Here is a 56,991-nt window from a genome sequence, read left to right on the forward strand (position 1 = left end):
TTCTTCGTAATTTGTGCATACTTGAAGATTAAAAAAACCCCGTTTTTCGAGCTAGAGACTCATTTTCGGGGTTTTGTTATACCTAAATATACGAATTAATTATCTGATAATCAAATAATTACACTACTTCTGAACGTGCCTGTTGTAGCTGCTCCCTGGCTGATAGGTTAATGGCATGTCCATACAACTTTTTAAAGCCATATCGAACTACTCCTTCTGCTTTGCTTCAATCCATTTTGCCATATACTTGGTGCTGGCCATGGTTTGATGCTGTAGTAATTTCCCTATAAAATTTTGTGTACGATGGGTTTGCAAAGCTTTGCTTAGTTGTTGTAACCGTTCTTTTAATCGGGTTTGCATGCTTTCTTTGTCATAAAAAGTTTGAAGCAATTCACTTCCTCGCCGTTGGGCGTTTTCCCAAGCGGTCGGGTTTTGGTGCAAATCCACTGCGGCTTGGGCAAACCTGTCCCAATCATTAGTAATTGTACCGTTCCAAGGCAGGTCGCCGTGCATACCCTCCGCGCCAACGGATGTGGTCACGTTTGGGGTGCCCGTTTTCATGGCATCCAATAATTTTCCTTTGATTCCCGCACCAAATTGAAGCGGTGCCAGTAGTACTCGGGCATTTTGGAGTACTGCATCTACGTCTTCTGCCCATCCGTGTACATAAAAACGGGTTTTGGGGTTGTGCATTTCGTTTAATTGTTGGGGTAAGTATGCTCCATAGATGTGCATTTCGGCTTCCGGTAGTTGTTTGCGTATCCTGGGCCAAATCTCTTGCTTCAAGATGTGAACGGCATCCACATTGGGTGCATGTTTTCCGTTGCCTATGCTTACAAAGCCTTTTCGAGCATCAAACGGGGCCAATTTATCTTTGGATATCTCTGAAACATCAACCATAAAAGGTAAATGGAACAACAATTCAGCAGGAATCTTTAGTTCCTGTTGTAAAATTTCCATTTCGTGGCTGGAAATCATCAAACTAAGATCACAACGATAAATACTGGCCACTTCCCGTAAAGTCATCGGGTGGTTTTTCCAATGTTGTAGCGTAAAGGATTCCTTCTTTTTATGGGCCTCTTCCCTAGCCTTTCGCAGCGAGTGTAGATCTTCGGTATTCAGTATGCGGATGGCATTCGGGGTAAAATCCGCTACGCGCCATCCAAATTGTTCTTCCATCATAAAACGATCAAACAACACTATATCGGGAGATAGTTTTTTTACAAATTCATCAAAACTGGAATGGTTAAGCTGTATGGGAACCTCCCGAATCCCCATTTGTTGCAAGTCTAAACTATACTCGGTTTTACTGGCGGTACTGGCAAACGTGATTTTATAACCAAAGGTTATAAAGGTTCCCAGCAATTGTTGCATTCGGCTGCCGGCAGCCGTGGTGTTGGGCTCGGGCCATACATAACCGATTACGAGGAGTTTTTTTTGCATGTTGGGTTAAGGGTAGTTGGGTAAAAGATTATGGATTATAGGTAAAAGATTATGGATTATAGGTAAAAGTAGTAAGTGTACATACAATAATCAAAAGACATCTCGACTGCGCTCGATGTGACAAGGATCAAATCCAAGTGTCAAGTTCAAGCATCAAACTCAAGTTCAAGAACGCAGTAAGCAGTGGGCAGTTGGTAGTCAACAAGTGTCAAGTACAAGAATAAGGATTTAGGGACCAAGATACAGGACGCTCTTCTTTCTGGCAGACAAGTTCCAAATAAATAAGCCTGAAACTAGACCACAGAAAAATAGACAAGAGTCAGGGAACAGAAAACCGAAACCTCAATAACCAAATAACAGAACACCTAACATCGAGCACCGAGCATCAACCTCCAAACTCAATAACCAACTACATCCGCGCTGCAAACATTTTGGAGATACTGGAGCGGAGCTTTCGTTCATAATCTTCTTCCAACCACTCCTTGTAGTTTTTGGTGTTGTTCATAATGCAATACGAATACTGTTTTACGCGATAGGAAATCTCATCTTTGAGTTCCTTGGCCAAAATACGGGCATCGAATACATCTTCGCTATTTTCCACACATATTTGGGCGTGTTGTTCTATACTTTTTTCCAGTACAACCTTGGATTTTTTACCTTGTGCGAATATTTTTTTGTACTCCGCCTTTACATCAAACGTAATGTTGTCGGACTTACTGAATTTGGCACGGAGCTCATCGGGCATCTCGTACACAAAATCACGCTCGATTTCCTCATCATTTTTAATGTTTTCCAGATAAAAGTCTGGAAAGTGGAATATTTCCTGCCAATCTACCGGTGCATCCCAAGGACCAAAACGGGCAATGTTGTTACCCATATCAATAACGTTGAACTCATCTTTGTTAGGCAGCACCCTGGAGCCCCTTCCTATCATCTGAAAATATAAAGTAAGCGAACGTGTAGCCCTATTTAGGATAATACTTTCCACGGTAGGCTCATCAAAACCTGTGGTTAAAATACTTACCGAGGTTAAAATGGCGTCTGGTGTTTTGGCAAACCAATCCAGAATTTCTTTTCGTTCGGTAGCTGTATTCTTGTTGTCCAAGTGCCTAACGTTGTAACCGGCCTTTTTAAAGGTCTCGTACACATACAAAGAGGTATTGATACCGTTATTGAAAATCAGTGTTTTTGTGCCCTTGGCAATCTCTTCGTAAGCGGTGAGCAATTTGCCCAACATACTGTGAGCACTGTAAAACTCATCGGAAGACTTTACGGTATAATCTCCATTGATGCCAAGTTTTAAGGTTCGTAGGCTAACATCGTAATTATAAAGGTTGGCCTTGGCCAAGAACTGTTTGTTTATCAACGATTTTATGGACTCCCCAATGATCAAATGCTTATAATTGTCCTTCATGGGAAGTTTAATGTTGGAACTCAACGGTGTTGCCGTTACGCCCAAAATTGTGGAATCCTCAAAATATTTAAAAAGTTTCCTAAAGGAATTGTAGTGGGCCTCATCTATAATGACCAGACCAATATTGTTGATTTTTACTTTTTCTTCCTGTAACCTATTGTTCAGTGTTTCCACCATGGCCACAAAGCACATATAGTTGTCCTGGTCGTAAAGTTCCTTGACCTCGCTGTTAATTACCTTATTGGCCACACCGAACCCGTGGAGCATTTTGGATGTTTGTTTACTGAGCTCAATACGGTGGGTAAGCACCATCACCTTTTTACCTGTCTGCTCAATAAACCTTCGGGTTATCTCGGAAAAAACCACGGTTTTACCACCTCCTGTGGGCAATTGGTACAAAATATTGGTGCCCTTAGGGAGTTTTTCCAAGTGTTTGAAGATTTTGTTCAGGTCTTCTTCCTGATAATCGTATAATGTTTTCTTCTTGATTTCTTTGTTTACCTCCAAAGGGAAATTGCGTTAAGGGTTCTTAAATAAAAAACCCTACAAAATTAGAGGTTTTTTGCGCTTGAGACCAATACTCGGAGGCTTTTATATTAAAATAGTATCAACAACCCTTGTTGAATCCTTTTTTTTCAGTGATTGATGTCTGTGCTTATAACATTTTGATAACAATAACATTTTGGACTTGGAAAAATGGAGATTATAATGTATTATGATAGCTTATAACACTTGTTAAACCAGATATAAGAATGAGGCAGCTAAAAATCATTAAACAGGTCACCAACCGGGAATCCAAATCACTTGACAAATACTTGCAGGACATTAGTAAAATTGATCTGATCACCGCGCAGGAGGAAGTTGAGCTAGCACAGAAGATTAGGGCCGGAGACCAAGCTGCCTTGGAAAAACTAACGAACGCTAACCTAAGGTTTGTGGTCTCTGTGGCAAAACAATACCAAAATCAGGGCTTAAAATTGCCCGATTTGATCAACGAGGGGAACGTTGGCTTGGTAAAAGCTGCCAAACGATTTGATGAAACCCGAGGATTTAAATTTATTTCCTACGCGGTTTGGTGGATTCGCCAATCCATTCTGCAAGCCTTGGCAGAACAATCCCGTGTGGTTCGATTGCCTTTGAACAAAATCGGGTCCATAAACAAGATAAAAAAAACATTCTCTTACTTGGAACAAGCGCACGAGCGTCCACCGTCTCCCGAAGAAATTGCCAAGGAATTGGACATGACGGTTTCCGAAGTAAAACAATCTTTGAAGAATACTGGCAGGCACGTATCTATGGATGCTCCTTTAAAAGAGGGAGAAACATCCAATTTGTATGATGTGCTAAACGCTGGAGATTCCCCAAAACCGGACAAAGGTTTGATGCACCAGTCTTTGAACACCGAAATAAACAGGGCATTGGATACACTATCTCCAAGAGAGGCCGATGTGGTAAGACTGTATTATGGAATTGGTGATCAACCCTCTATGACCTTGGAAGAAATTGGCAGCACATTTGATCTGACCAGAGAGCGTGTGCGTCAAATCCGTGAAAAAGCAATCAGAAAATTAAGGCATACCTCAAAAAGTAAGATATTAAAATCTTATTTGGGATAAGATGCTAAATGGTTATAAATAAAAAAGGGGATGTTGTAATCAATTCAACATCCCCTTTTCCATGATATTCACTTAAAAAACATCACGATTTGCTCAAAAGACTAATGTCAAAGTCGGTGAGCATGTCTTTCAAATCTTGAATAAAATTTAAGTAGGCCGTGTTTTCTTTGTTATGGTTTTTCATGGTAACAAATTTTGGGTTGTTTGTCAACTATAGGTAATCAAGTTCGGCAAGTTCGTTTACTGCCAAAATTTCGTTCAGTTCCTGTAAAAATGCCAAGTATTCTTCGCCGTAGGTATCGTATAACATGGTAATCTTCGGTTTTTGTTCGGGGTTTTAGGTATAACGTAATTTTATTTTAAAGATTATATTGTTCTTATAAAATGTGGTAAAACCCTTACTTTGTGTTTAAAATATCCAGTTCTACCTCAAAATCAAGGTCTTTGTCCACTTTGCTTGGCCTTATGTTGAATTCATCATAAATAAAACACAGGTTCATTGGCAACCTTCGTCGTTCGGTATCGGACATTACACCCAATTTGGATTGTAATTCATTTTTGATTTGAAATGCTTTATTACTGATTTTTGGATTTTCATGGGATTCCAACTCAGAAAGAAAAGGAATTTCTTTCCTATCCCCTACTTCTAACATTTCATCCAATAACATTAATTGGCAATCAACATCCTTGGTATGTTGAAACAAGGGATAAAATATACTTTGTAGATACGCGGGAAGTTCGTTGTTCAGCATGTTGTAGGTATTTTACATTGTTCGGAACATTTCCATTTCAAAATCTATCTGCTCTTGTACACGCGGATATTCTTGAAGAAATTGGTCATATAAAAAAGTAAGGTGTTTTACGTCCTTGTCTGTTTTGCAGAGTCTGGAAACTTGTTGGGTCACTTCCAAAAGGCCCAAGGTTTTCATCATGCGCAACGATGGCATTATTTTTTGGCACGCAAGCTCCAGTTCAGCAAAGTTTTCACTCATTAGATTAACCTTGGCACTACCTATAAATTCCCAAACGTTCTGTTTGAACATACGGACCAATTCTTCCAATAGGTCCATCTGCCCCATGCAATCTTCCAAAACAGGTTTAAGGTCAATCTTTTGTCCAACTAAACCAGCTTGCAAGCTTTTTTCTATAAATTTAAAATCGGTAGACATACTGTCGGTATTTTTATCAGAATGTTGGGTTTTGTCACCCTGCGGATTCTGCACCAGTTTTTTAAGTTCCGTCATAATAGCACTTTGTTCATTGGATAGAGGGGTATCTTCCATTGCTCTGATAAGAGCTAAAAACTTGGTGTTATCGGATTCGGTTAATTGTTTGTTGTCCAGGCTTTGTATACCTATTTTTTGGTATATATTTTCAAGTTGTCTCATTTCTGAGACACCAAAAACCTTGTTCTCCAGTCCCATCTTAAAAACTTCAAAAGATTTTTTAAGCTCTCCTGCCTCCACAACGCCCAATTCCTCATAAGAAAATGAACTTAATCCTATTTCCAGTTTTTCCAGATATGTCAACAATTCGCGTGTTCCCAATTCTTTGCTTTAATCAATTATCACTAACTAAAAATGTTGATTATACTAAGGGATTACAATTTATTGTTCCGTAGCATTCGGATTTTGTTGTCAAATTGCGTTATTTGTATGTGTAAAAAAACCAACCATGAAATATTTTCATCTATTCTTTAGCCTTTCCCTATTGATTTCTTGCGGAGAAAAAAAACCTGAAAACTCAGAAGCCTTGGAAGAAAAAGCCCAAAGAATCCACGATTCCGTAATTACGATTGATACCCACGACGATATCAACGTGCAGAATTTTACGGACAGCATCAATTACACCCAACGACTGGAAACCCAAATCAATATTCCGAAAATGGAGGAAGGTGGATTGGATGTAGCTTGGCTTATTGTTTATACAGGTCAGGACACATTAACCGCCGAAGGTTATGCCAAGGCTTCCGAAAATGCCATTTCAAAATTTGAGGCCATCCACAGGCTTTGTGAGGAGATTGCACCAGACCAGATTGAATTGGCATTGACTTCCGATGACGTGAGAAGAATTGTGGCGTCAGGCAAAAAAGTGGCCATGATCGGTGTGGAAAATGCGTATCCGATCGGTGAAGATCTTTCCAAAATTGAAGAATATCAAAAAAGAGGAGCTCGATATATGTCCCTATCGCACAATGGCCATAGCCAATTCAGTGATTCCAATACAGGCGAAAAAGACAGTGTTTGGCTGCATAATGGCTTAAGTGACCTGGGTAAAGAAGCTGTTGCCGAAATGAACCGTGTAGGAATGATGATCGATGTTTCGCACCCATCCAAAGAAGCCATGAAACAAATTATCGAGTTGACCAAAACTCCCATTATTGCTTCGCACTCTTCGGTCAGGGCACTTTGCGACCACAGCCGTAATTTGGATGATGAACAATTGCTATTGATGAAAGAAAACGGAGGCGTGGTGCAAACCGTTGCCTTTAGTTCTTATTTAAACACCGAAAAGCACGAAGCCCGTTCTGCCTATATGACCGAAGTCTATAAAAAAGTAGCCGATTCATTGGATGTGGCTTGGTATGAGCGTTCCCAGTTCTCTTCTTTGACCGATGAGCAGCGTGAGGAATTCTTTGCCAACTACCGAAAGGTGATGGGCATTGGTGAAGAGTTGGCCGAAACCGACCCTAATGTACCGCCTGCGGTAAATGTATCCGACTTTGTGGACCACATTGACTATATGGTGGATTTAATCGGAATTGACCACGTAGGCATCAGCTCCGATTTTGATGGAGGTGGCGGCATAGAAGGCTGGTCAGATGCTTCTGAGACCTTCAACGTAACCTTGGAACTGGTAAAACGAGGCTATACCGAAGAAGAAATAGCCAAATTGTGGGGCGGTAACCTGTTAAGGGTGTTGGACGAGGTTCAGGCCGTGGCCAAAGCCTTGAATTAAGAAGCGGACTTCTCCTCTTCTTTTTCCTTTTTGGCCAAACGGTCTTTAACGTATTCTATTTTCGTTTTCCCGTGGGCCTTGGGATTACCATGCTCATCTAGATTGACCATAATAATATTGTCCACCGTAACAATACTTTCGTGGGTCATCTTATTTCTAACTTCGCAGTTTAAGGAAATTGAGGTGACCCCGAATTTTATGACCTCAATACCAATTTCTATGATATCGCCTTCTTTGGCAGTACTCATAAAATTGATTTCGGACATGTATTTGGTTACGATTTTTCTGCTTTCGAGTTGAATAATACTGTACAATGCAGCTTCTTCATCAATCCAAGCAAGGACTTTACCTCCAAAGAGCGTACCATTGGCGTTCAGGTCCTCTGGCTTTACCCATTTTCTAGTATGGAATCGCATAGTTGAAATGTTTAGAATTCTCTTACAAAGTTAGCCCAATCCTTTGAAGATTTTCTTGTTAATCGCTTTAATTTATGCGAATTACGAATTTGAAATATTTGCTGGTCACCAAATATGGAGTAATTAATTTTGATTGCCCAAGATTTTGAACTTGATCAATTAGAGGTGTTTTAACTGAACAAATCCTTTTGTGGGGGCAAAGTTGTCTTGGGAATATGCAAATCGCAGCCCATTGCAGCATTTAATTGCTCTATAAAGTACGCCGATAATAATGGGGATTCCAGTTCAAGGTTTTGGTGTACAAAAAAATGGATGTTCTCCAATCCCAAGGACTTCCAAGTGGACAAACGCTCGATCCAATCGTCCAAATGGAGATAATCCGATTTGTGATTGGCTCCCACATAGCGAACAAAAGCTTCGTTATTGGTCAGGCGCATGTGCATAAGATCTCGCCTACCTGCAGTATCCACCAAAATATTGGCAATGTTGTTCTCTTCCAATAAATGATAGAGTTCCTGCGCCACTTTTTCATCGTTGAACCAATCTGTATGTCTGAATTCCATGGCCAATGGAAACTCTTTGGGCCAATATTCCACAAAGCGTACTACCCTATCCCAGTTTTTGGGTCCAAAATTGTTGTGCATTTGCAAAAAGATGGTGCCCAATTTTTCTCCTAACAAAGCGGTCACTTCCAAATAGCGGTCTGCAGATTGAAGCGCTTTATCGTTCAAACGGCGAAGATGACTCACTTCATTGGTCATTTTTGGAAAAAACTTAAAACCTTCAGGTGTTTTGTCCCGCCATTTTTCATATTGTTCTGCAGGAAAAATACGGTAGAACGTAGCATTTAGCTCAATACTGTTGAATTGCGAAGCATAATATTCCAATTCGTCTTTTGTTCCTCTCGGGTAGAAATTCTTTAGATCTTGCCTGTTCCACTTGGCACAGCCCACGTAAATCTTGGTTTCCGCTCCCGTTTTGTTATTGGATAGCACCACGGGAGTATCGGGGTGGTCTGGTGGGATGGTAAAATCTATATGTTCTGGATGGTCTACTTTGCCGAATTTCATTCTTATCTATGCTTTGCCATAAATGAGTCGAAGTCTACAACATCTCCATTTTCAATTTCAGAAACTCCTTGATTTATTTCAGCTTGTTGCTCGGTAGTCAATTCATTCCAAAAATCAGTTGAACCTTCCTTTTTGAAAATTCGTTTGATTGATTGAATAATCTTGGGGTCATTAGTGTTCAACAACATTTTTACCAGTTCTATTTTTTCCGCTTGAATATTCATAACCAATATTTTGTAAAAAACGAAGATAATGAATCTTTTAGATTGCTAATGTTAACACCGTAATATGACACCTCTGTTTTTTAGAGGGTATGAACAATATTTTTGCTATATTTAGTTCATGTTACTCTTCAACAGATCTATTAAATTCTCCAAGCTATTTAGATATTGGTTGATGCTCGAATTCTCCATCTGTGTGCTATGCCTAATCATTTATTGGATTTCTAAACTATTCTAATTTGCCCTTATTTTTAAGTTGTTCATAACATCGTTGACAACTATTGCGATATTTAAAAGTGTGCGGTTGATCATTCTGTAATTTTATTAAAAATCACAACCATGGATTCACAATCCGACCGTCGATTGGACATTCGTCCAACCATTCCAGAGTCACATTTTAACAGCCAAATGGGTTTCGATGAACATTTTCAGAACAAGACTCTGAGACCCGTGATCAAACTTCAAAACTATTTGTTGGTAGAGGCTTTCAAGAACTATGCGAACAAACATAAGGGTGTTTTCTACGAACTTTCCTTGGAAAAAAAGTTCCACTACATTGAGCGGGCTATCCAAAAGGACATCAAATTCAGGAATTCCCTTAAGGGAATGATTATTGGACAGTTCACCGTGGATGAATATCGGGATTACATTACGAATTCTTCTGCATTGAACAAAAGAATGATGAACATGGTGGTGGAACGATTAAAGGACCATATTCAACTTTTGGAGGAAGAAGCTTTATTACAAAATTGATTCTCCATTTAAGTTGGTGGTGAGTATATCGCTCATTAGGTCAAAATAAGGCCGAATAGCCCTGTACGACTTGTCCACTTCGTCAATAAATAATGGGGAAAGTACTTCTTTATCTGAAAGTTTACGTACAAATACAAACTGTTTCTTTCTGATCAAGTCAATATCAGGGTGTTCTTTGTCAAAACCTTTAGGAGCAGTTTTTACTTCATCACCAGTTAGTTCGCCCCAAATTGTTTTCAATTCTTTTTTATTGATGACTTCCCTGAATTCGGAGGCATCCGTCTCCAGTTCCTTTCTAATTCGGAAGAGGTCCTCCTTGTTCGGAGCCCAAAATCCTGTTGCCAAAAACGACTCCTCTGGTTTTAAATGAAGGTAATAGCCTCCACGTAAATGGGCGCCCAATCGAGAAAATGAACCGGCAAAATGACTTTTATAAGGTGTTTTGTCCTTGGAAAAACGAACATCCCTATAAATACGGAACAATTTCATCTTTTCAATTTCATCATGGTGGTTCAAGTTTTCCTTCACCACTTCAAAAAATAACTTAACCGTGGATTGATGCTTTTTAAAAGTGGGCTTATTGGCTTCGAACCAATCTCTATTATTGTTCTTTTTAAGTTCCGTCAAAAAATCAAAAACCTCATTGGATACCGTAATCTTGGATGTCATATACCGATAATATGTTATTTTTAAACTAAAGTTAACTTTTTATCATGGGTATGGTAAGGATTTGTCTAATTTTAAGACAATAATGAGCAGTATGGATAAAGAAAAAATAATAGCTGAACTCAATAGGCATAAAAAATTGCCATATCTGGACTATAGATTAAAGCAAGAAACCGAGGATTTTACCGACACGCTTTTTTTTACTTTATTTGATGCCAATACCCCTGTGGCCGTTAATCTGGAGTTGTTAGAGAAAAAATTCAACCAATTAATGGATATGGCCTGTTGGGATTTGGAGAAACCAAGTGAAGAGCTTTGGAATAATTACATTTCCCATTTGCCGCAAATTTTAGAAAATTTGAATTTGGATGCTGAGGCCATATTGAATTGCGACCCTGCCTCACTTTCCATTCAGGAAATTTATATGGCCTACCCGGGTTTTTATGCCATTGCCATTTACAGATTGGCGCACGAACTGTATGAAGAAGGAGTTCCGTTAATCCCCAGAATGATGACCGAATATGCGCACCGACAAACTGGAGTGGACATTAATCCGGGAGCTAAGATCGGAAAATCTTTTTTTATAGATCACGCCACGGGAGTCGTAATTGGCGAAACTGCAGTAATCCACGACAATGTAAAAATATACCAAGGAGTTACGCTTGGGGCGCTTTACGTTGCCAAAAATTTAGAAAAAACAAAACGACACCCCACCATTGAAAACAATGTGACCATCTATGCCAATGCAACTATTTTAGGAGGCGAAACCGTTGTTGGCGCCAACTCTGTCATCGGTGGTAATGCTTGGATTACGTCGTCCGTTCCTGCGAATTCAACCGTTTATCATAAACCAGAAATTAAAATAAAGACAACCCCAAATGTCTAACAGCATACTAGACCTTATCGGAAACACCCCTTTGGTGGAATCCAAAGTTTTGAATACAAATCCTAATGTAAAAATCCTGTTCAAGCTTGAAGGGAACAACCCTGGAGGAAGTGTAAAGGACAGACCCGCATTGAATATGATCAAAAGCGGTCTGGAACGTGGAGATTTTACCAAAAGTACCAAGCTCATTGAGGCCACAAGTGGAAATACGGGCATTGGATTGGCCATGATAGCAGGTCTTTTTGGCCTTGATATTGAATTGGTCATGCCCGAGAATTCAACAAAAGAGCGTGTGCAAACCATGCGTGCCTATGGGGCAAAAGTGACGCTGACCCCTGCCGATGTGGGCATAGAAGGTGCTCGGGATTATGCAGAGGCTAAAGTAAAGGATGAAGGTTTTCAAATGTTGAACCAGTTTTCCAATGATGACAACTGGAAGGCGCACTACAAAACAACAGGCCCTGAGATTTGGAGGGATACCAATGGAGAAATCACACATTTTGTGTCCAGCATGGGAACTACCGGAACCATTATGGGAACCTCCACTTATTTAAAGGAGCAGAATCCCGACATCCAAATTGTGGGCGTGCAACCTACCGATGATTCCAAAATTCCCGGCATACGCAAGTGGCCGCAAGAATACCTTCCGAAGATTTTTAACCCTAAAAAGGTTGATACGGTAATGGAGGTCAGTGAACAGGATGCCACCGAAATGGCTAAAAAGCTGGCAAAAGAAGAAGGCATTTTTGCAGGAATGAGCAGTGGTGGAGCCGCTACAGTGGCATTACGTCTTGCAGAAACTTTGGAAAGCGGGGTTATCGTTTCTATTGTTTGTGACCGTGGCGATCGTTATTTGTCCTCTGATTTATTTGATTAGGTAAGGGTATTTATATAGGTTTTTATGGCTTTTATGTCGGATTTTTCGCATTATCCAACATTATTTACGGGTTGTCGATTTCTTTAAAATAATATCCCAAAAAGCCTGTTCTTTATGTTAGATAAAGTCCCAAAATCTTGTGATTGATATGAATACCCTGTCAAAAATCATTACCTGGAAAAGAAATATACTGGCTAGTACGGTTGTGCTATTCACCTTGATTGTATTGAGTTTTTATGGTGTTTATACCAATCAATTCTACTTTTTAAAAGCAGACAACTATATTTTTCCCATACTCACGTCTGTACATTTTCTTTACCTGTACGTTATTTGGTTTAAAATTACCGAGCATGAGCTGCCAGACCCGAAAATGCGAAATATAGAGTATGTGCTCTATGCCATCATGATTGTGTATGTCTTTAAGGTATATGACAGTATTACGGTTCTGAATTCCATCAAAACGTATGGTGAACATGTAATACCCGCCACATTTAAACCCATGGCAATTCTTTCTGTATTGCTTAATAGTATTCTGCCGATTTTAACGCTTTACTCATTTTGGTTGAGAAAGCACTATGTGGGAGTTTACAATTTTGAAAATTATAACGACAATCTAAATATTTGGCAATAGTTACAGTCCTCGAATGTAACTTCCATACAAATCTTTAAACTGATATCCTTGCTGAAAACGATGCTTGCTCAATTTTTTATAGGCAACCAATCCCCAGAGCAGCAGTTCTTTCAAAAAATAAGAATCTTCTTTGGGTGCATCGGGTTGATATTCCTTTAAAAGATTGTTCAAAGGACCAATGGAATCCAATTTAGATTTGTAATCTTCTTCTTTTTCATCATCCAAAAGGTCGAAACCCTCGCCATCAAAGAACCAACTGACCAATTCATCGTATTCGTTTTCCTCCTCTTTACGCTGAAGCTTATCAATTTTAGGGAAGTAATTCGGGAACAATGACTTTGCTGCATCCTCAATTAAGTTTTCCGCCACGGAACCCGCTCCCTCTTGCTCTCCTTCGTACACCAATTCTATTTTTCCAGTGATGGATGGTACCACGCCCATGAAATCACTTAAACGGGCTGTCGTTTTCTTATCACCAGCAATAATGGCGCGCCGTTCTGCGGTACTCAACAAATTTTCAAATGCGGTGATGCTCATACGTGCACTTACCCCACTTTTGGCATCAACATACTCACTTTTTCTGGCTTCAAAACTGATTTGTTCCAATAAATCCATTGCGATTTCAGGTACATACACAAAATCAGATTGACGTTTGTCTAGTTGCGCTTCTTGCTTGGTGATTTTCTTTGCAATCTCAATATTTTCAGGATAATGGGTCAAAATTTGAGAACCGATTCTATCCTTTAATGGAGTTACAATGCTTCCTCTGTTGGTGTAGTCTTCAGGGTTGGCGGTAAACACAAATTGAATATCTAGGTGCAATCGAAGTTTAAATCCTCGGATTTGTATGTCCCCTTCCTGCAAAATATTAAATAAAGCGACTTGAATTCTAGCTTGCAGGTCAGGAAGCTCATTGATTACAAAAATACAACGGTTGGCCCTGGGTATCATTCCAAAATGTATCACACGATCATCCGCATAGGATAATTTAAGGTTGGCTGCTTTTATGGGGTCCACATCACCAATCAAATCCGCTACGGTAACATCGGGTGTGGCTAACTTTTCATAGAAACGCTCGCTTCGGTGTACCCAACTTACAGGGGTATCATCTCCTTTTTCTTTGATTAGCTCGGTGGCGTATCGAGAAATGGGTTCCAATGGGTCATCGTGGATTTCGGAACCTTGCACAATGGGCATCCATTCGTCCAACAACTGTACCATCAAACGGGCCAACCGGGTCTTTGCCTGTCCGCGCAAGCCCAATAAATTAATATTGTGACGGGAAAGAATGGCTCTCTCCAGCTCTGGAATCACCGAATTTTCGTAGCCCCAGACACCTTCGAACACTTGCTCTCCTTTGGATATTTTTTCCAAAAGGTTTTCCCGGAGTTCGTCTTTAATGCTTTTGCTTTTATAACCAGCTGATTTAAGTTCACCCAGTGTTTTAATGTTGGTATGGTCCAAATTCATATATTGTGTTATCCTTTAATTCTTCTTTTTCTATTTTGTTCGTAATCTTCAAAAATCATTTCGCCCAAACCTTTAAGGCCTGTGTAAAAGGCTTTTCCTTTGTTCGCCTTGGTGAATTCACGCACAAACTGCATCAGGTAAGGGTCTTCGGCAATCATAAAAGTGGTGATGGGGATATGAAGTTTTCTAGCCTGTTGGGCCATGGCGTAGCATTTTTCCACGATGTATTCATCCAATCCTACGCTATTCTTGTAGTAATCTCCGTTCGGAAGTCGCAAGCACGATGGTTTCCCGTCGGTTATCATAAAAATCTGTTTATTGGTGTTTCGTTTTCTGCGGAGCATGTCCATCGCTAATTGGAGCCCTGCAACCGTATTCGTGTGATAGGGCCCCACTCGTAAATAAGGCAAATCTTTGATGGGAATGGGCCAGGCATCGTTTCCGAAAACCAAAATTTCCAGCGTGTCCTTGGGATAACGGGTCGTAATCAGTTCTGCGAGTGCCATCGCTACTTTTTTTGCCGGAGTAATGCGGTCTTCACCATAAAGAATCATGCTGTGGCTGATGTCAATCATAAGTACAGTGCTCATTTGGGCTTTGTGCTGTGTATCTTCTACCACCAAATCCTCTTCACTCAAGGAAAAATTGTCCAACCCATGATTAACTTGGGCATTTTTAAGACTTTCCGTCATGCTAATGTGTTCCAATGAGTCCCCAAAACGGTATTCACGAAACTCACCCGTATGTTCGTCGCCTTTTCCTGACTTGCCTGTTTTATGGTTTCCCGAGCCACTTCGTTTGATTTTGCCAAAAATTTGGTCCAAGGCTCTTTGACGAAGCATTCGTTCCAGCTTAGCTGTGATGGAGAGGTTTCCCCCGCCACCACTTTCGTCGCCCTCTTCACCTTCGTCGCCTTGTGGCCCATCCATATCGAATTCCTCACGGATGTACCCCTTGGCCTTAAGGTCTTCTATAAAATCATCAATCGTGTAGTTGTCGTCGGTAAGCTTGTATTCCTTGTCGAGCTCACGGAGCCAATCCAAAGCCTCCTCCACATCACCTGAGGTATGGGTAACGAGTTCCTGAAAAATCTCAAAGAGTTTTTCGAACGGGGTTTGGTCCGGAGCCTCGTAATTGGTAAAACGAAAACCTTTTCTTGTGTTCATAGCCATTACATAAATTTACGGCATTTCGCTGTAACGACTAGGGCTTTAGAAAAAACTTAACGGATTTGTTTAATGCCGTTTTTCCAATACTTGGGCAATATCATCCAGAGTGTAGCCTTTGGCCTGCAACAAAATAAGGTAGTGAAACAGTAAATCGGCACTCTCGTTCAGGAAAAGTTCCTCGTTGTCATCTTTGGCCTCGATTACAGTTTCCACAGCTTCCTCCCCTACTTTTTGTGCTATTTTGTTGATGCCCTTTCGAAACAATGATGTCACGTAGCTATCTGGATTCTCTTGGTCGTTTTTCCTGGATTCTATTACACCTTCCAGAGTGGACAAAAAGCCATAATCTTGAACATTTTCTTCGGCCCAGCAGGTGTCGGTTCCTTTATGACATGTAGGACCAACAGGATTTACCTTTACCAGTAAGGTGTCGTTGTCGCAATCCACTTGGATGCCCACAAGATTCAAAAAGTTGCCGCTTTCTTCGCCTTTGGTCCATAATCGTTGCTTGGAACGGCTAAAAAATGTGACTTTTTGTGTCTGCTTGGTTTTTTCAAACGCCTCTTGGTTCATATAGCCCAACATCAACACGTTTTTGGTGGTTGCATCTTGAATAATTGCTGGAACTAGTCCGTCCGGATTTTTATTGAAGTCTATTTTCATTGGTCACAATCGTTAGTTGAAACCCTGCCTTGCCGGCAGGTAGGTATGCACTTTAGTGCAAGACTTTCGGTTTTTACAAATATCATCATAAGAGTTATTGGGTTATGGATTATTGAGTTATTAAAGTATACTGTCTAAGTAACTGAATAACTTAATAACAATTTGCAATTCCATTGCTTTTCAAAACCCATGGATTCAATTCATTGTGTTTAGTTTATGTTTTTTGTGCTTGTCACATCGAGCTGTCTTCCTGAGCGTAGTGGAAGGAGCGTCGAGATGTGGATTTTATACTCTCACAGGAATTCCTTTTTCCCTTAATTCTTTTTTCAGTTTATTGATTTCAATTTCCTTAAAATGAAAAACACTGGCAGCCAAAGCGGCATCTGCTTTTCCATTCTTAAATGTATCGGTAAAGTGTGAAATGGTACCCGCTCCACCTGATGCAATCACAGGAATATTGACCAATTCGGATAATTTGGCCAATGCCTCATTGGCAAAACCGTTTTTGGTACCATCATGGTCCATGGAAGTGAACAGAATTTCTCCCGCTCCCCGTTCTTCCACTTCTTTGGCCCATTCAAATAGGTCAATTTCTGTGGGGACCTTTCCTCCTACCAAATGGACTTTCCATTGTCCGTTGATTAGTTTGCCATCAATAGCCACAACGATACATTGCGAGCCGAATTTGGCCACCAATTCGTTGATCAATTCGGGCCGTTTTACCGCTGATGAGTTGATAGAAACCTTATCTGCGCCATTTTTCAGCAAAATATCCACATCTTCCACGGAAGAAATCCCACCCCCCACGGTAAAAGGTATATTGATGGTCTCAGCCACATGATAAACCAGTTCGGCCAAGGTCTTTCGCTTCTCTTCGGTGGCGGAAATATCCAAAAAAACCAATTCATCAGCGCCTTCTTTGGCATAAATGGACGCCAGTTCCACGGGGTCTCCCGCATCACGTAGGTCCACAAAGTTGATGCCTTTTACGGTTCTCCCGTTTTTAATATCGAGACAGGGAATTATTCTTTTTGTAAGCATTTATTTTTCTTTCGTCTTACTGAATTTTACGTTTATTTTTAATGTGAGACTACTTTCAAACCGATAATTGAAGCAATTAATGTGGTAATAAAAAATAGTCTCCAAAATGTTGCCGGTTCTTTAAAGACAAAAATTCCTATTAAAACCGTTCCTACTGCACCAATTCCGGTCCAAACCGCATAAGCCGTGCCTATTGGCAATTCTTGTGTGGCTTTTACGAGCAAAAGCATACTAATTGCCAGGCAAACTGCAAATCCTATATACCAATAAGTGGTTTCGGTCCCGGTCGTTTCTTTGGCCTTTCCCAGACAAGCTGCAAAGGCTACTTCAAAGAATCCGGCAATTATCAATAGTATCCAGTTCATCGGCTAAATATCCAACTCTAGCTTTCATTCTTTATATTCAGGTCTACGTCTCCATAAAACCCCAAATCTTTATTCTGCAAAATCTTTGTCCAAAGTGCTATTTGCCCTGTGTGATAAGACAAATGCTCCGTTACATGAATAATGTTGCCCACACCAGAAAAATTAAAGCCCTGTACGTTTCTTTTACGTAAAAGTTCGTTGAGCGGAGCATCGTAAAATGCCCTTTTTGCATCGGATATGGTATCCTCAAGTTTTTTGACCAACTCTGCTTTCGTGTATCCCGATACTGTTGAGAATTCTTGATGACGTTGGCGGGTATCCTCCAAATTTTGAATGGAAGCAATACCGTATTGGGTAATGTTTCCGCAGAGATGAAGTATGAGGTTCCCAATACTATTGCTAGACTCGTTGGGTTTTTGCCAGATTTCATCTTCCGACAATTGCTCTAAGCAGATTTTGATCATGCGAAGACTTTCGTTCATGCGATACCCCGCATTCCAAACCAATTCTTCTTGGAGTTGTTTTTCCTTATCCATTTTGGAGAATGTAATGTTCCAATTGTTTTAAACTGATTCTGTTTTCATAAATGGCCTTTCCTATAATGGTGCCATCACAACCAATTTCAGCAAGTTTTGGCAACTCATCAAATGAAGAAATACCTCCACTAGCGATTAATTTAATATTGGAAGTATTGTCCAATATCTTTTTATAGAGTTCAAAAGCAGGGCCTTGCAACATACCATCTTTGCTAATATCCGTGCAGATTACGTACACAATACCTGCTTTTTGGTAAAACTGAATAAAAGGTAACAATTCTTGTTCAGATTCTTCTTGCCAACCTGAAACTGCAATTTTTTCGTTATTTGCATCAGCGCCTAAAATGATTTTATTTGCACCAAAATTTTGCAACCAACTTAAAAAAGTTTCTTGGTCTTTTACGGCAATACTTCCGCCAGTAATTTGATGGGCACCACTTTCAAAAGCAATGCGTAAATCTTTGTCAGTTTTTAATCCTCCCCCAAAATCTATTTGTAAGTTGGTTTTTGATGCGATGGTCTCCAAAACTTTATGGTTAACGATATGCTTGGATTTTGCACCATCCAAATCCACCAAATGTAAATATTGGATACCATGGGCCTCAAAGGCCTTGGCCATCTCTAACGGACTTTCGTTATACACCTTTTTGGTTTTGTAATCTCCTTTGGAAAGGCGTACACATTTCCCTTCAATGATGTCTATTGCTGGAATCAATCTCATTTTCTAATCGTATTTTACTCGGTCTATTGACATCCACATTTCCGAATCCCCTATCCTTTTAAAGCCTAAATTTTCATAAAAGTGATGTGCGTCGATGGTTTTGAGTGCCACAGTATTGACTTTACTAACATCTGGTCGGTCCAAAATATGCTTAATCAGCTTTTTTCCGAGTCCTTTGCCTTTATACGGGTCAAAGACGACGACATCCATAATGTAGGCAAAAACCAATCCGTCGGTCATTATTCGGGCATAAGCCATTTGTTCCCCTTTTTCATCGTACATGCCAAAGCAGATACTTTTTTCAATCGTCATTATTGTTTCTTCTATACTCCTGCCCTTTCCCCAATAGGACAATGCGACTTCTTTATGCACCTTTTGGATATCCAACCTATCCTTGTCTGTTGACATTTGGAATTCCATAATCAGGTTAGTGTTAAAAAGTTTTTCAGGATTTCACTGCCCACATCACTGCTCTTTTCCGGGTGAAATTGCACTCCGTAGAAATTATCCTTTTGCAAAGCGGCACTGTAAGTTAGTTCATATTCCGAAGTTGCAATGGTTTCTTTCCCGATTGGGGCATAAAAACTATGTACCAAATAAATGTATGATTTCTCTGGAATATTAGTAAATAGCTTACTTTTTAAACCTGAAATTTGGTTCCACCCAATTTGTGGGACTTTAACATTTCTGGAAAATTTGATCACATCCAAATCAAAGATTCCCAAACCTTCGGTATTTCCTTCTTCGGATGAATGGCACATCAGCTGCATGCCCAAACAAATCCCCAGAACGGGTTGTTTTAATGTAGGAATCACCTTGTCCAACCCAGTCGCTTTCAACTTTGCCATGGCCGAACTCGCTTCTCCAACACCAGGGAATATCACCTTATCCGCATTTTGGATTTCTTCTGCATCATGGCTTAAAACAGCCTCATAACCAAGGTGTTTAATAGCAAACATGATGCTCTGGATATTTCCTGCTCCGTAATCAATTATGACTAGTTTCATCTACAACATTCCTTTGGTTGATGGCAAAACCATTTTCTCTGCATCTCGCTTTACCGCCATTTTAATGGACTTGGCAAAAGCCTTGAAAATCGCCTCGATTTTATGGTGTTCGTTGGTGCCTTCGGCTTTAATGTTCAAATTGGCCTTGGCGCCATCGGTGAACGATTTAAAAAAGTGCATAAACATTTCCGTGGGCATATCCCCTACTTTTTCACGTTTAAATTCGGTGTCCCAGACCAGCCAGTTCCGCCCCCCAAAATCTATGGCAACCTGTGCCAGACAATCATCCATGGGCAAAGCAAAACCATAGCGTTCAATTCCCAGTTTGTTGCCCAATGCCTTGGAAAACAACTCTCCCAGTGCGATAGCGGTATCTTCGATGGTGTGGTGTTCATCTACTTCCAAATCGCCATCTACTTTTATTTCCAAATCCATTTGACCGTGACGCGCCAATTGGTCCAACATGTGGTCGAAAAAAGCCAAACCTGTATTAATGTCACTCTTTCCGTTTCCATCAAGGTTTATCTTGATTTTAATGTCGGTTTCATTGGTTTTTCGGGATATTTCCGCAATCCTGTTTTCCAATTTGAGAAACTCATAGATTTTTTCCCAATCATTGCTTTCCAGAGCGATGTAATCGTCCAGTTCTTCACGTTTTACGGTAATTTCATCTGTTCCCAAATGGGTTTCATCATTGATAAAAATTCCTTTGGCACCAAGGTTTTTCGCAAGTTCCACATCGGTTAAACGGTCACCTATCACGAACGAATTCTCGAGATCATATGCTTCGGAAAAATACGTGGTCAACATTCCTGTGCCCGGTTTGCGTGTCGGGGCATTGTCCTTTGCAAAGGTTCGATCGATATGGACTGCTTCAAAAACCACTCCTTCATTTTCAAAGGTTTTTAAAATAAAATTTTGCACGGGCCAAAAGGTCTCTTCTGGAAAAACATCTGTTCCCAGTCCATCTTGATTGGTAATCATTACCAGTTCGTAGTCCAGTTCTTTGGCGATTTTCGCCAAATAAGTAAATGCTTTGGGGTAAAAAAACAACTTCTCAAAAGCATCAATCTGTTCATCAGCTGGTTCTTTGATGATGGTTCCATCTCGATCAATAAACAATACTTTTTTGCCCATTACCTTAACTCTTTTAAAATGGCTATCAATTTTTTGTTTTCCTCTGGTGTACCCACGGTAAACCGTAAGGTGTTTTCGCACAATGGCTGCGTACTCCTATTGCGCACTACCACATGTTTTTCCAATAATTGTTGATAACGCTTATCGGCATTATCAACTTTGGCCAACACAAAATTAGCGTCGGATGGATATAGTTGTTCTACAAATTTCATACTGTTCAATGCTTTGATCAATTCATCTCTTTCATCAAGAATCTGCTGTACCTCTTGATCGACCAAATCTTGATTCAATACACGCTGTAATGCTCGTTGCTGGGTCAATTGATTGACATTGTAGGGAGGTTTGATTTTGTTCAAAATACCTATTATTTCTTCCGATGCATAGCATATCCCCAATCGGATACCTGCCAATCCATAGGCTTTGGATAGCGTTTGGGTCACAATCAAGTTGGGATATGTTTTAAGTTGTGACAACCAACTTTCATCTTTTGAAAAATCAATATATGCTTCGTCGATTACCACTAATCCATTGAATGCTTCCAATAACTTTTCAATTCCTTCTTTTTTAAAAGAATTTCCGGTAGGATTGTTGGGTGAACAAATAAAGAGAAGCTTGGTGTTTGTGTCGACTGCCTCTATAATTTCATTAACATTCGGCTGAAAATCAGTAGTCAACAAAACTTCTTTGTTCTCCACGGAATTAATCCCCGCCAACACCTTGTACATTCCGTAAGTGGGCGGTAATGTGATGATATTATCCTGATTAGGTTCACAAAAAGCCCTGTAAATCAAATCTAAAACTTCGTCACTTCCGTTTCCAAGTAAAATTTGGCTTTCCGATACCCCTTTTTGTTCGGCCAAAAGTGATTTTAAACTTCGTTGATACGGGTCTGGGTAGCGGTTTACTCCATTGTCAAAAGGGTTTTCGTTGGCATCCAGAAATATCATTTCCGAGCCATCGGATACATATTCGTCACGTGCGGAGGAATAGGGTTGCAACTTGCGAACTGATTCCCGAACTATATTATTTATGTCAAATGTTTTTTGCATAGCATTTGGTCTCGACTGCGCTCGACCTGACATTAATCTTTATTCAAACTTTTTAATCTTAAGGTTACCGCATTTTTGTGCGCCTGTAATCCCTCGGCATCCGCCATAAGCTCTATGGCACTTCCGATGCCTTGGATTCCCTTTTCGGATATTTTTTGAAAAGTCATACTCTTCATAAAGCTATCCAGATTTACGCCACTGTATTGCTTGGCATAACCGTTTGTTGGTAACGTATGATTGGTGCCCGAAGCGTAGTCACCTGCACTCTCGGGCGTATAATTGCCAATAAAAACGGAGCCTGCATTCTGGATGTTTTCCAGATAAAAAGTCTCATTCTCCATACAAACAATAAAGTGTTCCGGTCCATATTCGTTGATCAAATCCATAGCTTCTTGGTCATTCTTCACCAAAATCAATTTGCTGTTGCCAATTGATTTGCGAGCTATTTCCGCTCTAGGCAATTGCTGTAACTGACTTTCGATTTCCTCTTCAACCGCCTCAATCAATTTTTCTGAAGTAGATACCAAAATTACCTGACTATCCACCCCGTGTTCGGCTTGGCTTAACAAATCCGAAGCTACAAAAGCTGCGTTTGCTGAATCATCCGCAACCACCAAAAGCTCACTTGGTCCCGCAGGCATATCGATGGCAACATTGTGCCTGATGGCCAATTGTTTCGCTACCGTGACATATTGATTTCCTGGTCCAAAAATTTTGTACACTTTTGGAATGCTCTCCGTACCAAAGGTCATTCCAGCAATGGCTTGAATACCGCCAACTTTAAAAATCCGTGTTACACCACAAAGTTGGGCCGTGTATAAAATCGCTGGATTGATTTCACCTTTTTTATCGGGCGGGGTGCAGAGCACAATTTCTTCACATCCTGCCAGTTTAGCGGGAATTGCCAACATTAAAATGGTTGAAAATAAGGGAGCTGTTCCACCGGGAATGTACAACCCCACTTTTTGTATGGGGCGTTTTTCTTGCCAGCATTGTACGCCGGGCATGGTTTCTACTTCAACTTTGGAAGTTTTTTGGGCAGCATGAAATTTTTCGATATTGACCTTAGCCAGGTTAATGGCTTGTTTTAGGGCATCGGAAACGGCATCATCAGCTCTTTCAATTTCTGAGGCAGAAACCGAAAGTGTATCCAATTTGACTTGGTCAAACCGGTCTGTATACTTTTTGATAACGGTATCGCCATCAGATTTCACCTCTTTGAAAATGCTGTTGACAATTGCTTCAATATCGGAAACGGTTTGGGTGGGACGTTTTAAAATTTCGTCCCAGTCACTTTTATTTAGGTTGACTATTTTCTTCATTTTACACCCCTAAGGTCCCCTCAAGGGGACAATGATTCATTAAAACTTTACCGGTCATTGTTTACAATACCATTTTTTCGATAGGACAAACCAAAATCCCTTCGGCTCCGACTTCCTTCAGTTCATCTATAACTTCCCAAAAGGTTTCCCGGTTGATTACGGTGTGCACGGAGCTCCATCCCTCTTCGGCCAAGGGCAAAACCGTGGGACTTCGCATTCCGGGGAGAATGGAAATAATTTCATCCAATTTATCATTCGGTGCATTCATCAACACATATTTGTTCTGGCGCGCTTGCAATACCGATTTAATTCTGAACTGGATTTTTTTCAACAGTTCTTTGCGCTCTTCCGTAATGGTGGGCGATACTGCCAATACAGCCTCACTTTTAAGCATTACTTCCACCTCTTTTAAATTGTTTTTAAAAAGGGTGCTGCCGCTCGAAACGATATCGCAAATTCCATAGGCCAAACCTATGTTGGGTGCGATTTCCACCGAGCCATTAATGATGTGCAAATCGGCCGTTACTCCTTTAGATGCCAAGTAATCCTTAACCGTATTCGGGTAGGATGTTGCTATTTTTTTACCTTCAAAATCCGTAATGGAATTGTAGGTCTCATTTTTTGGGACTGCCAGAGATACACGACATTTGGAAAAACCCAGTCGTTCCGCAATGGAAATATCCTTTCCTTTTTCAATAAGTACGTTTTCCCCTATGATGGCGATGTCCACTACTCCATCCCTCAAATATTGGGGGATGTCCCCGTTGCGTAAATAAAATACTTCCAAGGGGAAATTTCGGGAGGTGGCTTTTAACTGGTCTTTTCCGTTGTCGATGGAAATTCCACAATCCTTTAAGATTTTGAGGGAATCCTCATTTAAACGGCCACTTTTTTGAACAGCAATTCTAATTTTCGTCATTTTTCAATCGTTTTGTCTGAAAAACCAAAGGGGTACAAAAAATAAACCCGTTTGATTTCTCAAACGGGTTAGAATATATTTTAAAAACAACAATACATTTCTATCTCGCTTGAGGGCAAGTATAAAAATGATGATGTGTGTTTTTGTTTCTCATTATGCTCCAAAAGTAGGATATATTTTTATATCAAAAAAGAGAAAATTAGTTATTTCCCAAAATTAATGGCAAACCATCATCTCCCGACCCTACTACAACTACTTTTGCATTGGGTGATTCTGCGAGTTTTAATGTGGCGTCTATACCCTTGTCCTGTAATATTTTATCCGTTAAGGAAGCGCTGAGTATTCGGTTGGCATCTGCCTTACCCTGCGCTTCAATACGCACTTTCTCAGCTTCTTTTTCGGCGGTTACCAATCTAAACTCATACTCCAACGATTCTTGCTCTTGCCTTAATTTACGTTCAATGGCATCCTTTATGGTTGGCGGCAAGGTAACGTCCCTTACCAAAATTTCGTTCAACTGTATGTACTGATCTTCCACAATTAACTTTGTCTCTTCAAAAATCTCCTCCTGAATGGCATCACGCTTGCTGGAATACAATTGCTCTGGGGTATACCTCCCTACAACACTACGGGCAGCAGAACGTATTGCTGGAAGCAGTACACGTTCAATATAAAGTTCACTTTTCTCTTGGTGCAGTTTTCCAAGCTCTTCATAGTTTGGCTGAAACCAAACAGAAGCTTCCAGTTTTATATCCAACCCGTTGGAAGAAAGTACGTTCATTTTTTCAAGTTTTTCTTGCTGGCGTACTTCATAAATAAAGACTTTGTTCCAAGGAGCCACCAAGTGAAAACCTTCTCCCAAAGGTGGTTCGTCGGTAACAACACCACCTCCAAAGGTTTTGTACAGCACACCTGCCTCACCTGACCCAATGGTTATGGCCGATTTTGAAATAATAATAATTAAGAGAATAACCGCTGCCAATGCTGGCAACGCAATCTTTGGTAATTTATCCATGTTTATTTTGATTTATATTAATCCGTTATATTTTCTGATGAACCATTCCGCAGCTAGGGAAAGGACTATCAGCCCGAGTAAAATACGGAAATCTATTAAAGATACAACATTATCCCTGCTTTTTTGGACAGGAAGAAGTTCATTGGAGGACGTTAAATCGGATTGTAAATCTTCAAGCTTATCCAAAAAGTACAGTTGCCCCTTATTATTAGCTGCTAAACGCCCCAATTTTTTGTAGTTGGCAGAGACCAATTGCTTTTCGGGATTAAAATCCAATATTCTAAATGCTCCCGAACGTTTTAAATTTTCATCCTGAACAGTAACAGTAAAGTTGTATTCGCCAGCATCCAAATCGGTCAAATCCACTTCGTAAAAAGAACCCTTTAAAAGTATGGGTGAAATTCTTGAAAAACCATTGTCAACACCTTCCACTTTGATGAAAATATCGGCATTGGAATCAAACTGGTAACTTTCATCAAAATAGGAAGCCCTGATTTTGGCCATATTGGCATTATCAAAAACCAATTCATAATCGAGTTCGAGACGGTTTCGCTGCCTGTTGGAACCCAGATATACCATCAAATTGCCTATAAATTCATCAAACTTTTGAAAACTTTGGTCGTTACGATATACCTGTGCGCGCCAACGCCAAAGATTCTCACCTAAGAGTACGGCTTCCTTTTGATCAGATTCCGTGAGAATGGCAAACAAAGGCTTGTCCAAATTAACCCCCTGTAATTGCTGGAACATAACAGTTTCGTTGTCCTTATTGACTTGGATGTCCCCTAGAGTTCCGTTCAAGGGCGGAAATTCATCAACCGAAAATTCACCTAAACCAAACAGGTCAAAGGCATTGTTTAAAACGGGCAAAATATCTTCTGGTTGTCTACTGCCGGAAACGGTGAAACTTTCTTGTACCCGGTTCAAAAAGTTCCAATCGGTTTTGCTTCCTGTTATTGTAAAGTAGTTGGAACCTGAGTTTTTTAGAAATTCATAAACACTCCTAAAATTCCGATTCGGCTGATACAGGATTATAAGGTCGGATTCTTCTAGAACAGACTGACTTGCATTTGGTTTTAGCAGGGTGACCGAACGTTGTTCATTGGACTCGATGGATTTTTTTAATGCGCCGATGTCTGGATGGAGCATATCCGAAACTATGGCTACGTTGGTTTTTTCATCGATTACTTCAATGGCGGTCTCTTTGGAATTGTTGACCGTATTGCGTTCATTTTCCAACGCACCCACCGCAATTTTGATGGTTTTGATGCCCACACTTTGCGCCTCGACCACCGTATTTAGGGTTTGACTGTTTTTTGCGCTATTAAGGTTTACCCGTTCTTGATGCACCCTATTCCCATTTATGGAAATGGTAACCGTACTGGAAGCTGGTTGAGAACCTTGGTACCGAATGGAAGTCTCAATAGGGAAGCTGTTTCGTAAAAAGGCGTATTTATTTACGTTGATAAGTCCAACTGAAATATCTTCATACTGCGTGGTGTCCCCGACCACAACAGGGTATATTGTTGAATTTTTATTCAGGTTGATGTATTCGTAATCCCTGCCCAGGGTTTGGTTTCCATCAGAAAACAGCACAATGGCGTTGTTTCCGTTCACAAAAACATCATTTAAGGTTGAAAGGGCATTGGAGACGTCGGTATTTCCTTGGTTAAAATTTACAGAGTCCGTTACTGTAATTGTATTGCCAAACCCGTATTGATGGATGGTAAACCGTTCACTTAAATCATCATCGGCTTTAATTTGGGCTATGGCTTGGGAAATCTCCGAAGTGGTAGAAGCATCTTCCATGGAAGTGGAATTGTCCACCAAGAGAATCAAATTCGCTTTTTCCACAAAATAATCCTTGCTGACAAACTTTGGGTTTATCAAAAGCAAAAGGCCGCAAAATAAGGTAACAAACCTCAATGCGGCCAATATTATTTTAAGCGAACCTTTTCTCGAGTTCTTATAAAAGTATTGAAAAAATACTATGGTAAGCGCGGCAGTAACTGCTAAAACAATAAGTAGTACCGTGCGTAAATCCATTCAATTCTATGTTAACATACCACCATCAACGTTCAATACCTGTCCTGTAACATAACTCGATAAGTCGGATGCCAAGAACACACAGGCATTTGCCACATCTTCAGGGCTACCTCCACGTTTTAATGGAATGCCTTCTCTCCAACCTTGAACTACTTTTTCGTCCAATTTCTCGGTCATTTCAGTTTCGATAAAACCAGGAGCGATGGCATTACAACGGATGTTTCTTGATCCCAATTCCAATGCTACGGATTTGGTAAAACCAATCATACCCGCTTTGGAAGCTGCGTAGTTGGTTTGTCCGGCATTGCCTTTTACACCAACCACACTACTCATATTGATTATGGAACCTTTACGCTGCTTCAACATGGTACGTTGCACCGCTTTGGTCATATTGAATACCGATTTTAGGTTGATTTCGATTACTTTATCAAAATCATCTTCGCCCATACGCATCAACAAATTGTCTTTTGTAATACCAGCGTTATTGATGAGTACATCGATTCTGCCATCAAAATCTTCCAAAACCTTGGCCACAAGGGCCTCAGATTCCTCAAAACTGGCGGCATTGCTTTTATAGGCCTTGGCCTTTACACCCATTTGGGTCAGTTCTTTTTCCAGTTCCAAAGCTGGAGCTTCGCTGGAGCTGTAGGTAAAAGCCACATTGGCACCGTGTTTTGCAAATACTTCGGCAATTCCTTTACCAATCCCCCTACTGGCTCCTGTTATGATTACGTTTTTCCCTTCCAAAAGTTTCATCTATGGATATTTATTTGTTTTTAACTGTCAGATGCAATTCGCCAATTAACACCTCTATTGGTGTCCAAAATTGATATGGCTCAATTCATACAATGATTGTGTTTGAATGGTTATTAACCAAAATATTGGTTCTTATCTGTTTTACTAAAATTCGTCATTTCGAGTGGATTTCACGACAGTAGGAGTGAAATTTGTATCGAGAAACAGAATTTTCATCTAAAAAGTTCTCGATACGATTTTTCGTTCCTCACAATCACTCGAACTGACGCCTAGAACTAATTTTTATTTTCAAAATACACAACAAGTCAAATATAGTTGTTGTTTTATGTTTAGACGAAAAAAAATCCCGCATAAAACGGGATTTAGTATGGTTTTAACGGTTGGTTACCCAACCACCTCCTTCACTTTTACACCAATTTCAGCGGGTGAATCCACTACGTGGATACCACAATCGCGCATAATTTTTTTCTTGGCTTGGGCTGTATCGTCACTACCGCCTACAATGGCACCAGCGTGTCCCATGGTACGTCCAGCAGGAGCAGTTTCACCAGCAATAAAACCAACAATTGGTTTTTTGCTACCACTTTCCTTATACCATCTTGCAGCTTCTGCTTCCAATTGACCGCCAATTTCACCGATCATTACAACACATTCGGTTTCTGGGTCATTGATCAATAGTTCAACAGCTTGTTTTGTAGTGGTTCCGATGATAGGGTCTCCACCGATTCCGATGGCTGTTGTAATCCCCAATCCTTGACGGACTACTTGGTCGGCAGCTTCGTAAGTCAGAGTTCCTGATTTGGAAACGATGCCCACTTTTCCTTTTTTGAAGACAAATCCTGGCATAATGCCAACTTTGGCTTCACCGGGAGTAATTACACCTGGGCAGTTTGGCCCGATTAATGTGCAATCCATATCCTTAATGTAGTCGTTGGCTTTTACCATGTCCGCTACGGGAATTCCTTCGGTAATAGTAATGATCACCTTGATTCCGGCATCGGCAGCTTCCATAATGGCATCCGCAGCAAATGCGGGCGGAACAAAAATAATAGTGGTGTCGGCACCAACTTCTTTTACAGCATCTTCCACTGTATTAAAAACTGGTTTTCCCAAATGTTCCTGACCACCTTTGCCCGGGGTCACACCACCAACCACGTTGGTTCCGTATTCAATCATTTGTTCGGCATGGAAGGTTCCTTCACTACCGGTAAATCCTTGTACAATTATGTTTGAATCCTTGTTTACTAAGACGCTCATATATTTAACTTAATGTAGAGATACAAAAATATGGTTTACTAAAGTTTTTATCTATTGATTTCTTAAATCTTTTTCAGTTTTTGCAAGATTTCTGGAATCTTTTTGATGGATGCTATTTGTTTCAATTTTTCACGTGCTTCTTCAGCTGGGTATCCGAAATAGGTTTTACCGCCTTCTAGTGATTTTGAAATGCCAGATTGAGCCAATATCACAGCTTTTTTGCCTATGGTGATGCCACTAGTGATGCCTACCTGCCCCCAAAGGGTTACTTCATCTTCCAAAACAACACAACCTGCAATACCAACGTGAGAGGCTATTAAGCACTTCTTACCAATAACTGTATCGTGCCCCACTTGAATCTGATTGTCCAATTTGGCTCCTTCTTTTATGGTTGTTGAACCTGTTACCCCGCGGTCAATGGTACACCCAGCTCCGATATCTACATTGTCCTCGATCACTACATTTCCGCCTGAAAGCAATTTATCAAAACCTTCGGGCCTGTTTTTGTAGTAGAACGCATCGGCTCCCAAAACGGTTCCTGCGTGGATGGTAACATTATCGCCCAAAATACATCCATCATAAATGGTAACATTGGGGTGAATCACACAATTCTTACCAATCTTTACATGGTTTCCAATAAAAACATTCGGTTGAATCACCGTTCCCTCACCTATCTCAGCTGTTTCAGCAACGGATGAAGCCGCGCTTTCAAAAGGTTTAAAATGTCGGGTCAATTTATTGAAATCTCTGAAAGGGTCATCGGACACTAGCAAAGCCTTGCCTTTGGGACACTCTACCTTTTTGTTGATGAGTACCACCGTAGCTTTGGATTGCAGGGCCTTATCATAATATTTGGGATGGTCCACAAATACAATGTCTCCCTCTTCTACCACATGGATTTCATTCATACCCAAAACAGGGAAATCATTACGCCCCACAAAGTCGGCATCAATAATTTCCGATATTTCCTTTAAGGTATAGGTTTTAGGGAATTTCATTCAAGCTATTCTTTGGCACGTTCCAAATAGGCTGCTTTTTCCGTATCGATCTTTATTTTGTCGCCTTCGTTGATAAAAAGCGGCACATTGATCGTAGCTCCCGTTTCCACAGTGGCTGGCTTTGTTGCATTGGTTGCCGTATTCCCTTTTACGCCAGGTTCGGTATGGGTTACTTCCAACACAACACTTGCTGGCATTTCAACGGAAAGCGGCATATTGTCCTCTGCGTTGAAAATGATGGTCACCACTTCGCTTTCTTTTAGCAAATCGGATGCATCCAAAGCATCTTTTTGCAAAGCGATCTGGGTGTAATCGTCCGTGTTCATAAAATGATAGGTGTCACCATCATTGTACAAAAACTGGTAGGAACGTGTTTCCACACGCACATCCTCTATTTTATGTCCGGCAGAAAATGTATTGTCCACCACTTTTCCAGTAGTTACACTTTTCAGTTTGGTGCGGACAAAAGCGGGTCCCTTACCTGGTTTTACGTGAAGAAACTCGATTATTTTGTAAATATCGTTGTTGTACCTGATGCACAACCCTTTTCTTATATCGGAAGTACTTGCCATAAATTTTTAATTTGAACTGAAATAACCTTTCATTATCCCTCGTTGCGAATCTCTTATAAACTGAAGAATTTCATCTCTTTCTGGAGTTGCTTCCATCTCAGCCTCAATAATGGATGCCGCTTGGGAATTGTTATAGTTTTGTTGATATAGTAATCTGTAAATATTTTGAATCTCGCGAATCTTGTCAGATTCAAAACCTCTCCTTCGCAATCCAATGGAATTGATACCTACATAAGAAAGTGGTTCTCTGGCCGCTTTTACATACGGGGGCACATCCTTACGGACCAATGATCCACCCGTTACAAAGGCATGGTTGCCTATGGAAACAAACTGATGTACGGCAACCATTCCCGCCAAAACTACATTTTGACCTATGGTAACATGTCCCGCCAAAGTTGAATTGTTACTAAAAATGCAGCCATCGCCAACAAAACAATCGTGTGCTACGTGGCAATAGGCCATGATCAAACAATCATTCCCGATAACCGTTTTCATTCGGTCGGAAGTTCCTTTGTTTATGGTGGCACACTCCCTGATTGTGGTATTGTCCCCAATTACAACGGTGGTATCCTCTCCTTGGTATTTTAAATCTTGGGGCATAGCGGAGATTACGGCACCTGGAAAAATGCTGCAATTTTTTCCGATTCTGGCCCCCTCCATTATGGTAACGTTGGAACCAATCCACGTCCCCTCCCCAATGGTTACATTATTATGTATGGTGGTAAAGGGTTCAATTACCACATTTTTGGCAATTTTGGCCCCGGGGTGTACATATGCTAATGGTTGGTTCATCTACGAATCTGTATTTTTTGTTTTTACGATCTGGGCCATCAATTCGGCTTCGGACACCAATTTACCATTGGCATAAGCATAGGCCTGCATGTGACAGATACCTCTACGGATGGGAGAAATCAAATCGCATTTAAATATTAAAGTATCTCCCGGTACCACTTGTTGTTTAAACTTTACCTTGTCAATCTTCATGAAGAACGTTAGGTAGTTTTCTGGGTCTGGAACGGTGCTCAAAACAAGTATTCCGCCAGTTTGAGCCATCGCCTCTACTTGCAAAACCCCTGGCATTACTGGAGCTCCGGGGAAGTGACCGACAAAAAACGGTTCGTTCATCGTCACATTCTTAACTCCGACCACATGGGTGTCGGACAGTTCCAAAATCTTATCAACCAACAAAAACGGTGGTCGGTGAGGCAATCTCTCCATAATTTGATTCACGTTGAGCAAAGGCTCTTGATTCAAATCATAGCTGGGAACTTTGTTTCTTTTTTCTATTTTAATGATTTTGGATAACTTTTTTGCGAACTGTGTGTTCACAAAATGTCCAGGTTTGTTTGCGATTACCTTACCCCTGATCCGGGTGCCTGTCAAGGCCAAATCCCCAATCACGTCCAACAGCTTGTGCCGAGCCGCTTCATTTGGATGGTGCAGGGTAAGATTATCTAAAATACCGTTCGGCTTTACGGATAGTTTTTCTTTGTTGAAGGCCTTCTCCAATTTCTTCATTGTGGATTCCGATATCTCCTTGTCCACATAAACAATGGCATTATTGAGATCACCTCCCTTGATCAGGCCATTTTCCAGTAACATTTCCAGTTCATGAAGAAAACTAAAGGTACGTGAGTCTGCTATTTGCTCTTTAAAATCGGACATTTTTTCCAAAGTGGCATTTTGTGTGCCCAAAACCTTGGTTCCAAAATCCACCATTGTAGTTACTTGGTATTCGTTCGCAGGAATTACGGTAATTTCGCTTCCTGTGGCTTCATCTCTATATGAAATAACATCTTTTACCACAAATTCCTCACGCTCCTCCTCTTGCTCCACTATACCTGCTTCTTCCAGCGCCTCAACAAAAAATTTGGAGGAACCGTCCATGATGGGAGGCTCCGGGGCATCCAATTCAATTAGGACGTTGTCGATATCCAAACCGACCAGGGCTGCAAGCACATGCTCCGAGGTGTGGATTTTAACGCCATTCTTTTCCAGATTGGTGCCACGCTGGGTATTTACCACATAATTGGCATCGGCTTCAATTATGGGTTCCCCTTCCAAATCAATTCTTTTAAATGCATAGCCATGGTTCTCATCGGCAGGAAGAAAACTCATGGTTACATTTTCGCCCGTATGTAGCCCTACACCTTGTAGCGTTACTTTTTTAGCTATGGTGCGTTGTTTGTTACTTGGTTTGCTCACCTTCAACTTTTTTTTCTATGTTGGAGATTTGATTTGCCAATTTCGGCAAATTCTTAAAGTGTACATATGATTTGTTGAAGTCTCCATAGTTCAATGCTGGTGACCCTTGGAGGACTTCGTCATCTTTTACGTTTCTTCCGATTCCGGATTGGGCCTGAATGCGCACCCTATCACCAATGATGATGTGGCCCACAATGCCCACTTGACCGCCAATTAAACAGTTTTTTCCTATTTTGGTGGAACCTGCCACCCCGGTTTGGGCGGCAATGGCGGTATTTTCGCCAATTTCTACATTATGTGCTATCTGGATTTGATTATCCAGTTTCACACCTTTTCTCAAAATAGTGGATCCTAAAGTGGCGCGGTCTATAGTGGTTCCCGCACCTACATCCACATTATCTTCAATTATTACGTTGCCAGTCTGCGGTACTTTGCTGTATTCTCCATTTGAGTTTGGTGTAAAACCAAACCCATCTGCCCCAATGATTGCACCACCATGGATAACACAATTGTTACCTATAATGGTTTCTGAATAGATCTTGGCCCCGGCAAAAACAATAACATTATCGCCAATAACCACATTGTCGCCCACATAAGCATTGGGATATATTTTAACGTTATCCCCGATTTTAACATTATCTCCCAAATAGGCAAAAGCACCCAAGTAAAAACCTTCGCCGTAGTTTGCACTTTCGGAAATGTAACAAGGGTTTTCAACCCCTATCTTGTTGTTTTTGACTTGATTGTAGTACTCCAATAATTTGGAAAAGGATTTATAGGCATCATCTACCTTAATAAGTGTGGTAGAAATCTCCTGCTCTGGAATAAAATCCTTGTTTACTATGGTTATCGATGCCTTGGTGGAATAGATGTACGATGTATATTTTGGGTTGGCCAAAAAGGTCAAAGACCCTTTTTCACCGTCTTCTATCTTTGACAATTTATGGACAGCGATTTGAGGATTTCCCTCAACTTCCCCTTCTAAGATTCCGGCAATTTGGGTAGCTGTAAATTTCATTGGTGCAAAAGTAACAAAATTTGTTAAACGGCTTTCTTTGGATAACAGCTGTAATATTTGGTGACGGTTTTGGCCAATGCTTTTAGGCTAAGCTGGTCCGACTCCTTTAAAACATCCGAAATTTTCCCGTTCTTTTTTAAAATTTGAATAGCCTCATCCTTACTATATGCTTTATTGGATATTTCTCCTTGAAACACAAAATTGGAAGCTTCTTCAACGGAAAGATCATGCTTTTCTATGATCCAATCCAACTTTTCGTTCATTTTTTCAGGAGTCATGGGTCTCTTTTTTATTTTAACGTGCAAAAGTCTTCTGTCCAAAATCATCTTGCACAGTTTGGAAAGCACAAAATCATCATGGAATTGCCAATTTTTCAAAGCACCCAGAACATCAATATCGTCCAGTTCCGAAAAAGTCTCCAGAACCTCTTTATTAAATGCCTGTGCCCTATTGTTCTTCAGAAAAAACAATAATGGCCGGCTTCCCATTAAATCTTCCCCTCTTAGCAACAGCAGTCTTGCCCGCTGCATAATCCGAATCAACAATTGCTCGGCCACCAATCCTGTTTTGTGCAAGTAAACTTGCCAATACATAAACCTACGGGCCATCAAAAATTTTTCCACGGCATAAATGGCCTTCTCCTCTACCACTAAATTTCCGTTGACTACGTTTAACATGGAGATGAGCCGTTCCGAATTGATGTTCCCCTCGGTAACCCCAGAGTAAAAACTATCACGTTTCAGGTAATCTAACCGGTCCATATCCAACTGACTGGATACCAGTTGATTTAAGAACGGCTTGGGGTAATCCCCCTTAAATATAGAAATGGCGATATCGAGTTGTCCTTCAAACTCCTTGTTCAGTTCCATCATAAATCTCAAGGAAATCTGTTCGTGGCTTATTTCTTTTGCCACAAAACCTTCCAATGCATGGGAAAATGGGCCATGTCCAATATCGTGCAGCAAAATGGCACACAATAACCCTTTCTCCTCCTCTTCTGTAATCTCAACATTCTTTAATTTTAAAACCTGAATGGCCTTGGTCATTAAATGCATGCTACCCAGCGCATGGTGGAACCTGGTATGGTGGGCCCCGGGATATACCAAATAAGATAGCCCCATTTGGGATATTCGCCTCAATCTTTGAAAGTAAGGGTGCGAAATCAGACTAAAAATTAGTTCGTTGGGAGTTCCAATAAAACCGTAAATTGGATCGTTGAAAACATGAAGCTTATTGGTTTTTACCAAAGTTTTTTGTTTTAATTCCCACAAAGATAACTACTATATGAACAAGATAACAATTCTTTGGGTCGATGATGAAATAGACCTATTAAAACCTCACATATTATTTTTAGAGAGCAAAGGCTACAAAGTGGTTACCAGCCAAAGTGGCCAAGACGCCATTGAAGAGATCAAGGAAACTTTTTTTGATATTGTTTTCCTCGATGAAAACATGCCAGGGCTTTCTGGTTTGGAAACCTTGACAGAAATAAAAAAATACGATGGTTCCATCCCCGTGGTGATGATCACCAAAAGCGAGGAGGAATATATAATGGACGAAGCCATTGGTTCCAAAATTGCCGATTACCTTATTAAACCTGTAAACCCCAATCAAATTTTACTTTCCTTAAAAAAGAGTTTGGACAATTCCCGTTTGGTTTCTGAAAAAACCACCGCCAACTATCAACAGGAATTCCGAAAAATTGCCATGGACCTCTCTATGATCAATACACAGGAAGAGTGGGTGGACCTCTATAAAAAATTGATCTATTGGGAGCTGGAACTGGAGCAAATCGAAGACTCAGGTATGTTCGAGATATTGGAATCCCAGAAAACTGAGGCCAATTCGCAGTTTGGCAAGTTTGTGGACAAGAATTATAAAGGTTGGTTTAGGGATGGTGATGCCCCCATAATGTCCCACACTTTATTCAAAAATAAGATTCAGCCCGAATTGGAAGAGAGCAAAACCCTTTTGGTGGTGATCGATAATTTGCGGTACGATCAATGGTTGGCATTTGAGAAAACATTATCGGCATATTATAAAAAGAAGCAAGAGTGTGCCTACTTCAGCATTTTGCCAACGGCAACGCAATATGCCCGTAATGCACTCTTTTCTGGCCTGATGCCTTCTGAAATGGAGAAAAGGTATCCTGATTGGTGGAAAAATGACACTGACGAAGGCGGAAAAAACCTCCACGAATCAGAATTTCTTGGAGAACAATTAAAAAGACTTGGTCTTAACCTAAATTGGGAATACCACAAAATAAGCAACCTTAAACAAGGTAAGCAACTGGCCCAAAACTTTAAATCCCAAAAAGATAACGATTTAACTGTATTGGTGTACAACTTTGTGGATATGCTCTCCCACTCCAAAACAGAAATGGAGGTGGTCAAGGAGCTTGCCGCCAACGACAAGGCCTACCGGTCCCTTACCTTGAGCTGGTTTAAAAATTCGCCCTTGTTGGAAATTATCCAGCAGGCACAGGATTTGGGAATGAAGTTGATTTTGACCACGGACCACGGCACCATCAATGTAAAACAGCCATCTAAGGTAATCGGTGATCGAGAGACCAGCTTGAACCTTCGCTATAAAACAGGGAGAAGCCTTACCTATCAGGACAAGGATGTAATGGCCACCAAAAATCCGCAAGAAATTCACTTGCCGAACATCAATTTGAGCAGTAGTTACATTTTTGCCAAGAACGACCTCTTTTTTGCCTATCCGAACAACTACAATCATTATGTTGGTTATTACAGAAACACCTATCAACATGGTGGTGTTTCGTTAGAAGAAATGATAGTTCCTTTTGTAGTTTTGGATCCTAAATAAATCTATTTTGAAAAGAAATTTTGAACTGAGTGAAATCCGTGAGGTTGCCAAAGAGCTACTGGAAAAAGCACCGAACAAGGTGCTTTGTTTGTATGGTGATATGGGAGTTGGCAAGACTACTTTGGTAAAAGCCTTGGTAAAAGAACTTGGAGCGGTGGATTTGGCCAGCAGCCCCACCTTTGGTTTGGTGAACGAATACCATGATGATAAGGACACCCCTATAGCTTACCATTTTGATTTTTACAGACTGAATGACGAAATGGAAGCCTTGGACATGGGTTTTGAGGATTACTTGAATTCGGGTGTTTGGTTGTTTATCGAGTGGCCAAATAAAATCTCGTCTTTACTTCCAGAGGATGCTGTGGGGGTATTCTTGCACTTTGTCGAGGAAAGCACACGTTCAATCGAGTTAAATATTTCTTAAGAAACCATCCAGGTATCTTCATCGTAATTATTGTTTAGAGCAAGCTTATTTCGATAAAGTGTATGTTTTTTTCGCTTAAAAACCAATTTTATCGACAAAAAGCATGGTGGGTTGAAATATTTTCCTACATTTGTTCTGAAATGAATTCATTTATTAACCAAAAACTCTTTTACGATGAACACTAAAAAAGTTTTTTTTGGATTGCTAGCTGTTGCATTTTTGGCAATGACCGCTGTTTCGACAAGCGTTGTTAAAATTGACAAAGATCAAACCACTAGCATTAGAAAAGATCAGCTAAAAAAGCTTTAGTAATCTTTTTCCAAACTGTTATAATAATCCCTTTTTTTTGAAGGGATTATTTTTTTTACAATAATCTTTCATTTTTATAGTTATCTACATTAATGAAGGATAAAACTAGAATTAGGAAAAAGTTTATTATTGAGGGGGTAGTCGCACTTTTAATAGCTATTTCCCCAATACTCTTTTATGGTTATAAGTATTTACCCGTTGGGGCCAAGACATGGACGTTTTTGGGGATAGAATTTACTGACAATGGGTTTGATGATGATGTTAGTTTAGCATTCTATTATTATTTGAACAAATTGGTTCCTTTACTTCTTTTGGTCATATGGTTCGTTACTTCAAAAAATTGGTGGTACCACGCCATATTGATTCCGATCGCCATGTACAGCTTCCAATTGTATACCGTATTGAATTATACTAACAGTGAACGAATAGACGAAAACGAAATTCTATATGTAATCGCCGTAACCATGGTTATAGTGCCTATAGTTTATTTTATTAGGGTAAAACTAGTGGATAAACACGTACACGGTATTGACTTGGAAGCCATGGACACCGAACTCCAAATACTCAAGGAAAAAGAAGAATTGCGTAAAGAACGCGAGAAACTGGAACAGCGTCAAAAGACTGCTTCAAAAAAAATGTAAATTTGTTTTAATACCTGGCGGTATTATGAATAGATTTACCGTTTATGAGCCAAGCTTCATCTCCATTTAGCAAACAACAATTGCTCCCCCAAGAAGAAACCTTAGAGGTTGTAAAACAAAAGGGAGAACTTTTTATAGGCATTCCAAAAGAAAACCAGTATCAAGAAAAGCGGGTATGCCTTACCCCGGACGCAGTTAACGCCATTACGGCACACGGACATCGGGTATTGGTGGAATCCGGAGCTGGAGAGGGTGCCAATTTTTCGGATCTGGACTATACAAATGCAGGGGCGGAAATTACAAGGGATACCAAAAAAGTGTTCTCCTGCCCCTTAATTTTAAAAGTGGAGCCCCCCACCCTTTCGGAAATAGATATATTAAATCCACAGACCATCATTATTTCTGCCTTGCAGATCAAGACCCAGAACAAGGAGTATTTTGAGATCATGGCCAAAAAACGACTCACTGCCATTGCTTTTGAATACATTCGGGATGATGATGGAAATTATCCAGCCGTTCGGTCGTTGAGCGAAATTGCAGGAATTTCCTCCATTTTAATTGCCTCGGAATTGATGGCAAACCCCAGTACGGGCAACGGATTAATGTTTGGAAATATTAGCGGAGTACCTCCCGTTGAAGTGGTCATTATTGGAGCCGGAACCGTAGGTGAGTTTGCGGCCAGGTCTGCCTTAGGGCTTGGGGCCAATGTAAAGGTTTTTGATAATTCCATCAGTAAGCTCAGAAACCTGCAAACCAACCTTAACCAAACATTGTACACCTCTACGGTGCAACCCAAAAATTTGATCAAGTCCTTAAAACGTTGCGATGTTGCCATTGGAGCCACCCGCGGAAAGGACCGTTCTCCCGTAGTCGTGTCCAGTTCCATGGTGGAGAACATGAAAAAAGGAGCGGTAATCATTGATGTGAGCATTGACATGGGCGGTTGTTTTGAAACCTCCGAAGTGACCACACACAGAAAACCCACTTTTGAGAAATATGGGGTGGTCCATTATGGTGTTCCCAATATTCCATCGAGGTACCCGAGAACATCGTCTATTTCCATAAGTAATATTTTTACGCCCTATTTATTAAAAATTGGCGAGGAGGGCGGTCTGGAACATTCACTTCGGTTTGATAAAGGCTTGCGCAACGGACTTTACATGTACCACGGTATATTGACCAACAAATCTGTGGGCGATTGGTTCGGCTTGAGTTATAACGATATTAATTTTCTTATTTTTTAATGTAGATGGCATTTTTGAAACGATTGGGATGGTACCTAGTGGGACTGTCCATAGGATTGATTTTTTTGGTTTTTATTTTGAAGAAAAAATCGGGTGAAGAGGGGTTGGATTTCTGCTACTTCCCTAATTGCAGGGTACTCAAGGATATGCGCTCCAAACCGTTGACTTTCTCCGAATCCCTGCCCGAGCAATATCGAGACACTTTGCTGATCCAGTCCTTTTTAGAGGTTGGAGACGTGGATTTTGGTAAAAGTGACACCAAATCCGAACCGTGCAAGACGTATTTTATCTCACATGAATACAATGGTGAAGAGTTGGAATTAAAGGCCAAGAGTTGTGAGGAGGAAGTTACTGTTGAAAAAGTAGAACATCTAAATTAATCCCCCAACCTCCTACGCTTCCGCTCCTTGGTTATCAAAGCCAGTTCCCTTGAGGTTTGCCCAGCGACCGAAGTATTCTCCTCTGCCCTTCTGATTAGGTAGGGCATTACATCCCTGACAGGACCATACGGAACATATTTTACAGCATTATAGCCATGGGCGGCCAAATTATAGGTGATATGGTCGCTCATACCAAACAATTGACCAAACCAAATCCGTTCGTCGTTGGTAGGCACACCCTGCTTTTCCATCAAATCAATTAGTTTGAGGGTACTTTGCTCATTATGGGTGCCGGCGAAAATGGTAAATTGGTTTAAATGCTCCATCATGTATGTAATGGAGGCATCAAAGTTTTCGTCTGTTTCTTGTTTGGACTTGCAAATCGGGCTTTCGTAGCCCTTGTCGTTCGCTCGGTCGTTCTCCTTCTCCATATAGGCTCCCCGCACCACTTTGGCGCCTATCTTAAACCCTTCATCAGAAGCCAGCCCATAGAGTTTTTTAATGTAATCCATTCGGTCCCAACGGTACATTTGAAAGGTATTGAAAACGATAGTTTTTTCCTTGTTGTATTTGCGCATCATATCAAGGACCAAATCATCTGCGGCATCTTGCATCCAACTTTCCTCGGCGTCTATCAACAACGCAACATCCAGTTTGTGTGCTTTTTGACAAACTTTTTCGAATCGGTTCACTATTCTTCCCCATTCCGCTTTTTCATCTTCATTCAATTCGCTTTGTGTAGAAATTTTTTCGAACAATTTAAAGCGGCCAAATCCTGTGGGCTTAAAAACTGCAAAGGGCATCGCATCTTTTTCCTTCACAAAATCCAGAATATCCAAGGTCTTTTCCATGGCAAAATCAAATTGATTGTCCACCTCTTTGCCCTCGGCCGAATAATCCAAAATAGAACAGACCCCATTGCCATACATATTATCAATAATAGGGAGACAATCTTCCTCGTTCACCCCACCACAAAAATGGTCGAACACGGTAGCCCTGATCAACCCCTCAACAGGTAAATGGGCCTTAATGGCAAAATTGGTCACAGCGGTTCCAATACGAACCAAAGGTTCGTTGGAAATCAATTTAAAAAGGAAATAGGCTCGCTCCAGCTGGGAGTCCGACTTAAGCTCAAAAGCTATTGCAGTATTCTCAAAATTAGGTCGCATTCTTTGATATCCATTAAAGATTCAAAGATAAGTAGGCAAATTAGAACCATTTATATAAAAATAGTCTTTATTTAGCAGTGAAATTTAAATTATGGAATCGGTTAAATCACAGTCTTACGAGGTACATATTGGCGAATTGGCAAAAGCTGCTCTTAACCAGCACATTGCTAAAAGTAGTTACTCCAAAATATTTGTTTTGGTGGATGAAAACACCAAGGAGCATTGCTTGCCTTTTTTTAAAAAAATGTTTGACGGCTCTGTTGATTTTATCTTGGAAATCCGATCAGGGGAAGAAAACAAACATATTCATACCTGTTTGCAACTTTGGGAAGATCTTTCCAATTTGGATGGTGACCGAAAAAGCCTACTGATCAATCTTGGTGGCGGGGTGCTTACCGATATGGGAGGCTTTGTGGCTTCTACTTTTAAGCGGGGGATTGATTTTATAAATATCCCCACTACTCTACTTTCTATGGTAGATGCGTCCATCGGTGGCAAAACAGGTGTTGATTTGGGATCCTTAAAAAACCAGATAGGTGTGATCAACCAACCCCAAATGGTGCTGATTTTTCCAGAATTTTTAAAGACCCTAGACCCACGTCAGGTAAAAAGTGGATATGCAGAGATGCTGAAACACGGGCTTATAATGGATAAAGCGTACTGGAACAGTTTAGCTGAAAAAAGTAATTTTACAGATGCTGCATGCATTCAAAAATCCATTGCCCTTAAAAATGAGGTTGTTCTTCAAGACCCTACCGAAAAAGGGTTGCGTAAAATCTTAAATTTTGGACACACCTTGGGGCACGCCATTGAATCGTATTGTTTGGACAATCATGACAAGAAAACCTTGTTGCACGGTGAAGCCATTGCGGCAGGAATGATTTTGGAGGGGTATTTGTCGCACGAGCTCCAGGGACTTTCCAAATTATCGTTGGATGAAATCAAAAAAATATTTTTGACCCATTTTGAGAAAGTGGACTTTACCGATGACGATATTGATGCCATTCTTCAATTACTTAAATACGATAAAAAGAATTCTCATGGGAACGTAAATTTTGTATTGCTACATTCCATCGGTAAAGCCGTTACGGATATTAAAGTTCCCGAAGAATTATTCCAAAAAGCTTTTGCTTACTACAAGGAATAAACACTTCGCATACTTATTTTTTTCGTTTACAACTCTTTGGGTCCACCAAATTCAAAAATCCCTAGTTTAGGAATACATTTAAAAACCAACCCTTATGAAACGGATTTTGATAGACTACAAAAAGCTGGACAACAAGGTAGTAGCCATATTGATTGATTCTTATCCTGATGGTTATGGTGATGACGATGTTATTACCATTAAAAAACCAAATGGGGAGGTCATAGAGGCCGTGGAAGTAAAAACGGCAGATATCATCTACTTGGTAAAAATCAGCAAGAGCCTTTCCAACTTCATTTCAAATTTTGAAGAGACCATTGAAAAGGAACTTGACAAAGAATTGGTGGTTTCTGATTTTGAAGACGACTCGTTTGAAGGCTTGGAACCTACTTCAGATGATTTGGAAAGCGAAGACCAATATTGATTTAGGCCAAATAGCGTTCCTTTATAATCCGAATATGGTGTGCTTGATGTCCGCTTATGATAAAGCCCAGTGCCCGCACACTCATTTTGGACCCACTGGCCACTCCAACCCTTTTGATCGTTTTTTCGTCAAAGGAATTAAAAAGAAAAATTGTGGAATCCCTAACCGCTTTATATTCCTCCATCAAGTTTTTTGGGGATCTTTTATCGGCGTTGGAATACGGTACATAAGTATCTTGGTCAAACCCTGGTAGTGGGGTTTTATCGTTTCTTGCAATACAAAGTGCACGGTATTGGAATATTCGCTCCGTGTCTATAACATGCACTAATACTTCCGCTAAGGACCATTTGTCCCCTGCATAAGCATAATTAAGTTTTTCTTCTGGGGTTTGTTGCAGTAAGGTCAAAAAATCGTCCTTTCCCTTTCTTAGTTCTTTCATTAAATCTACATTTCCCAGTGCCATAATATAGGTCTGGTAAAATGGATTGTATTCCGAAGAGGGCAGGTCCGAAAGCACCATAATATGTATAATGGAATTATAACTCGTTGAAAATAGTGTGCATTAAACGTCTTTTATCGTTAATGCTCTCTTCCAAAGAAATCATGGTCTCAGTTCTGCTGATACCTTCGATATCATCTATCTTAAAAATAATATTTTTGGCATGTGTAGTATCTCTGGCCCTTATTTTACAAAAAATATTGAATTTGCCTGTTGTTATATGGGCCACGGTAACGTATGGTATTTGGCTCAACCTTTCCAGCACAAATTTTGTCTGGTGTGTTTTTTCCAAGAATATACCAACATAGGCGATAAAGGAATAACCCAATTTGACATAGTCCAGCGTAAGGGAAGAACCTTTAATAATCCCGGATTCCTCCATTTTTTTGACACGGACATGAACCGTACCTGCGGAAATCAACAATTTTTTTGCGATGTCCGTAAAAGGTGTACGAGTATTATCGATTAACATATCCAGTATCTGGTGATCTATCTCGTCAAGTTTTACTTTGGTCATTACATTGAATTTTGCAGCAAAAATAGTTAAAAAAGGAAATTTACGTAATAAAAATGGTTCTTTTTTAAATAATATGCAAGAACCTTTGAGAAATGATTTTTATTTATTGATTTTCAGGAGTAAATCAAGAATTTCGTTTTGGGAAGCTGCAAATCCAAAATCCTTGGTATCAACACATTCTATGGTTTGATGTCCGTAAAAACCTTCAAGAGGGCCAATTTCCGCTATTTCCGGCTTAAAAACGATTTTGTCGTTTTTCAACACTTCCTTATATCGAATTCCTACCGAATGTCCTGCATCAAATTCAGGATTTACCGCCTCTGGATGCTTTACCAGCACATCAAAAAATAACTTATGGTTACCTGGAATTGAAAAATAATCACCTGTTTTATAGTCGTCGATTTTATCTGTGGCAATAATTTTCAACGCTTCTACAATCGATAAAAAAATTAACTCTCGGGTTTTCTCCCGCTCATAGTCTTTGGGATAATGGCCGGACTCAAACAAAATGGTCGGCACCCCCAACATTTGCAGTGTATCTCCAATGCAATTATCGTTGAATCCGTCATCGTACCTGCCCACCTGCCCCGGAATATGTTTTTGCAACATGGCGTCCATACCAATAATCAGTTTCATGGCCACTTCCCTTGCGGGGGTAATGTGGCGTTCTGGGTTGCTTGCCGGGGATAAAAAAGAGACCGTCGCCGGTTTGTCCGTTTTACCGGCACTAAACAGGGTGCGCTGATCATGTAGGTTAAAACAAAAATCCGGCTGAAACGATTCAAACAGTTTCCGGAAAGCTATGCTTTCGGGCTGTGTCAAATTTTTAGCATCGCGGTTCAAATCAACTTTATTTATATTCTCGCGGGTATACTCATTGGCCCCATCCGGGTTTAGCATGGGTATAACCATTAAGGTACATTCCTTTAAAATTGACCTGGCCAATGCTTCCTCCGATTGCATAAAATTGACCATGTCCCATACCGCCTTGGTCGTGGTTGATTCGTTGCCATGCATTTGGGACCAAATAAGCACCTTCTTTTTTCCCGTCCCCATTTTAAGAGCATTTATTTTAATGCCATTGACGGAATCCCCGATATGGATTAAAGGTGATGATAGTTTGGAGAAACAAGGCTGAATGGATGCTGTGTTAATGTATCTACCTTGAATGGACTTCTCTTTATATAATGAATAATCAAGCATGAAGTTTCGGAATTAAAGTTTACAAAAGTAACCAACCTAAATTTTACAATTGTAATCAATTTTAATCACATCGTGACACATTTGTAACTCAAATTGATGTGTCCCCCCTTCCTTTTGTGATAAATGTAAACAATAATTTTACATCTTTACATAAATAACATTATATCAGTAATTTATAATTAGTTATTTGAACTCTTAATTTAAAAAAAATAATTTAATTCATGGTGTATTCTCTATCTTAATTTGAATTGTGCTATCTTAGATATTAAAAAATTTACAATTGTGAACAAAGAGATTGTAACCCGTATAGAAACTGTTATCGAGCATTTGGAGTTATCTGTTTCTGCCTTTGCCGACGAGATTGGTGTGCAGCGTTCGAGCATCTCCCACTTGTTGAACGGACGAAATAAGCCTAGCTTGGATTTTGTGATGAAATTGGTCAACACCTACCCCGAAGTGGATTTGTATTGGCTGTTAAAGGGTGAGGGACGATTTCCAAAGGAAAGCGCCGATCAGGCTGAAATCAATGACACTAAAATCACTAAAAAGATAGAAGAACCGTATGTAGATGATTTTGTCATTCCCTTTTCTAAAGAAAAGAAGCACGAGCTACAGTCCAAAAACCCGTATAAGATAGTTATGTTTTATTCCGATGGTACTTTTGAGGTTTACAACACAAAAAAGGATTGACCCTTTCAACTACTTTCCGTTACTTTGTAGGTATGACAAAACATCTTCTTTTTGGGTCAATGATACTATTGTTTTTGGCCTGTGGGCAGCCGCCACAACGTAATTGTAACGATTTTAAAACTGGTAAATTTTCGTTCACCGCAATCATAAATGGTGAAGAGAAGAAAACCACATTCAACAGAACCACAGATTTGGAAGTGGATGAATTTGAAGGGGAAACGGATTCTTCATCGGTTCGCTGGATAAACGATTGTGAATATGTGCTAAAAAACTTGAACCCCAAGAACAAGGCAGAAGAAAAACCGATTCACATCAAAATATTGACCACTACTGAGTCTTCATACACTTTTGAGTACAGCGTAGTTGGCGATAATCGCAAGTTTAAAGGGACAGCCCATAAAATAGATTGATTTAGGGAGTCGCAAATTCAATAATTTGGATTTATAAAAATCAGTTGGGTCTTTGGTAAGCAAGTTCTGGGCTGGCTTCCTTTTGTTTTTTGAACAATCGCTGTTGTTGCTTCACTGTTAAAGTGCTACCATCGTGGCTCCATCCTGGAGGGCCAAAAATGTACATTAATTTATGGGAGAGTTTTTTCGATTTTTTGACATCGTTCCAAATATCCTTGAATTCGTGGGTAAGGATAACTACGGGATTGTATGATTCTGGAGCATGGATTACGCCGTACTTAACATCGACATCATCATCAAGCTCCTTCCATGTGCCAAATATTTTATCGAAAATATTCAAGAAACCGCCGTGGTTTTTATCTAGGTACTCTACATTTTGTGCGTGGTGTACTTGGTGCATGGTGTGTGTGTTGAATATTTTTTCCAAAAATCCGAGTTTGGGAACGTAAACCGTGTGCAATTGAAATTGCCATAATGCTTCAATCCCTAAACATACCAGTACCATTTCCGGTGGAAAACCAATTGCAGGCAACCATAAGTAAAAGAAGGGTTTGTATAAAATAGTGAACCATCCGTTTCTTATCGCCGTACCTAAATTAAAATTATCGGAAGAATGATGCACTATATGTGCAGCCCATAAAATACGGACCTCGTGATTGGCCCTATGGAACCAATAATAGGTGAAATCGTCGCCCAATTGACAAAGAATCCAAACGTACCATGCATATCCAAAGGATTCATACCCCATAATGTTGGTTCTTACTCCTCCAACAACTGGATTGAACAACTCATAGGTCCCTTCAAAAAGGAGTATGGCAAAGGCAACCTTGAACAAAGGCCCAAGGATAGCAGAGCCAATCCCCATAAAACCACTGGCCGCTAAATCTTTCCAGTTATAAAGATCGTGGTGTTCGTGATCATGGGTTTTACTGTAAGTTAATTCTAATAAAATAAAGGCAATAAATACTGGTACACCATATACCAGTGGGTTTGTAAAATCCATATAGATGTATTAATCGGTCTGCTTGTAAAGTGTGTAACTCGCGTGAAAATTAGCCATAAATCACATCAAAACAAAGTGGTTTGGTCAGAACTGTCATTCTTAGTGCCAATATCATTATCATTGTTGTCTATTTGCTCTTCATCCACTACTTCAATGTCTTCGGTTTTTTGTTCCTCGGGTTCCTCGTAAGGTAAGGAATCCAAAACATTTATATTTTTCACTTTTTCTGGAGTAAGCTGATTTCCAAGTGCTTTTATGCCTTTTACGGCAATAAATTCTTCCACGTTTATTTCTTGGTTTGGTTTAGGGTCTTTGCCTCTGGGCTTAACAAATTCAATTTCCAACATGGGTCTCCAGTCGGTAGATACCAGCTCCAAATACGATTTTGAATCTTCGGAGATCACCACCTCTTCTTTGTTGGGGCTTTCCACCAAAAACCTTTTCAAGTAAAAACGTTCCTTATCACCTACGTAGTGCACTACCGAAATAGGTTTGTCGGGATTCCACTTTTCCAACACGATCATATCGTCATTAAATCTTGTCAGTAAATCTGGCGGAATGGTTTTTACAATCCCCTTCTGGTCTATCACCAACAATAGGTCGTCGCCCCGGAACTCACCGAGCAACTCCCCTCGTCCATCCACATTAAGGCGACTTACCACATCATCGAACCAAATTTTTCTTGGTTTAAGTGTAGACACGCCTTTTTCTTTTAGTTCGATGCGTTTTACGGCATATTTGGTGACTAAATTTCCTTTGGAGCCCCTTCCCTTGATTAGAACATCGGAAAAATCCAAATCCCATTTTAATTTTTTGATACTGCCTGATTGGCGTAACATTACCGTGACCACCTCAGCTTCACCATTTGGGTTTGCTGAAAAATAAAGTACTTCTGCGGATGGCTTATCCCCAGCCAGTTGATAAATTTTGTCCCTTGTCATACTGGTGACATTAAACCTTTTGATGTAGCTTGGCCCACCTTTCATGAGCTTGTAGATCATATTGTAAGTGGTGCGCTTGTCCTTCTTTTTGAAAACGGCCACATGGATAATGTTTTTTCCAACAAACACCTTGGAGTCCACTTTGGTCACCATCATCTCCCCTTTCTCAGTAAACACAATAATGTCGTCGATATCACTACAATCGGTAACGTATTCATCCCGCTTTAAAGAGGTGCCGATAAAGCCTTCTTTGCGGTTTACATAGAGTTTGGTGTTTCTGATGACCACTTTGGTGGCTTCAATATCATCAAAAATCTTTATTTCTGATTTACGTTCCCGTCCAGCACCATATTTTTTCTTTAATTCCTTAAAATAGTCGATGGCGAACTCGACCAAATGCTCCAAGTGATGCTTGGTCTGGGCAATCCTATCTTCCAAACTTTCAATAAGTTGTTGTGCCTTGTCCAAATCAAACTTTGAAATTCGTTTGATTCGTATTTCAGTCAAACGAACAATATCATCCCGGTTCACCTCTCTTTTTAAATGTGAAATGTGTGGCTTCAAGCCTTTGTCTATGGCTTCGATTACACCTTCCCAAGTTTCCTCTTCTTCTATTTCGCGATAAATCCTGTTTTCGATAAAAATTCGTTCCAAGGAAGAAAAGTGCCATTGCTCCTCCAACTCGTCCAACTGTATTTCAAGTTCTGCTTTAAGTAGTTCCACAGTATTGTCAGTGGATCTTTCAAGCATCTCCTTAATACCGATAAATAAGGGCTTGTTGTCTTCAATCACACAGCCAAGCGGGGATATGGACGATTCGCATGCCGTGAACGCATAGAGGGCATCAATGGTTTTATCAGGAGAGATGCCGTTGGGCAAATGCACCAAAATCTCTACTTCGGCGGCCGTGTTGTCCTCTATCTTTTTTATTTTGATTTTCCCTTTATCATTGGCCTTTAAGATAGAGTCAATTAAAGAGGAAGTGTTGGTACCGTAGGGTATCTCATTGATGACCAAGGTATTCTTGTCCAAGGTCGATATTTTTGCCCTCACCCTGATTTTTCCTCCTCGCATCCCATCATTATAATTGGTCACATCAATGACCCCTGCCGTTGGAAAATCAGGATAAATGGTAAACCTTTTTCCTTTTAGGTGTTTTATGGATGCATCTATCAACTCGTTAAAGTTGTGCGGGAGTATTTTTGTGGAAAGGCCTACCGCAATGCCCTCGGCTCCTTGAGCCAAAAGAAGTGGAAATTTAACGGGCAGATTTACAGGTTCTTTTTTTCTGCCATCATAAGAAAGTTGCCACTCCGTAATTTTTGGACTATAAACCACTTCCAAAGCAAATTTGGACAATCTGGCCTCGATATAACGCGGTGCCGCTGCTCCGTCTCCTGTTAAAATGTTCCCCCAGTTCCCTTGGGTGTCGATAAGTAAATCCTTTTGGCCAATTTGCACCATGGCATCGGCGATACTCGCATCACCATGTGGGTGGTATTGCATGGTGTGCCCGACTACGTTGGCCACTTTGTTGTATCGGCCATCGTCCAGTTCCTTTAGCGCATGCATGATCCTGCGCTGCACGGGCTTAAACCCATCCTCAATAGCAGGTACGGCACGCTCCAATATTACATACGAGGCATAATCCAAAAACCAATCCTTGTACATCCCCGTTACCTTGATCAGGCTGTCTTGGGACTCGTCATGGTTTTCTAAACTCTCATCGTTCAGTTCTTCATTTTCTTCCATTTAGAAAGTCGGCATTTATTTGGGTTGTAGTTGGTTTTCTTCCACTAAATCAAGTTCCACTTTAAGGTTGTTGATGATGAATTCTTGCCTGTCGGGAGTATTTTTTCCCATGTAAAACTTCAGCAGTGCATCAATGCTCATAGCTTTGTCCAGCATTACGGGTTCCAAGCGAATATCATCACCGATAAAATTTTTGAACTCATCCGGAGAAATTTCTCCCAATCCCTTAAATCGGGTGATTTCTGGTTTTCCGCTGAGTTTTTCAATGGCATTTCTTCGCTCTTCATCACTGTAACAATAAATGGTTTCTTTTTTGTTACGTACCCTAAATAATGGGGTTTGCAGAATATATAAGTGGTTTTCTTTGATCAATTCAGGAAAAAATTGTAAAAAGAAGGTAATCAACAATAATCGAATGTGCATTCCGTCCACATCGGCATCCGTTGCAATTACAATATTGTTATATCTGAGGTCTTCCATGGAATCCTCGATATTGAGTGCCGCTTGCAATAAATTGAATTCTTCGTTCTCGTAAACGATTTTTTTGGACATTCCGTAGGAATTCAATGGTTTGCCTCGCAAACTGAATACCGCCTGCGTATTCACATCCCTGGATTTGGTAATGGAACCCGATGCGGAATCCCCCTCTGTAATAAACAGGGTGGTCTCCAAACGGCGGTCTTTTTTCATGTCCTGCAGATGGATGCGGCAATCTCTTAGCTTTTTATTATGAAGACTGGCTTTCTTGGCGCGGTCCCTGGCCAATTTTCGAATGCCCGAGAGTTCTTTACGTTCTTTCTCAGCCTGAACAATTTTCTTTTGAAGAGCGTCGGCAGTTGCTTGGTTCTTATGGAGGTAATTGTCCAAATGCGTGCCTATAAAATCATTGATGTAGGTACGGACGGTAGGCAAATCGCCTCCCATATCGGTCGAGCCCAGCTTGGTTTTGGTCTGGCTCTCGAATACAGGCTCCATCACTTTAATGGAAACTGCGGATATGATGGATTTACGAACATCGGAAGCGTCGTAGTTTTTACCGTAGAAATCACGAATGGTTTTTACGATGGCTTCCCTAAATGCGGATTGATGTGTTCCACCTTGTGTGGTATGCTGGCCGTTCACAAAGGAATGGTACTCCTCACTGTATTGGGTTTTGCTATGGGTCATGGCAACCTCAATATCATCACCTTTTAGGTGAATGATGGGATAGAGGAAATCCTCATCATTGTTATTGTCTTCCAACAAATCCTTTAAACCATTTTCCGAATGGAATTTTTCACCATTGAAAACAATGGTCAAGCCTGGATTTAGATAGACGTAGTTTTTGAGCATGCGCTCTACATACTCGTTCCTGTACTTGTATTTTTTAAAAATGGATTCATCGGGGATGAAACTTACTTTTGTCCCCTTTCTACGGGATGATTCTCCCAAAAGTTCTTCGTTGACCAAATTCCCTGTTTCAAACTCAGCGGATTTGGATTGGCCGTCTCGGTTGGATTCTACCCTAAAATAAGAGGAAAGTGCATTCACAGCTTTGGTACCTACCCCGTTCAATCCTACGGATTTTTTAAACGCCCGGGTATCGTACTTACCACCTGTGTTCATTTTGGAAACCACGTCCACCACTTTCCCAAGTGGAATGCCACGACCGTAGTCGCGAACGTGAACGGTATTGTCCTTAATGTTGATTTCGATGGTCTTTCCCGCCCCCATCACAAATTCATCAATGGAGTTATCGAGCACTTCTTTTAGAAGAATATAAATACCATCATCTGCGGAGGAACCGTCGCCCAATTTTCCGATATACATCCCCGGACGCATACGAATATGCTCCTTCCAGTCCAGCGAACGGATATTATCCTCAGTATATTGGGTATCTGCCATTAGTTAAGGGTTAATCATTGCAATATAAAATTTAGGAGCAAAAATAAAAGGGTGTAAGGTAGAAAGTAATCAACAATAGGAAACAATAATTGTTAATATATATCAGCCTTTAGCCCGCCTTTTTCCTTGGATTGATAGATAGGTCACTCCAAAAATAACAACCATCATTCCAACGAGCTGCCAATACGTGAGTTTTTCGTTCAAAAACACAAAGGCAAGTAAAATTGTGGAAATGGGGCCCAGGCTTCCCAATATTGAAAAATTGGATGCACCTAACCTCTCGATGGCGGCTGAAACCAAAAAGGATGGAATCAATGTGGCAAAAATGGCCATGGTTAGACCATACACGTAAACGGGCCAAGGATAATCCATAAAGTTTCCGTTGCCAGATACCAAATAATGGACGACAATGCAGATGGTGGATACGATCATGGCGTAGCAAGTGAATCGGAGTACTCCAAATTTTGGTATCAACCAACCACTGCCCACTAAATAGGAGGCGTAGGTGATGGCGCTTAACAATACCAAAAATCCTCCCCATAAAACTTCGTTGCCCGAAACGTCCAACTCATCCCAAAAGGTTATCAACACTCCAATATAAGTAATGGCAATGGCAATAAATTGAACTCGGGTAATTTTTTGTTTAAAAATAAGCCAACTCAGGAATACTACAATGGTCGGGTACACAAATAAAATAATACGCTCCAATCCTGCTTTGATGTAATTCAACCCCAAAAAATCGAAATAACTGGCCAAATAGTAGCCAACGAAACCAAAAAGAAAGAGCCACGCATAATCTTTGGTTTCAATTTGAGGTTTTGCGGATTTTTTCCGAATCAAAAAGAGAATAATAATATAAAACGGCAAGGAAAATAGCATCCGAAACAACAGTAAATCAAGTGTATCCACATTGTAACGGTAGGCCAATTTTACCATTACGGCTTTGGAAGAGAATAGCACCACTCCCAAAATACCATATAAAATTCCTAAACCTTTATTGGACATATAGCAAAGCTATTCCATGCCCATAAATTGGAAAATCACATAATTGGTGAATTACAATGCCCAGTGTTTAAACGTTAAATCTAAAGTGCATCACATCACCGTCCTTAACAATGTATTCTTTGCCTTCCACGCGCATACGACCTGCTTCTTTCACTTTAGCTTCGCTCCCATATTTTACGTAATCGTCGTAAGCGATAACCTCGGCGCGGATAAAGCCCTTTTCAAAATCGGTATGGATAACACCTGCTGCCTGTGGAGCGGTTGCCCCTACGGGAATGGTCCATGCGCGGACCTCTTTCTCCCCAGCAGTAAAATAGGTTTCCAGATCAAGTAATTTATAAGCACCACGAATTAATTTGGCAGAACCGGGCTCGGAGAGTCCAAGGTCTTCCAAAAACATTTGGCGCTCTTCATAGGTCTCCAATTCGGTAATATCGGCCTCAGTGCCCACAGCTAAAAAAATAACCTCTGCATTTTCGTCAGCCACTACTTTTTTTACTTTTTCAACATAGGCATTGCCATCAACGGCAGAGCCTTCATCTACATTACAAACATACATTACGGGTTTGTCCGTAATCAACTGCAATGGTTTTACAAATTCTTCTCGGCCATCTTCGCCAATTTCAATGGCTCTGACCGATTTTCCAGCTTCCAAACCTTCTTTTAACGCAGAAAGTACGGCTTCTTCCTTTTGGGCTTCTTTATTGCCTGTTTTGGCGGCACGCTTTACTTTGTCGAGCTTTTTCTCAACGCTTTCCAAATCTTTTAACTGCAATTCCATATCAATGGTCTCCTTGTCCCGAATCGGGTCTACGGAACCATCAACGTGCACTACATTATCGTTATCAAAACAGCGAAGTACGTGCAGAATGGCATCGGTTTCGCGGATATTTCCCAAAAACTGGTTTCCAAGTCCCTCTCCTTTGCTGGCACCTTTTACCAAACCGGCAATGTCCACAATTTCTACCGTTGCGGGAATCACACGCTCGGGATTTACCAATTCCTCCAATTTCTCCAAGCGTTGGTCGGGCACGTTAACCACACCAATATTGGGTTCTATGGTACAAAAAGGGAAATTGGCACTTTGTGCCTTTGCGTTGGACAAACAGTTGAAAAGTGTTGATTTTCCTACGTTTGGTAATCCTACAATGCCTGCTTTCATCTAAATTCTTGTGTTTTGAGGCTGCAAATATAAGTTGAAGTTTTGGTACTGGAACCTAATAACCTTGAATGAGTAAATAGAAACCCATCACTACCAAGGCTATGATGCCAAAAATGGCGATCAAGGACAATATGCATCCCGCTTGTTTCCAAATACCGTTGTATACTTTCTCTTTTTCTTGCATAAAAAAACCCCGAACCTTGGTTCGGGGCTAAATTAAATGTTTTTTATTGCTTAGCCATTGGGGTGCATAAACTTTTGCTTGCCCAATAGTTCTTCTTCACTTTCTACGTGGTCTTCATCGGGAACACAACAATCCACAGGGCATACCGCTGCACATTGGGGTTCTTCATGAAATCCTTGACATTCCGTGCATTTATCCGGAACTATATAATAAAGCTCATCGCTAACAGGTTCTTGAACTTCATCGGCATTGACCTCTTTGCCATTGGGCAAAACTACATCGCCGGTCAGCGAAGTTCCATCACTATATCTCCATTCATCCGCACCTTCATAAATTGCTGTGTTTGGGCATTCTGGCTCGCAAGCACCACAATTTATGCACTCATCTGTTATAATAATTGCCATAATTTTCTTTTCCTTTTGGGTTGATTCTTATCAGCATGCTTACTTTTGACAAAAATAAACCCTACTAAATTAGTGTACAAATTTAATGGCTCCGTATATTAAAACCATAGAAGCTTTTGTTAAACTTGGAAAATACCTAACGGATTTTTGTGATAAATGTTATTCCAAAAGCACGCAAGTTGATGCTGAATTCAAGGAAATCATATCCAAGGTTGGACACCATAACGGGTGGTTTACCGAGGACAACATATTGTTTTCCCTAAAGCAATGGGGCGATTTACTTACTGAAGAAAATCTCAAAGACTGGTTTTCCCATTATACCTTTAACAAAACAAGTGAGCCTAAAACAGTGGGCATTGTAATGGCGGGCAACATCCCGCTAGTAGGTTTTCATGATTTTTTATGCGTATTGCTCTCTGGAAACAAGGTGTTGGCCAAACTGTCGTCCAACGATAAAGTGCTGCTACCATACCTGTCAAAATATTTGATTCAACAGGAACCCTCACTCGCAGATAGGATCGGGTTCGTTGAGGGAAAACTCGAAAACTTCGATGCCGTTATCGCCACGGGAAGCAACAATACGGGCCGTTATTTTGAATATTATTTTGGAAATAAGCCCAACATCATAAGAAAAAACAGAAATTCGGTCGCTGTCCTTACTGGAAATGAAACCGAAGAAGAACTAAAATCACTTGGCGAGGATATTTTCAGGTATTATGGCTTGGGTTGTCGCAACGTGTCCAAAATCTATGTGCCAAAAGAGTATGATTTTGATGCATTGTTCAAAGCGCTCTATGATTACAATGAGATTATTCACCAACATAAATATGCCAATAACTACGATTACAACAAGGCGGTTTATTTAATGAGTCAATTCAAGATTTTGGATAATGGATTCTTGGTCTTAAAGGAAGACAAAGGCCTCTCCTCCCCTATTTCTGTAGTGTTTTACTCATATTATGATGATGAAACAAGTTTGAGAAAAGAATTGGAAGCACTTGAAGAACAAATCCAATGTGTGGTTTCAAGTAAATCAACAGGAAACGAGGTGAAATTTGGAGAAACGCAAAAGCCAAGTCTTAACGACTACGCGGATGGAGTCGACACTATGGAATTCTTACTTCAACTTTAAGAAAATCCCAACCTGTTGAACCGTTTATAGATCCAACAATTTTTAAGACCTTTACCCCTTAAACCCCTAGGTAATGAAAAAGCACAATTTTAGCGCAGGCCCTTGTATTTTGCCCTCAGAGGTAATGCAAAAGGCATCCGAAGCCGTCCTGGAACTGGATGGCATTGGTCTTTCACTTATAGAAATCTCCCACCGCAGCAAAGCGTTTGTGGACATTATGGAAAAAGCTAGAGCCCTTGCTCTGGAACTTTTGGGACTCGAAGGCAAAGGGTACCAAGCTTTGTTCCTACAGGGGGGGGCAAGCATGCAATTTCTAATGACCGCCTATAACCTTTTGGAGAAAAAGGCAGGATATGTAAACACGGGAACATGGAGCCAAAAAGCCATTAAGGAAGCTCGCTTGTTCGGTGATATTGTGGAAGTAGCGTCTTCCCAAAAGGATAATTTCAACCATATTCCGAAGGGGTTCGGTATTCCCTCCGATTTGGATTATCTGCACCTAACTTCCAACAATACCATTTACGGAACGCAGTTTAAGAAATTTCCAAAAACCGATGTGCCCTTAGTATGTGATATGAGTTCCGATATCTTTTCCAGACAACTCGATTTTTCTCAGTTTGACCTGATCTATGCAGGAGCACAAAAAAATATGGGCCCGGCCGGAACAACTCTTGTGGTTGTAAAAGAGGATATTTTAGGTGAAGTATCCCGAAAAATACCATCAATGCTGGATTACTCAATTCACATCGCCAAGGACAGTATGTTCAATACCCCGCCTGTTTTTGCGGTCTACGTTTCCATGCTTACTATGCAATGGTTGAAGGATTTGGGAGGAATCGCCGCTATCGAGGAAATCAATGAACGCAAAGCGAACTTGATTTATTCAGAAATTGAACTCAACCCCGTTTTTTCTGGAATTGCCGCCAAGGAAGACCGCTCCAATATGAACGCCACCTTTAACATCACCGATGACGAATTAAAAGATGTATTTGATGAAATGTGCAAAGAAGCAGGAATAAACGGAATAAACGGCCACCGTTCCGTTGGTGGTTACCGTGCTTCCATGTACAACGCACTTCCTTTGGAAAGTGTAGGCGTGTTGGTAGATATAATGAGTGAACTCGAAAAGAAAGGATAAATTTAATGGCGAATATTTTAGCGAATGACGGCTTGGCCCAATCAGGAATCGACTTGCTTGAAAAAGAAGGTTTCGAAGTAAAAAACACAAGGGTCGCCGAAGAGCAATTGGCAAATTATATCAACAAAAACAACATTGAAGCGCTTTTGGTGCGCAGTGCCACCAAAGTAGATAAAAAACTCATTGATGATTGCCCAAAATTAAAATTGATTGGTCGCGGTGGTGTTGGTTTGGACAATATTGATGTAAAATATGCAAAATCCAAAGGCATACATGTATTCAACAC

The 56,991-nt window shown here is 40.5% G+C and carries 61 protein-coding genes (1 of these 61 only partly in view); 19 read left to right on the forward strand and 42 right to left on the reverse strand.

Annotated elements, in window-relative coordinates:
• Positions 1 to 207 precede the first annotated feature (207 nt).
• Both AC13CC_RS11220 and AC13CC_RS11225 read right to left on the reverse strand, forming a co-directional pair.
• On the reverse strand, positions 208 to 1,443 hold the full coding sequence (locus tag AC13CC_RS11220; RefSeq protein ID WP_482877262.1) for a glycosyltransferase: 1,236 nt from the start codon (positions 1,441 to 1,443) through the stop codon (positions 208 to 210).
• A gap of 409 nt (positions 1,444 to 1,852) precedes the next feature.
• Entirely contained in the window at positions 1,853 to 3,364 is a 1,512-nt protein-coding gene (locus AC13CC_RS11225) for a DEAD/DEAH box helicase (protein WP_482877264.1), read from the reverse strand.
• A gap of 245 nt (positions 3,365 to 3,609) precedes the next feature.
• Here AC13CC_RS11225 and AC13CC_RS11230 point away from each other — a divergent pair, with 245 nt between their 5' ends.
• Positions 3,610 to 4,473 (forward strand): sigma-70 family RNA polymerase sigma factor, encoded by an 864-nt coding sequence (locus AC13CC_RS11230; RefSeq protein ID WP_100818963.1) that lies wholly within the window; start codon positions 3,610 to 3,612, stop codon positions 4,471 to 4,473.
• Positions 4,474 to 4,871: 398 nt separating this feature from the next.
• On the opposite strand, the gene AC13CC_RS11235 is transcribed toward AC13CC_RS11230, so the two are convergent.
• The gene (locus tag AC13CC_RS11235; RefSeq protein WP_326277249.1) at positions 4,872 to 5,225 is read right to left on the reverse strand and encodes a hypothetical protein; all 354 of its coding nucleotides are present in this window, start codon (positions 5,223 to 5,225) and stop codon (positions 4,872 to 4,874) included.
• A 12-nt stretch (positions 5,226 to 5,237) separates the two neighbouring features.
• Positions 5,238 to 6,020, reverse strand: a complete 783-nt coding sequence (locus AC13CC_RS11240) for a hypothetical protein (protein WP_482877266.1) — start codon at positions 6,018 to 6,020, stop codon at positions 5,238 to 5,240.
• A 127-nt stretch (positions 6,021 to 6,147) separates the two neighbouring features.
• On the opposite strand from AC13CC_RS11240, the gene AC13CC_RS11245 reads away from it, so the two are divergent.
• A complete protein-coding gene (locus AC13CC_RS11245) occupies positions 6,148 to 7,431 on the forward strand; it encodes a dipeptidase (RefSeq protein WP_482877268.1) in 1,284 nt (427 codons plus the stop codon).
• On the opposite strand, the gene AC13CC_RS11250 is transcribed toward AC13CC_RS11245, so the two are convergent.
• From AC13CC_RS11250 to AC13CC_RS11260, 3 genes are all read right to left on the reverse strand, one after another.
• The gene (locus AC13CC_RS11250) at positions 7,428 to 7,847 is read right to left on the reverse strand and encodes an acyl-CoA thioesterase (protein ID WP_482877270.1); all 420 of its coding nucleotides are present in this window, start codon (positions 7,845 to 7,847) and stop codon (positions 7,428 to 7,430) included. The two genes, AC13CC_RS11245 and AC13CC_RS11250, sit on opposite strands and share 4 nt — an antisense overlap.
• A gap of 170 nt (positions 7,848 to 8,017) precedes the next feature.
• On the reverse strand, positions 8,018 to 8,917 hold the full coding sequence (locus AC13CC_RS11255) for a DUF72 domain-containing protein (RefSeq protein WP_482877271.1): 900 nt from the start codon (positions 8,915 to 8,917) through the stop codon (positions 8,018 to 8,020).
• Positions 8,918 to 8,919: 2 nt separating this feature from the next.
• The gene (locus tag AC13CC_RS11260) at positions 8,920 to 9,141 is read right to left on the reverse strand and encodes a hypothetical protein (RefSeq protein ID WP_482877273.1); all 222 of its coding nucleotides are present in this window, start codon (positions 9,139 to 9,141) and stop codon (positions 8,920 to 8,922) included.
• Between the two features lie 336 nt (positions 9,142 to 9,477).
• On the opposite strand from AC13CC_RS11260, the gene AC13CC_RS11265 reads away from it, so the two are divergent.
• Positions 9,478 to 9,891 (forward strand): glyoxalase, encoded by a 414-nt coding sequence (locus AC13CC_RS11265; RefSeq protein ID WP_482877275.1) that lies wholly within the window; start codon positions 9,478 to 9,480, stop codon positions 9,889 to 9,891.
• Here AC13CC_RS11265 and AC13CC_RS11270 read toward each other — a convergent pair.
• Positions 9,880 to 10,560, reverse strand: coding sequence for a DUF2461 domain-containing protein (locus tag AC13CC_RS11270; protein WP_482877276.1), 681 nt, complete (start codon positions 10,558 to 10,560; stop codon positions 9,880 to 9,882). The genes AC13CC_RS11265 and AC13CC_RS11270 overlap by 12 nt on opposite strands.
• Positions 10,561 to 10,651: 91 nt before the next feature.
• On the opposite strand from AC13CC_RS11270, the gene epsC reads away from it, so the two are divergent.
• The 3 genes from epsC (at position 10,652) to AC13CC_RS11285 (ending at position 12,951) form a co-directional block, all read left to right on the forward strand.
• Positions 10,652 to 11,443, forward strand: coding sequence for a serine O-acetyltransferase EpsC (gene epsC / locus AC13CC_RS11275; protein ID WP_482877277.1), 792 nt, complete (start codon positions 10,652 to 10,654; stop codon positions 11,441 to 11,443).
• On the forward strand, positions 11,436 to 12,320 hold the full coding sequence (gene cysM, locus AC13CC_RS11280) for a cysteine synthase CysM (protein WP_482877279.1): 885 nt from the start codon (positions 11,436 to 11,438) through the stop codon (positions 12,318 to 12,320). Before epsC ends, cysM begins: the two co-directional genes overlap by 8 nt.
• A 148-nt stretch (positions 12,321 to 12,468) precedes the next feature.
• On the forward strand, positions 12,469 to 12,951 hold the full coding sequence (locus tag AC13CC_RS11285; RefSeq protein ID WP_482877280.1) for a hypothetical protein: 483 nt from the start codon (positions 12,469 to 12,471) through the stop codon (positions 12,949 to 12,951).
• Here AC13CC_RS11285 and AC13CC_RS11290 read toward each other — a convergent pair whose 3' ends face one another.
• From AC13CC_RS11290 to AC13CC_RS11400, 23 genes are all read right to left on the reverse strand, one after another.
• On the reverse strand, positions 12,952 to 14,421 hold the full coding sequence (locus tag AC13CC_RS11290) for a magnesium chelatase (protein WP_482877281.1): 1,470 nt from the start codon (positions 14,419 to 14,421) through the stop codon (positions 12,952 to 12,954).
• A gap of 8 nt (positions 14,422 to 14,429) precedes the next feature.
• Positions 14,430 to 15,593, reverse strand: coding sequence for a vWA domain-containing protein (locus AC13CC_RS11295; RefSeq protein ID WP_482877283.1), 1,164 nt, complete (start codon positions 15,591 to 15,593; stop codon positions 14,430 to 14,432).
• 63 nt (positions 15,594 to 15,656) lie between these two features.
• The gene (gene hisIE, locus AC13CC_RS11300; RefSeq protein ID WP_482877285.1) at positions 15,657 to 16,253 is read right to left on the reverse strand and encodes a bifunctional phosphoribosyl-AMP cyclohydrolase/phosphoribosyl-ATP diphosphatase HisIE; all 597 of its coding nucleotides are present in this window, start codon (positions 16,251 to 16,253) and stop codon (positions 15,657 to 15,659) included.
• Between the two features lie 285 nt (positions 16,254 to 16,538).
• Positions 16,539 to 17,294 carry an imidazole glycerol phosphate synthase subunit HisF gene (gene hisF / locus AC13CC_RS11305; protein ID WP_482877287.1) on the reverse strand — a complete coding sequence of 252 codons (756 nt, stop codon included), beginning with the start codon at positions 17,292 to 17,294 and terminating at the stop codon, positions 16,539 to 16,541.
• Positions 17,295 to 17,332: 38 nt separating this feature from the next.
• Positions 17,333 to 17,659, reverse strand: a complete 327-nt coding sequence (locus AC13CC_RS11310) for a DMT family transporter (protein WP_293163145.1) — start codon at positions 17,657 to 17,659, stop codon at positions 17,333 to 17,335.
• Positions 17,660 to 17,676: 17 nt separating this feature from the next.
• Positions 17,677 to 18,195 carry a DinB family protein gene (locus tag AC13CC_RS11315; RefSeq protein ID WP_482877288.1) on the reverse strand — a complete coding sequence of 173 codons (519 nt, stop codon included), beginning with the start codon at positions 18,193 to 18,195 and terminating at the stop codon, positions 17,677 to 17,679.
• A complete protein-coding gene (gene hisA, locus AC13CC_RS11320) occupies positions 18,188 to 18,916 on the reverse strand; it encodes a 1-(5-phosphoribosyl)-5-[(5-phosphoribosylamino)methylideneamino]imidazole-4-carboxamide isomerase (RefSeq protein ID WP_482877290.1) in 729 nt (242 codons plus the stop codon). The genes AC13CC_RS11315 and hisA overlap by 8 nt, the downstream gene beginning before the upstream one ends.
• Before the next feature lie 3 nt (positions 18,917 to 18,919).
• Positions 18,920 to 19,324, reverse strand: coding sequence for a GNAT family N-acetyltransferase (locus AC13CC_RS11325; RefSeq protein ID WP_482878270.1), 405 nt, complete (start codon positions 19,322 to 19,324; stop codon positions 18,920 to 18,922).
• 14 nt (positions 19,325 to 19,338) lie between these two features.
• A complete protein-coding gene (gene hisH, locus AC13CC_RS11330) occupies positions 19,339 to 19,923 on the reverse strand; it encodes an imidazole glycerol phosphate synthase subunit HisH (RefSeq protein ID WP_482877293.1) in 585 nt (194 codons plus the stop codon).
• Entirely contained in the window at positions 19,924 to 21,060 is a 1,137-nt protein-coding gene (hisB, locus tag AC13CC_RS11335) for a bifunctional histidinol-phosphatase/imidazoleglycerol-phosphate dehydratase HisB (protein ID WP_293163135.1), read from the reverse strand.
• Positions 21,060 to 22,109, reverse strand: a complete 1,050-nt coding sequence (hisC, locus tag AC13CC_RS11340; protein ID WP_482877295.1) for a histidinol-phosphate transaminase — start codon at positions 22,107 to 22,109, stop codon at positions 21,060 to 21,062. Before hisC ends, hisB begins: the two co-directional genes overlap by 1 nt.
• Before the next feature lie 32 nt (positions 22,110 to 22,141).
• Positions 22,142 to 23,431 carry a histidinol dehydrogenase gene (gene hisD, locus AC13CC_RS11345; protein ID WP_482877296.1) on the reverse strand — a complete coding sequence of 430 codons (1,290 nt, stop codon included), beginning with the start codon at positions 23,429 to 23,431 and terminating at the stop codon, positions 22,142 to 22,144.
• Positions 23,432 to 23,492: 61 nt separating this feature from the next.
• Positions 23,493 to 24,350, reverse strand: coding sequence for an ATP phosphoribosyltransferase (gene hisG / locus AC13CC_RS11350; RefSeq protein ID WP_482877297.1), 858 nt, complete (start codon positions 24,348 to 24,350; stop codon positions 23,493 to 23,495).
• A 199-nt stretch (positions 24,351 to 24,549) separates the two neighbouring features.
• Positions 24,550 to 25,365, reverse strand: coding sequence for a prohibitin family protein (locus AC13CC_RS11355; RefSeq protein ID WP_482877298.1), 816 nt, complete (start codon positions 25,363 to 25,365; stop codon positions 24,550 to 24,552).
• A gap of 12 nt (positions 25,366 to 25,377) precedes the next feature.
• The gene (locus tag AC13CC_RS11360) at positions 25,378 to 27,411 is read right to left on the reverse strand and encodes a vWA domain-containing protein (RefSeq protein WP_482877300.1); all 2,034 of its coding nucleotides are present in this window, start codon (positions 27,409 to 27,411) and stop codon (positions 25,378 to 25,380) included.
• 6 nt (positions 27,412 to 27,417) lie between these two features.
• Complete coding sequence (gene fabG, locus AC13CC_RS11365; protein WP_482877302.1) at positions 27,418 to 28,167, reverse strand: 3-oxoacyl-[acyl-carrier-protein] reductase; 750 nt, start codon at positions 28,165 to 28,167, stop codon at positions 27,418 to 27,420.
• Positions 28,168 to 28,551: 384 nt separating this feature from the next.
• Positions 28,552 to 29,424, reverse strand: coding sequence for a succinate--CoA ligase subunit alpha (gene sucD / locus AC13CC_RS11370; protein WP_326277277.1), 873 nt, complete (start codon positions 29,422 to 29,424; stop codon positions 28,552 to 28,554).
• 62 nt (positions 29,425 to 29,486) lie between these two features.
• A complete protein-coding gene (locus tag AC13CC_RS11375) occupies positions 29,487 to 30,422 on the reverse strand; it encodes a UDP-3-O-(3-hydroxymyristoyl)glucosamine N-acyltransferase (protein WP_326277278.1) in 936 nt (311 codons plus the stop codon).
• A 5-nt stretch (positions 30,423 to 30,427) separates the two neighbouring features.
• Positions 30,428 to 30,994 carry an elongation factor P gene (gene efp, locus AC13CC_RS11380; protein ID WP_326277279.1) on the reverse strand — a complete coding sequence of 189 codons (567 nt, stop codon included), beginning with the start codon at positions 30,992 to 30,994 and terminating at the stop codon, positions 30,428 to 30,430.
• A 6-nt stretch (positions 30,995 to 31,000) separates the two neighbouring features.
• Complete coding sequence (lpxA, locus tag AC13CC_RS11385) at positions 31,001 to 31,786, reverse strand: acyl-ACP--UDP-N-acetylglucosamine O-acyltransferase (RefSeq protein WP_293163112.1); 786 nt, start codon at positions 31,784 to 31,786, stop codon at positions 31,001 to 31,003.
• On the reverse strand, positions 31,787 to 33,199 hold the full coding sequence (locus AC13CC_RS11390; RefSeq protein ID WP_163624739.1) for a bifunctional UDP-3-O-[3-hydroxymyristoyl] N-acetylglucosamine deacetylase/3-hydroxyacyl-ACP dehydratase: 1,413 nt from the start codon (positions 33,197 to 33,199) through the stop codon (positions 31,787 to 31,789).
• Entirely contained in the window at positions 33,183 to 34,217 is a 1,035-nt protein-coding gene (gene lpxD / locus AC13CC_RS11395) for a UDP-3-O-(3-hydroxymyristoyl)glucosamine N-acyltransferase (protein WP_326277280.1), read from the reverse strand. Before lpxD ends, AC13CC_RS11390 begins: the two co-directional genes overlap by 17 nt.
• 23 nt (positions 34,218 to 34,240) lie before the next feature.
• Positions 34,241 to 35,464, reverse strand: a complete 1,224-nt coding sequence (locus AC13CC_RS11400) for an HD domain-containing protein (protein WP_326277281.1) — start codon at positions 35,462 to 35,464, stop codon at positions 34,241 to 34,243.
• A 37-nt stretch (positions 35,465 to 35,501) separates the two neighbouring features.
• Here AC13CC_RS11400 and porX point away from each other — a divergent pair, with 37 nt between their 5' ends.
• The 6 genes from porX (at position 35,502) to AC13CC_RS11430 (ending at position 40,044) form a co-directional block, all read left to right on the forward strand.
• Complete coding sequence (porX, locus tag AC13CC_RS11405) at positions 35,502 to 37,046, forward strand: T9SS response regulator signal transducer PorX (protein WP_482877305.1); 1,545 nt, start codon at positions 35,502 to 35,504, stop codon at positions 37,044 to 37,046.
• A 7-nt stretch (positions 37,047 to 37,053) separates the two neighbouring features.
• Positions 37,054 to 37,470, forward strand: coding sequence for a tRNA (adenosine(37)-N6)-threonylcarbamoyltransferase complex ATPase subunit type 1 TsaE (tsaE, locus tag AC13CC_RS11410; RefSeq protein ID WP_482877307.1), 417 nt, complete (start codon positions 37,054 to 37,056; stop codon positions 37,468 to 37,470).
• A gap of 174 nt (positions 37,471 to 37,644) precedes the next feature.
• Entirely contained in the window at positions 37,645 to 37,779 is a 135-nt protein-coding gene (locus AC13CC_RS11415; protein ID WP_482877309.1) for a hypothetical protein, read from the forward strand.
• A gap of 92 nt (positions 37,780 to 37,871) precedes the next feature.
• Entirely contained in the window at positions 37,872 to 38,420 is a 549-nt protein-coding gene (locus AC13CC_RS11420) for a hypothetical protein (RefSeq protein ID WP_482877311.1), read from the forward strand.
• A 44-nt stretch (positions 38,421 to 38,464) separates the two neighbouring features.
• Positions 38,465 to 39,664, forward strand: coding sequence for an alanine dehydrogenase (locus AC13CC_RS11425; RefSeq protein ID WP_326277286.1), 1,200 nt, complete (start codon positions 38,465 to 38,467; stop codon positions 39,662 to 39,664).
• A 5-nt stretch (positions 39,665 to 39,669) separates the two neighbouring features.
• Positions 39,670 to 40,044 (forward strand): DUF4258 domain-containing protein, encoded by a 375-nt coding sequence (locus tag AC13CC_RS11430; protein ID WP_326277287.1) that lies wholly within the window; start codon positions 39,670 to 39,672, stop codon positions 40,042 to 40,044.
• Here AC13CC_RS11430 and AC13CC_RS11435 read toward each other — a convergent pair.
• The gene (locus AC13CC_RS11435; RefSeq protein WP_326277288.1) at positions 40,041 to 41,213 is read right to left on the reverse strand and encodes a proline dehydrogenase family protein; all 1,173 of its coding nucleotides are present in this window, start codon (positions 41,211 to 41,213) and stop codon (positions 40,041 to 40,043) included. The two genes, AC13CC_RS11430 and AC13CC_RS11435, sit on opposite strands and share 4 nt — an antisense overlap.
• A gap of 91 nt (positions 41,214 to 41,304) precedes the next feature.
• On the opposite strand from AC13CC_RS11435, the gene aroB reads away from it, so the two are divergent.
• Together aroB and AC13CC_RS11445 are read left to right on the forward strand one after the other, a co-directional pair.
• Positions 41,305 to 42,360, forward strand: coding sequence for a 3-dehydroquinate synthase (aroB, locus tag AC13CC_RS11440; RefSeq protein WP_326277289.1), 1,056 nt, complete (start codon positions 41,305 to 41,307; stop codon positions 42,358 to 42,360).
• Positions 42,361 to 42,454: 94 nt separating this feature from the next.
• A complete protein-coding gene (locus AC13CC_RS11445; protein ID WP_326277290.1) occupies positions 42,455 to 42,781 on the forward strand; it encodes a hypothetical protein in 327 nt (108 codons plus the stop codon).
• A gap of 1 nt (position 42,782) precedes the next feature.
• On the opposite strand, the gene AC13CC_RS11450 is transcribed toward AC13CC_RS11445, so the two are convergent.
• From AC13CC_RS11450 to AC13CC_RS11460, 3 genes are all read right to left on the reverse strand, one after another.
• A complete protein-coding gene (locus AC13CC_RS11450; protein WP_326277291.1) occupies positions 42,783 to 43,301 on the reverse strand; it encodes a DinB family protein in 519 nt (172 codons plus the stop codon).
• A 16-nt stretch (positions 43,302 to 43,317) separates the two neighbouring features.
• Entirely contained in the window at positions 43,318 to 43,797 is a 480-nt protein-coding gene (locus AC13CC_RS11455) for an Lrp/AsnC family transcriptional regulator (RefSeq protein ID WP_293163054.1), read from the reverse strand.
• A 99-nt stretch (positions 43,798 to 43,896) separates the two neighbouring features.
• Entirely contained in the window at positions 43,897 to 45,000 is a 1,104-nt protein-coding gene (locus AC13CC_RS11460) for a M14 family metallopeptidase (protein ID WP_326277292.1), read from the reverse strand.
• Between the two features lie 282 nt (positions 45,001 to 45,282).
• On the opposite strand from AC13CC_RS11460, the gene AC13CC_RS11465 reads away from it, so the two are divergent.
• Positions 45,283 to 45,690, forward strand: coding sequence for a helix-turn-helix transcriptional regulator (locus tag AC13CC_RS11465; RefSeq protein WP_326277293.1), 408 nt, complete (start codon positions 45,283 to 45,285; stop codon positions 45,688 to 45,690).
• A 32-nt stretch (positions 45,691 to 45,722) separates the two neighbouring features.
• Positions 45,723 to 46,100 carry a DNA topoisomerase IV gene (locus tag AC13CC_RS11470; protein ID WP_326407820.1) on the forward strand — a complete coding sequence of 126 codons (378 nt, stop codon included), beginning with the start codon at positions 45,723 to 45,725 and terminating at the stop codon, positions 46,098 to 46,100.
• A gap of 40 nt (positions 46,101 to 46,140) precedes the next feature.
• On the opposite strand, the gene AC13CC_RS11475 is transcribed toward AC13CC_RS11470, so the two are convergent.
• From AC13CC_RS11475 to AC13CC_RS11505, 7 genes are all read right to left on the reverse strand, one after another.
• Positions 46,141 to 47,103, reverse strand: a complete 963-nt coding sequence (locus AC13CC_RS11475) for a sterol desaturase family protein (protein ID WP_293163043.1) — start codon at positions 47,101 to 47,103, stop codon at positions 46,141 to 46,143.
• Positions 47,104 to 47,168: 65 nt separating this feature from the next.
• On the reverse strand, positions 47,169 to 49,796 hold the full coding sequence (locus tag AC13CC_RS11480; RefSeq protein ID WP_482877314.1) for a DNA gyrase/topoisomerase IV subunit A: 2,628 nt from the start codon (positions 49,794 to 49,796) through the stop codon (positions 47,169 to 47,171).
• Between the two features lie 15 nt (positions 49,797 to 49,811).
• On the reverse strand, positions 49,812 to 51,680 hold the full coding sequence (locus AC13CC_RS11485; protein WP_326277295.1) for a DNA topoisomerase IV subunit B: 1,869 nt from the start codon (positions 51,678 to 51,680) through the stop codon (positions 49,812 to 49,814).
• A 102-nt stretch (positions 51,681 to 51,782) separates the two neighbouring features.
• A complete protein-coding gene (locus tag AC13CC_RS11490; protein WP_326277296.1) occupies positions 51,783 to 52,685 on the reverse strand; it encodes a DMT family transporter in 903 nt (300 codons plus the stop codon).
• A 67-nt stretch (positions 52,686 to 52,752) separates the two neighbouring features.
• Positions 52,753 to 53,847, reverse strand: coding sequence for a redox-regulated ATPase YchF (gene ychF, locus AC13CC_RS11495; protein WP_326277297.1), 1,095 nt, complete (start codon positions 53,845 to 53,847; stop codon positions 52,753 to 52,755).
• Positions 53,848 to 53,902: 55 nt separating this feature from the next.
• On the reverse strand, positions 53,903 to 54,031 hold the full coding sequence (locus AC13CC_RS11500) for a hypothetical protein (protein WP_482877315.1): 129 nt from the start codon (positions 54,029 to 54,031) through the stop codon (positions 53,903 to 53,905).
• A 50-nt stretch (positions 54,032 to 54,081) separates the two neighbouring features.
• Positions 54,082 to 54,435, reverse strand: a complete 354-nt coding sequence (locus AC13CC_RS11505; RefSeq protein ID WP_326277298.1) for a 4Fe-4S dicluster domain-containing protein — start codon at positions 54,433 to 54,435, stop codon at positions 54,082 to 54,084.
• An 85-nt stretch (positions 54,436 to 54,520) separates the two neighbouring features.
• Between AC13CC_RS11505 and AC13CC_RS11510 the strand changes: the two genes are divergently transcribed.
• The 3 genes from AC13CC_RS11510 to AC13CC_RS11520 form a co-directional block, all read left to right on the forward strand.
• On the forward strand, positions 54,521 to 55,567 hold the full coding sequence (locus AC13CC_RS11510) for an acyl-CoA reductase (protein WP_326277299.1): 1,047 nt from the start codon (positions 54,521 to 54,523) through the stop codon (positions 55,565 to 55,567).
• 73 nt (positions 55,568 to 55,640) lie between these two features.
• The gene (serC, locus tag AC13CC_RS11515) at positions 55,641 to 56,705 is read left to right on the forward strand and encodes a 3-phosphoserine/phosphohydroxythreonine transaminase (protein WP_326277300.1); all 1,065 of its coding nucleotides are present in this window, start codon (positions 55,641 to 55,643) and stop codon (positions 56,703 to 56,705) included.
• A 5-nt stretch (positions 56,706 to 56,710) separates the two neighbouring features.
• Positions 56,711 to 56,991, forward strand: the start of a protein-coding gene (locus AC13CC_RS11520; protein ID WP_326277301.1) for a D-2-hydroxyacid dehydrogenase. It continues 673 nt past the right edge of the window; the window shows 281 of its 954 coding nt (coding positions 1-281); its start codon is at positions 56,711 to 56,713; the stop codon falls past the right edge of the window.

Source organism: Flagellimonas sp. L-11, from assembly GCF_056857735.1.

What these genes read in the sequence shown, in the direction of transcription:
- AC13CC_RS11220 (WP_482877262.1), bottom strand. Translation starts at nt 1,443, where the DNA reads ATGCAAAAAAAACTCCTCGTAATCGGTTATGTATGGCCCGAGCCCAAC.
- AC13CC_RS11230 (WP_100818963.1), top strand. Translation starts at nt 3,610, where the DNA reads ATGAGGCAGCTAAAAATCATTAAACAGGTCACCAACCGGGAATCCAAA.
- AC13CC_RS11235 (WP_326277249.1), bottom strand. Translation starts at nt 5,225, where the DNA reads ATGCTGAACAACGAACTTCCCGCGTATCTACAAAGTATATTTTATCCC.
- AC13CC_RS11245 (WP_482877268.1), top strand. Translation starts at nt 6,148, where the DNA reads ATGAAATATTTTCATCTATTCTTTAGCCTTTCCCTATTGATTTCTTGC.
- AC13CC_RS11250 (WP_482877270.1), bottom strand. Translation starts at nt 7,847, where the DNA reads ATGCGATTCCATACTAGAAAATGGGTAAAGCCAGAGGACCTGAACGCC.
- AC13CC_RS11255 (WP_482877271.1), bottom strand. Translation starts at nt 8,917, where the DNA reads ATGAAATTCGGCAAAGTAGACCATCCAGAACATATAGATTTTACCATC.
- AC13CC_RS11260 (WP_482877273.1), bottom strand. Translation starts at nt 9,141, where the DNA reads ATGAATATTCAAGCGGAAAAAATAGAACTGGTAAAAATGTTGTTGAAC.
- AC13CC_RS11265 (WP_482877275.1), top strand. Translation starts at nt 9,478, where the DNA reads ATGGATTCACAATCCGACCGTCGATTGGACATTCGTCCAACCATTCCA.
- AC13CC_RS11270 (WP_482877276.1), bottom strand. Translation starts at nt 10,560, where the DNA reads ATGACATCCAAGATTACGGTATCCAATGAGGTTTTTGATTTTTTGACG.
- epsC (WP_482877277.1), top strand. Translation starts at nt 10,652, where the DNA reads ATGGATAAAGAAAAAATAATAGCTGAACTCAATAGGCATAAAAAATTG.
- cysM (WP_482877279.1), top strand. Translation starts at nt 11,436, where the DNA reads ATGTCTAACAGCATACTAGACCTTATCGGAAACACCCCTTTGGTGGAA.
- AC13CC_RS11285 (WP_482877280.1), top strand. Translation starts at nt 12,469, where the DNA reads ATGAATACCCTGTCAAAAATCATTACCTGGAAAAGAAATATACTGGCT.
- AC13CC_RS11290 (WP_482877281.1), bottom strand. Translation starts at nt 14,421, where the DNA reads ATGAATTTGGACCATACCAACATTAAAACACTGGGTGAACTTAAATCA.
- AC13CC_RS11295 (WP_482877283.1), bottom strand. Translation starts at nt 15,593, where the DNA reads ATGGCTATGAACACAAGAAAAGGTTTTCGTTTTACCAATTACGAGGCT.
- hisIE (WP_482877285.1), bottom strand. Translation starts at nt 16,253, where the DNA reads ATGAAAATAGACTTCAATAAAAATCCGGACGGACTAGTTCCAGCAATT.
- hisF (WP_482877287.1), bottom strand. Translation starts at nt 17,294, where the DNA reads ATGCTTACAAAAAGAATAATTCCCTGTCTCGATATTAAAAACGGGAGA.
- AC13CC_RS11310 (WP_293163145.1), bottom strand. Translation starts at nt 17,659, where the DNA reads ATGAACTGGATACTATTGATAATTGCCGGATTCTTTGAAGTAGCCTTT.
- AC13CC_RS11315 (WP_482877288.1), bottom strand. Translation starts at nt 18,195, where the DNA reads ATGGATAAGGAAAAACAACTCCAAGAAGAATTGGTTTGGAATGCGGGG.
- hisA (WP_482877290.1), bottom strand. Translation starts at nt 18,916, where the DNA reads ATGAGATTGATTCCAGCAATAGACATCATTGAAGGGAAATGTGTACGC.
- AC13CC_RS11325 (WP_482878270.1), bottom strand. Translation starts at nt 19,324, where the DNA reads ATGTCAACAGACAAGGATAGGTTGGATATCCAAAAGGTGCATAAAGAA.
- hisH (WP_482877293.1), bottom strand. Translation starts at nt 19,923, where the DNA reads ATGAAACTAGTCATAATTGATTACGGAGCAGGAAATATCCAGAGCATC.
- hisB (WP_293163135.1), bottom strand. Translation starts at nt 21,060, where the DNA reads ATGGGCAAAAAAGTATTGTTTATTGATCGAGATGGAACCATCATCAAA.
- hisC (WP_482877295.1), bottom strand. Translation starts at nt 22,109, where the DNA reads ATGCAAAAAACATTTGACATAAATAATATAGTTCGGGAATCAGTTCGC.
- hisD (WP_482877296.1), bottom strand. Translation starts at nt 23,431, where the DNA reads ATGAAGAAAATAGTCAACCTAAATAAAAGTGACTGGGACGAAATTTTA.
- hisG (WP_482877297.1), bottom strand. Translation starts at nt 24,350, where the DNA reads ATGACGAAAATTAGAATTGCTGTTCAAAAAAGTGGCCGTTTAAATGAG.
- AC13CC_RS11355 (WP_482877298.1), bottom strand. Translation starts at nt 25,365, where the DNA reads ATGGATAAATTACCAAAGATTGCGTTGCCAGCATTGGCAGCGGTTATT.
- AC13CC_RS11360 (WP_482877300.1), bottom strand. Translation starts at nt 27,411, where the DNA reads ATGGATTTACGCACGGTACTACTTATTGTTTTAGCAGTTACTGCCGCG.
- fabG (WP_482877302.1), bottom strand. Translation starts at nt 28,167, where the DNA reads ATGAAACTTTTGGAAGGGAAAAACGTAATCATAACAGGAGCCAGTAGG.
- sucD (WP_326277277.1), bottom strand. Translation starts at nt 29,424, where the DNA reads ATGAGCGTCTTAGTAAACAAGGATTCAAACATAATTGTACAAGGATTT.
- AC13CC_RS11375 (WP_326277278.1), bottom strand. Translation starts at nt 30,422, where the DNA reads ATGAAATTCCCTAAAACCTATACCTTAAAGGAAATATCGGAAATTATT.
- efp (WP_326277279.1), bottom strand. Translation starts at nt 30,994, where the DNA reads ATGGCAAGTACTTCCGATATAAGAAAAGGGTTGTGCATCAGGTACAAC.
- lpxA (WP_293163112.1), bottom strand. Translation starts at nt 31,786, where the DNA reads ATGAACCAACCATTAGCATATGTACACCCCGGGGCCAAAATTGCCAAA.
- lpxD (WP_326277280.1), bottom strand. Translation starts at nt 34,217, where the DNA reads ATGAAATTTACAGCTACCCAAATTGCCGGAATCTTAGAAGGGGAAGTT.
- porX (WP_482877305.1), top strand. Translation starts at nt 35,502, where the DNA reads ATGAACAAGATAACAATTCTTTGGGTCGATGATGAAATAGACCTATTA.
- AC13CC_RS11415 (WP_482877309.1), top strand. Translation starts at nt 37,645, where the DNA reads ATGAACACTAAAAAAGTTTTTTTTGGATTGCTAGCTGTTGCATTTTTG.
- AC13CC_RS11420 (WP_482877311.1), top strand. Translation starts at nt 37,872, where the DNA reads ATGAAGGATAAAACTAGAATTAGGAAAAAGTTTATTATTGAGGGGGTA.
- AC13CC_RS11425 (WP_326277286.1), top strand. Translation starts at nt 38,465, where the DNA reads ATGAGCCAAGCTTCATCTCCATTTAGCAAACAACAATTGCTCCCCCAA.
- AC13CC_RS11430 (WP_326277287.1), top strand. Translation starts at nt 39,670, where the DNA reads ATGGCATTTTTGAAACGATTGGGATGGTACCTAGTGGGACTGTCCATA.
- AC13CC_RS11435 (WP_326277288.1), bottom strand. Translation starts at nt 41,213, where the DNA reads ATGCGACCTAATTTTGAGAATACTGCAATAGCTTTTGAGCTTAAGTCG.
- aroB (WP_326277289.1), top strand. Translation starts at nt 41,305, where the DNA reads ATGGAATCGGTTAAATCACAGTCTTACGAGGTACATATTGGCGAATTG.
- AC13CC_RS11445 (WP_326277290.1), top strand. Translation starts at nt 42,455, where the DNA reads ATGAAACGGATTTTGATAGACTACAAAAAGCTGGACAACAAGGTAGTA.
- AC13CC_RS11450 (WP_326277291.1), bottom strand. Translation starts at nt 43,301, where the DNA reads ATGGTGCTTTCGGACCTGCCCTCTTCGGAATACAATCCATTTTACCAG.
- AC13CC_RS11455 (WP_293163054.1), bottom strand. Translation starts at nt 43,797, where the DNA reads ATGACCAAAGTAAAACTTGACGAGATAGATCACCAGATACTGGATATG.
- AC13CC_RS11460 (WP_326277292.1), bottom strand. Translation starts at nt 45,000, where the DNA reads ATGCTTGATTATTCATTATATAAAGAGAAGTCCATTCAAGGTAGATAC.
- AC13CC_RS11470 (WP_326407820.1), top strand. Translation starts at nt 45,723, where the DNA reads ATGACAAAACATCTTCTTTTTGGGTCAATGATACTATTGTTTTTGGCC.
- AC13CC_RS11475 (WP_293163043.1), bottom strand. Translation starts at nt 47,103, where the DNA reads ATGGATTTTACAAACCCACTGGTATATGGTGTACCAGTATTTATTGCC.
- AC13CC_RS11480 (WP_482877314.1), bottom strand. Translation starts at nt 49,796, where the DNA reads ATGGAAGAAAATGAAGAACTGAACGATGAGAGTTTAGAAAACCATGAC.
- AC13CC_RS11485 (WP_326277295.1), bottom strand. Translation starts at nt 51,680, where the DNA reads ATGGCAGATACCCAATATACTGAGGATAATATCCGTTCGCTGGACTGG.
- AC13CC_RS11490 (WP_326277296.1), bottom strand. Translation starts at nt 52,685, where the DNA reads ATGTCCAATAAAGGTTTAGGAATTTTATATGGTATTTTGGGAGTGGTG.
- ychF (WP_326277297.1), bottom strand. Translation starts at nt 53,847, where the DNA reads ATGAAAGCAGGCATTGTAGGATTACCAAACGTAGGAAAATCAACACTT.
- AC13CC_RS11500 (WP_482877315.1), bottom strand. Translation starts at nt 54,031, where the DNA reads ATGCAAGAAAAAGAGAAAGTATACAACGGTATTTGGAAACAAGCGGGA.
- AC13CC_RS11505 (WP_326277298.1), bottom strand. Translation starts at nt 54,435, where the DNA reads ATGGCAATTATTATAACAGATGAGTGCATAAATTGTGGTGCTTGCGAG.
- AC13CC_RS11510 (WP_326277299.1), top strand. Translation starts at nt 54,521, where the DNA reads ATGGCTCCGTATATTAAAACCATAGAAGCTTTTGTTAAACTTGGAAAA.
- serC (WP_326277300.1), top strand. Translation starts at nt 55,641, where the DNA reads ATGAAAAAGCACAATTTTAGCGCAGGCCCTTGTATTTTGCCCTCAGAG.